The 57671-nt window shown below is 65.8% G+C and carries 50 protein-coding genes and 3 pseudogenes; 19 read left to right on the plus strand and 34 right to left on the minus strand.

The window, feature by feature from the left end; all coding sequences use genetic code 11:
- The 4 genes and pseudogenes from V8683_RS09800 to V8683_RS09815 form a co-directional block, all read right to left on the minus strand.
- A pseudogene (locus tag V8683_RS09800) lies at positions 1–313 on the minus strand (nitrite/sulfite reductase); the annotation flags it as partial.
- A gap of 52 nt (positions 314–365) precedes the next feature.
- The gene (locus tag V8683_RS09805; protein WP_411189560.1) at positions 366–1400 is read right to left on the minus strand and encodes a substrate-binding domain-containing protein; all 1035 of its coding nucleotides are present in this window, start codon (positions 1398–1400) and stop codon (positions 366–368) included.
- 24 nt (positions 1401–1424) lie between these two features.
- On the minus strand, positions 1425–1991 hold the full coding sequence (locus tag V8683_RS09810) for a DsrE family protein (protein WP_411189561.1): 567 nt from the start codon (positions 1989–1991) through the stop codon (positions 1425–1427).
- Between the two features lie 67 nt (positions 1992–2058).
- Entirely contained in the window at positions 2059–2829 is a 771-nt protein-coding gene (locus V8683_RS09815; RefSeq protein WP_411189562.1) for a ferredoxin--NADP reductase, read from the minus strand.
- 302 nt (positions 2830–3131) lie between these two features.
- Here V8683_RS09815 and V8683_RS09820 point away from each other — a divergent pair, with 302 nt between their 5' ends.
- Positions 3132–4292: a TQO small subunit DoxD gene (locus V8683_RS09820; protein ID WP_411189563.1), complete on the plus strand. Its 1161-nt coding sequence runs from the start codon at positions 3132–3134 to the stop codon at positions 4290–4292.
- Between the two features lie 54 nt (positions 4293–4346).
- Here the strand turns inward: V8683_RS09820 and V8683_RS09825 are convergent, their stop codons facing one another.
- The 19 genes and pseudogenes from V8683_RS09825 to V8683_RS09915 form a co-directional block, all read right to left on the minus strand.
- Positions 4347–5327: a hypothetical protein gene (locus V8683_RS09825; RefSeq protein ID WP_411189564.1), complete on the minus strand. Its 981-nt coding sequence runs from the start codon at positions 5325–5327 to the stop codon at positions 4347–4349.
- A gap of 211 nt (positions 5328–5538) precedes the next feature.
- Positions 5539–5661 (minus strand): annotated as a pseudogene (locus V8683_RS09830) (class A beta-lactamase); the annotation flags it as partial.
- Positions 5662–5909: 248 nt separating this feature from the next.
- A complete protein-coding gene (locus V8683_RS09835) occupies positions 5910–6101 on the minus strand; it encodes a hypothetical protein (protein ID WP_411189565.1) in 192 nt (63 codons plus the stop codon).
- A gap of 99 nt (positions 6102–6200) precedes the next feature.
- On the minus strand, positions 6201–7208 hold the full coding sequence (locus V8683_RS09840) for a LacI family DNA-binding transcriptional regulator (RefSeq protein WP_411189566.1): 1008 nt from the start codon (positions 7206–7208) through the stop codon (positions 6201–6203).
- 32 nt (positions 7209–7240) lie between these two features.
- Positions 7241–8338 carry an ABC transporter ATP-binding protein gene (locus tag V8683_RS09845; RefSeq protein ID WP_411189567.1) on the minus strand — a complete coding sequence of 366 codons (1098 nt, stop codon included), beginning with the start codon at positions 8336–8338 and terminating at the stop codon, positions 7241–7243.
- A 13-nt stretch (positions 8339–8351) separates the two neighbouring features.
- Entirely contained in the window at positions 8352–9269 is a 918-nt protein-coding gene (locus V8683_RS09850) for a carbohydrate ABC transporter permease (protein WP_411189568.1), read from the minus strand.
- Complete coding sequence (locus V8683_RS09855; RefSeq protein WP_411189569.1) at positions 9266–10201, minus strand: carbohydrate ABC transporter permease; 936 nt, start codon at positions 10199–10201, stop codon at positions 9266–9268. Before V8683_RS09855 ends, V8683_RS09850 begins: the two co-directional genes overlap by 4 nt.
- An 8-nt stretch (positions 10202–10209) precedes the next feature.
- Positions 10210–11451 (minus strand): ABC transporter substrate-binding protein, encoded by a 1242-nt coding sequence (locus V8683_RS09860; protein ID WP_411189570.1) that lies wholly within the window; start codon positions 11449–11451, stop codon positions 10210–10212.
- 110 nt (positions 11452–11561) lie between these two features.
- A complete protein-coding gene (locus tag V8683_RS09865; RefSeq protein WP_411189571.1) occupies positions 11562–12974 on the minus strand; it encodes a GH1 family beta-glucosidase in 1413 nt (470 codons plus the stop codon).
- Between the two features lie 262 nt (positions 12975–13236).
- Entirely contained in the window at positions 13237–14913 is a 1677-nt protein-coding gene (locus V8683_RS09870) for a SulP family inorganic anion transporter (RefSeq protein WP_411189572.1), read from the minus strand.
- 182 nt (positions 14914–15095) lie between these two features.
- Entirely contained in the window at positions 15096–16808 is a 1713-nt protein-coding gene (locus V8683_RS09875; RefSeq protein WP_411189573.1) for a SpoVR family protein, read from the minus strand.
- On the minus strand, positions 16805–18073 hold the full coding sequence (locus V8683_RS09880; protein ID WP_027793789.1) for a YeaH/YhbH family protein: 1269 nt from the start codon (positions 18071–18073) through the stop codon (positions 16805–16807). The genes V8683_RS09875 and V8683_RS09880 overlap by 4 nt, the downstream gene beginning before the upstream one ends.
- Positions 18074–18259: 186 nt before the next feature.
- Complete coding sequence (locus tag V8683_RS09885; protein ID WP_411189574.1) at positions 18260–20182, minus strand: PrkA family serine protein kinase; 1923 nt, start codon at positions 20180–20182, stop codon at positions 18260–18262.
- Positions 20183–20692: 510 nt separating this feature from the next.
- Positions 20693–21454, minus strand: a complete 762-nt coding sequence (locus V8683_RS09890) for a 2-keto-4-pentenoate hydratase (protein ID WP_411189575.1) — start codon at positions 21452–21454, stop codon at positions 20693–20695.
- 360 nt (positions 21455–21814) lie between these two features.
- Entirely contained in the window at positions 21815–23632 is a 1818-nt protein-coding gene (locus V8683_RS09895; protein ID WP_411189576.1) for a methyl-accepting chemotaxis protein, read from the minus strand.
- A 215-nt stretch (positions 23633–23847) separates the two neighbouring features.
- Positions 23848–24888 (minus strand): LacI family DNA-binding transcriptional regulator, encoded by a 1041-nt coding sequence (locus V8683_RS09900; RefSeq protein WP_411189577.1) that lies wholly within the window; start codon positions 24886–24888, stop codon positions 23848–23850.
- A gap of 235 nt (positions 24889–25123) precedes the next feature.
- Positions 25124–25441, minus strand: a pseudogene (locus tag V8683_RS09905) (ATP-binding cassette domain-containing protein); the annotation flags it as partial.
- Positions 25442–25709: 268 nt separating this feature from the next.
- The gene (gene corA / locus V8683_RS09910; protein ID WP_411189578.1) at positions 25710–26687 is read right to left on the minus strand and encodes a magnesium/cobalt transporter CorA; all 978 of its coding nucleotides are present in this window, start codon (positions 26685–26687) and stop codon (positions 25710–25712) included.
- Positions 26688–26815: 128 nt separating this feature from the next.
- On the minus strand, positions 26816–27265 hold the full coding sequence (locus V8683_RS09915; protein WP_411189579.1) for a hypothetical protein: 450 nt from the start codon (positions 27263–27265) through the stop codon (positions 26816–26818).
- 196 nt (positions 27266–27461) lie between these two features.
- Between V8683_RS09915 and cydX the strand changes: the two genes are divergently transcribed.
- Positions 27462–27620 (plus strand): cytochrome bd-I oxidase subunit CydX, encoded by a 159-nt coding sequence (gene cydX, locus V8683_RS09920; protein ID WP_411189580.1) that lies wholly within the window; start codon positions 27462–27464, stop codon positions 27618–27620.
- Positions 27617–28210 (plus strand): P-loop nucleotide/nucleoside kinase family protein, encoded by a 594-nt coding sequence (locus tag V8683_RS09925; protein ID WP_411189581.1) that lies wholly within the window; start codon positions 27617–27619, stop codon positions 28208–28210. The genes cydX and V8683_RS09925 overlap by 4 nt, the downstream gene beginning before the upstream one ends.
- 78 nt (positions 28211–28288) lie before the next feature.
- On the opposite strand, the gene V8683_RS09930 is transcribed toward V8683_RS09925, so the two are convergent.
- Together V8683_RS09930 and V8683_RS09935 are read right to left on the minus strand one after the other, a co-directional pair.
- Positions 28289–29401, minus strand: a complete 1113-nt coding sequence (locus V8683_RS09930) for a saccharopine dehydrogenase family protein (protein ID WP_411189582.1) — start codon at positions 29399–29401, stop codon at positions 28289–28291.
- 201 nt (positions 29402–29602) lie between these two features.
- On the minus strand, positions 29603–30067 hold the full coding sequence (locus tag V8683_RS09935; protein ID WP_411189583.1) for an Lrp/AsnC family transcriptional regulator: 465 nt from the start codon (positions 30065–30067) through the stop codon (positions 29603–29605).
- A gap of 264 nt (positions 30068–30331) precedes the next feature.
- On the opposite strand from V8683_RS09935, the gene V8683_RS09940 reads away from it, so the two are divergent.
- Positions 30332–30862 carry a Spy/CpxP family protein refolding chaperone gene (locus tag V8683_RS09940; RefSeq protein ID WP_411189584.1) on the plus strand — a complete coding sequence of 177 codons (531 nt, stop codon included), beginning with the start codon at positions 30332–30334 and terminating at the stop codon, positions 30860–30862.
- A gap of 105 nt (positions 30863–30967) precedes the next feature.
- Positions 30968–31402 (plus strand): PGDYG domain-containing protein, encoded by a 435-nt coding sequence (locus V8683_RS09945; RefSeq protein WP_411189585.1) that lies wholly within the window; start codon positions 30968–30970, stop codon positions 31400–31402.
- A 61-nt stretch (positions 31403–31463) separates the two neighbouring features.
- Here V8683_RS09945 and V8683_RS09950 read toward each other — a convergent pair whose 3' ends face one another.
- The 6 genes from V8683_RS09950 to V8683_RS09975 form a co-directional block, all read right to left on the minus strand.
- A complete protein-coding gene (locus tag V8683_RS09950; RefSeq protein WP_411189586.1) occupies positions 31464–31829 on the minus strand; it encodes a DUF3022 domain-containing protein in 366 nt (121 codons plus the stop codon).
- Between the two features lie 57 nt (positions 31830–31886).
- Positions 31887–32696, minus strand: a complete 810-nt coding sequence (locus tag V8683_RS09955) for a YhfC family intramembrane metalloprotease (protein ID WP_411189587.1) — start codon at positions 32694–32696, stop codon at positions 31887–31889.
- Between the two features lie 127 nt (positions 32697–32823).
- Positions 32824–33885 (minus strand): LacI family DNA-binding transcriptional regulator, encoded by a 1062-nt coding sequence (locus tag V8683_RS09960; protein WP_411189588.1) that lies wholly within the window; start codon positions 33883–33885, stop codon positions 32824–32826.
- Complete coding sequence (locus V8683_RS09965; protein WP_411189589.1) at positions 33882–34847, minus strand: NAD(P)-dependent oxidoreductase; 966 nt, start codon at positions 34845–34847, stop codon at positions 33882–33884. Before V8683_RS09965 ends, V8683_RS09960 begins: the two co-directional genes overlap by 4 nt.
- 27 nt (positions 34848–34874) lie before the next feature.
- Positions 34875–35861, minus strand: a complete 987-nt coding sequence (locus V8683_RS09970) for a sugar kinase (RefSeq protein WP_411189590.1) — start codon at positions 35859–35861, stop codon at positions 34875–34877.
- Positions 35862–36027: 166 nt separating this feature from the next.
- Positions 36028–36954: a LysR substrate-binding domain-containing protein gene (locus V8683_RS09975; protein ID WP_411189591.1), complete on the minus strand. Its 927-nt coding sequence runs from the start codon at positions 36952–36954 to the stop codon at positions 36028–36030.
- A 124-nt stretch (positions 36955–37078) separates the two neighbouring features.
- On the opposite strand from V8683_RS09975, the gene V8683_RS09980 reads away from it, so the two are divergent.
- The 5 genes from V8683_RS09980 to V8683_RS10000 all read left to right on the plus strand — a co-directional run bounded on the left by V8683_RS09980 (position 37079) and on the right by V8683_RS10000 (position 41934).
- Entirely contained in the window at positions 37079–38152 is a 1074-nt protein-coding gene (locus tag V8683_RS09980) for a YeiH family protein (protein WP_411189592.1), read from the plus strand.
- A 109-nt stretch (positions 38153–38261) separates the two neighbouring features.
- Entirely contained in the window at positions 38262–38999 is a 738-nt protein-coding gene (locus tag V8683_RS09985) for a glutathione S-transferase (protein WP_411189593.1), read from the plus strand.
- A gap of 134 nt (positions 39000–39133) precedes the next feature.
- Complete coding sequence (locus tag V8683_RS09990) at positions 39134–40879, plus strand: ClcB-like voltage-gated chloride channel protein (RefSeq protein ID WP_411190543.1); 1746 nt, start codon at positions 39134–39136, stop codon at positions 40877–40879.
- Between the two features lie 390 nt (positions 40880–41269).
- Positions 41270–41530 carry a hypothetical protein gene (locus tag V8683_RS09995; protein WP_411189594.1) on the plus strand — a complete coding sequence of 87 codons (261 nt, stop codon included), beginning with the start codon at positions 41270–41272 and terminating at the stop codon, positions 41528–41530.
- 173 nt (positions 41531–41703) lie between these two features.
- A complete protein-coding gene (locus tag V8683_RS10000) occupies positions 41704–41934 on the plus strand; it encodes a DUF2795 domain-containing protein (protein WP_411189595.1) in 231 nt (76 codons plus the stop codon).
- 20 nt (positions 41935–41954) lie between these two features.
- On the opposite strand, the gene V8683_RS10005 is transcribed toward V8683_RS10000, so the two are convergent.
- On the minus strand, positions 41955–42572 hold the full coding sequence (locus V8683_RS10005; protein WP_411189596.1) for a TetR/AcrR family transcriptional regulator: 618 nt from the start codon (positions 42570–42572) through the stop codon (positions 41955–41957).
- A 253-nt stretch (positions 42573–42825) separates the two neighbouring features.
- On the opposite strand from V8683_RS10005, the gene V8683_RS10010 reads away from it, so the two are divergent.
- From V8683_RS10010 to V8683_RS10020, 3 genes are all read left to right on the plus strand, one after another.
- Entirely contained in the window at positions 42826–43959 is a 1134-nt protein-coding gene (locus tag V8683_RS10010; protein WP_411190545.1) for an efflux RND transporter periplasmic adaptor subunit, read from the plus strand.
- Positions 43956–47084 (plus strand): efflux RND transporter permease subunit, encoded by a 3129-nt coding sequence (locus V8683_RS10015; RefSeq protein ID WP_411189597.1) that lies wholly within the window; start codon positions 43956–43958, stop codon positions 47082–47084. Before V8683_RS10010 ends, V8683_RS10015 begins: the two co-directional genes overlap by 4 nt.
- Before the next feature lie 95 nt (positions 47085–47179).
- The gene (locus V8683_RS10020) at positions 47180–48679 is read left to right on the plus strand and encodes an efflux transporter outer membrane subunit (protein WP_411190546.1); all 1500 of its coding nucleotides are present in this window, start codon (positions 47180–47182) and stop codon (positions 48677–48679) included.
- Between the two features lie 94 nt (positions 48680–48773).
- On the opposite strand, the gene V8683_RS10025 is transcribed toward V8683_RS10020, so the two are convergent.
- Complete coding sequence (locus tag V8683_RS10025) at positions 48774–51290, minus strand: penicillin-binding protein 1A (RefSeq protein WP_411189598.1); 2517 nt, start codon at positions 51288–51290, stop codon at positions 48774–48776.
- Between the two features lie 626 nt (positions 51291–51916).
- On the opposite strand from V8683_RS10025, the gene V8683_RS10030 reads away from it, so the two are divergent.
- The 6 genes from V8683_RS10030 (at position 51917) to V8683_RS10055 (ending at position 57409) form a co-directional block, all read left to right on the plus strand.
- Positions 51917–52579: a hypothetical protein gene (locus tag V8683_RS10030; RefSeq protein ID WP_411189599.1), complete on the plus strand. Its 663-nt coding sequence runs from the start codon at positions 51917–51919 to the stop codon at positions 52577–52579.
- Positions 52580–52966: 387 nt separating this feature from the next.
- Positions 52967–53647: a PspA/IM30 family protein gene (locus V8683_RS10035; RefSeq protein WP_411189600.1), complete on the plus strand. Its 681-nt coding sequence runs from the start codon at positions 52967–52969 to the stop codon at positions 53645–53647.
- A gap of 113 nt (positions 53648–53760) precedes the next feature.
- Complete coding sequence (locus tag V8683_RS10040; protein ID WP_411189601.1) at positions 53761–54930, plus strand: tetratricopeptide repeat protein; 1170 nt, start codon at positions 53761–53763, stop codon at positions 54928–54930.
- Between the two features lie 125 nt (positions 54931–55055).
- Positions 55056–56543, plus strand: coding sequence for a flavin-containing monooxygenase (locus V8683_RS10045; protein WP_411189602.1), 1488 nt, complete (start codon positions 55056–55058; stop codon positions 56541–56543).
- 175 nt (positions 56544–56718) lie between these two features.
- Positions 56719–57084: a type II toxin-antitoxin system RelE/ParE family toxin gene (locus V8683_RS10050; protein ID WP_411189603.1), complete on the plus strand. Its 366-nt coding sequence runs from the start codon at positions 56719–56721 to the stop codon at positions 57082–57084.
- A complete protein-coding gene (locus V8683_RS10055) occupies positions 57077–57409 on the plus strand; it encodes a helix-turn-helix domain-containing protein (RefSeq protein ID WP_411189604.1) in 333 nt (110 codons plus the stop codon). The genes V8683_RS10050 and V8683_RS10055 overlap by 8 nt, the downstream gene beginning before the upstream one ends.
- A gap of 30 nt (positions 57410–57439) precedes the next feature.
- On the opposite strand, the gene V8683_RS10060 is transcribed toward V8683_RS10055, so the two are convergent.
- Positions 57440–57613 carry a hypothetical protein gene (locus V8683_RS10060; protein WP_411189605.1) on the minus strand — a complete coding sequence of 58 codons (174 nt, stop codon included), beginning with the start codon at positions 57611–57613 and terminating at the stop codon, positions 57440–57442.
- Positions 57614–57671: the final 58 nt, after the last annotated feature.

The following is a 57671-nucleotide window of genomic DNA, read 5'->3' on the forward strand; positions in this document are numbered from 1 at the left end:
GGATTTCGGGCGTCTCCTCGAGCTGGATCCAGTTGTACTGGATGTTCGAGCGCGTCGAGAAGTGGCCGTAGCCGCGGTCGTGCTCGCGCGCGATGCGGCCGAGCATGCGCAACTGGTCGCTGCGCAGATTGCCGTACGGAATCGCGATGCGGTGCATGTAGGCGTGGCGCTGCATGTACAGGCCGTTCTGCAGGCGCAGCGGGCGGAACTCTTCTTCGCTCAATTCGCCCGAGAGGCGCCGGCGAACCTGGTCGCGGTACTGCGCGACGCGTTCGTCGACGATGGTCTGGTCGTACTGATCGTATTGGTACATCGTTCGCTCCATCAATGCCGTGTCGCGCACGAGTGCGCGACACGGTCTTTCCTTACTCCGGTGCCTGTGTTCCGGCACGCGCCTGATCTGCGCCGCCCGTATAGGACTTGAAGCCGTATTGCTCGAAAATCTTCAGCCCCTGCGGCGACCGGATGAACGCCAGCCATCGCTGCGCCGCCTGCGGATGCGGTGCATGGGTCGCCACGCCGCCCGCATAGATCGCCGTCGTGTTCTGCGCATCCGGAATGTCGACGTGCGTAATCGCATGGCCGGCCTGCTCCTGGAACATTGCTTCGGATTGCCAGGTCACGCCCGCCTGCACCTTGCCCTGCATGATCCACAGCGGCGTCTGCCGGTGATGGATATGCGTAAGAAGCGTCGTGCCGTCGCTCACCTTCGTCGTGTAGACGCTGGTCACCAGCGCATCGCCGCCGGCCTTCGCGAGCGAAGCCTTGATCTGCCGTGCGATGCCTTCGAACTCGGGGTTCGGCATCGCGAGCCGCACGTCCGGCTTGCCCAGATCGGCGAGGCCCGTGATGTGCGCCGGGTTGTCCTTCGGCACCATGATCGTCAGCGTGTTGGTGACATAGGGCACCGCTGGCGCCTTGACGTTGCCCGCGTCGATTTGCTTCTGCACTGCTTTCAGGCCAGCGAGATACACGTCGGGTTTCACGGTCCACGTCATGTTGCCGACCGTCACCGTGCCGCCGTTCTCCATCTGCTTCACGAGCAGGCCCGGCGGAATCGTTTCCCAGTACACTTGGCCGCGATACTCGGGATACTTCTCTTCGAACGCGTGCACGAGCGGCGCCATCGCGAAGAAGTAGTTGCCGCCGACGAAGAGCGCCAGCGCGGGATGCAGCGGATCGCCATGGAAGTCGGCGAGATTGTCGGCGTCGGGCTCGGTGAACGCCAGGCCGCGCTGGGTCGCGTCGTCGTTTTCACCGTGTTGCCACGGCGGCGACACGCTCACGGACGTGGCCGGCGCGCCGGTATCGGCAGCATGGGCCAGCGGTGCGCCGAATGTCCCGACTGCACCGAGCGCGGCGACGACAGCCGCGCGGAGGATCGTATTGATTGAAAGCATGATCGGCATCCGTAACGTCGAAGGTCAAAGCGGCATCAGGGCGTAACCCTGGGACTCGAGCGTCGTGACCGTCGTCAGCGCGGAGAGCGCGAGCGTGACGTCGGACGCGATCGAGTCGTAGCTGAAGTGATGCTCGGCAACGGCCTGTCCGCACACGGCCACCGTCACGCCGGCCTTCTTCAGTTCCGCGATCAGCGGCAGGTTCGGATTCGCGATGCCGTATGCCGCGCGGTAATGCGCGTCGTCGAGCACGAGCGGCGTCGCGGCGCCGGATGCGACCGCCACGAACTTCAGATGCGAGAGCGGCACGCCGGCAGCCGCATAGAGATTGACGGTCCTCGCCACGCGGTCCAGCGCCGGATTGACGGTATCCGGCGACTTCGAACCCTGCGTGAGCGAGAACACGATCTTGTAGGTGTGGTCCGCCTCCGGCTTGAATGCCGAATCGGGAAGGAAATGGATCGGGCCGTAGCCCTGAATCGTGGGCGTGGTCCAGAAACCTTGCGGTTCGGCCTGTTGTGCATGCGCCTGGAACGACATCGCCGTGGCGGCGATCAGCGTGGCGGCGGCGAGTGACTGGATGATTTTCATGGCGAATCCCGTTGATTGAAGCTGGTAAGAGTGACTGCGCAGTTCAGAACGCAACTCAGGGTACAGATCAGGATGCAAACGCGCGCTCGACGACAAAATGCCCCGGCGAGGCCTGGCTGCCTTCTTCGAACCCGCGTGCTTCGAGCAACGCCCGCGTGTCCTTCAGCATCTGCGCACTACCGCACAGCATCAGCCGGTCGCTTTCCGGCGAAAACGGCGCGACGCCGAGATCGTCGAACAGCTTGCCCGACGCGATCAGGTCGGTGATGCGCCCGCGGTTCCGAAAATCCTCGCGCGTGACGCTCGGGTAGTAGATGAGCTTGTCGCGCACAGATTCGCCGAGGAACTCGTGCTGCGGCAGCGCCTCGGTAATGTGCTCGCGATACGCGAGTTCGCGGACGTAACGGCACGTATGCGTCAGCACGATGCGCTCGAAGCGCTCGTAGACCGACGGGTCGCGAATCACGCTCAGGAAGGGGGCGAGGCCCGTACCCGTCGAAAGCATCCACAGCGTCTTGCCGGGCAGCAGGTTGTCGACGATCAGCGTGCCGCTCGGGCGCTTGCCGATGAGGATCGGGTCGCCTTCCTTCAGATGCTGCAGGCGCGAGGTCAACGGGCCGTTCGGCACCTTGATGCTGAAGAACTCGAGATCCTCTTCGTAATTGGCGCTGGCGATGCTGTACGCCCGCATGAGCGGCCGGCCCTCGACTTCCATACCGACCATCGTGAACTGGCCATTTTCAAAACGAAACGCCGTGTTGCGCGTGCAGGTAAAGCTGAAAAGCGTATCGGTCCAATGCTTCACGGAGAGGACGGTTTGTTGTTCGACGTTGCTCATGATCGTGGGATTCCTTGCACTGGGTGGCGAAAGGTCGTGTGACCGCATGAACCGCAGTGTAGGGAACCGATGGCGCCCCGAAAAATACAATGATGGCATCCTGGCCATGACTTCCACGCATGGCAGGCTAATCGTAAGAATATGGGACCGGATACCAAAAAGGCATCCCGAGCATGCCATCAAGATATTTTTATGCTTCGCCCCCGGCCGATATGCTGTCGTTACCGGCTCGAGCAAGGGCCGACGCCCCTGACTAAGGGGAATACCTTCATAACCCGCGTTACTGCCTCACGGATATCGCCATGAATTCCATTGCCTATGAAAGAGCCTCCGGAAAGACCGGACCGGCAAGCCATGCTGAGCCGGGGCTAAACGAGTACGCGGCGCGCGCTGCCGGACTCGCACTGATTTCGGTTCGCGTGATCCAGGGGTTCATCTACTGGGGCGGCGGCTCGCGCCGCTTCATCTATGCGCCGAGCAAGCTGAACCCGAATGCCACGCACTGGATGGCCAACAAGTTCCAGACGGCCATGCCCGGCGCGATACTCGGCATGAGCCACGTGATCAGCTATATGCTGCATCACTTCGTACTGCTTTACGCCGGGGTGATCCTGTTCAGCGCGGCCGAGCTGATTGTCGGCCTGATGCTGATCACGGGGTTCTACACGCGGGCCGCCGCGCTGGCCTCGATGGGATTTTCCGTGCTGCTGATGCTGATGTTCGGCTGGCAGGGAGCGACCTGCATCGACGAATGGACCATGGCCGCCTGCAACCTCGCCATGGGCGCGACGCTGTTTCTCGGCGGGGGCGGCGCCTACGCGCTCGACAATGTCCTGCTGCGCAACAAGCCGCAGCGCGCGAATAGCGGCCTCTTCCGCTGGGCCTCGGGCTCCCTGCCCTTGCCACTGACCGACATCAGTTTCCGCAAGCTCGCGCTCATCGTGCTGGCCTTCGTGGTGGTGTTCGACGTCGGCACCTATAACTACTATCGCGGTTCGGTGTTCTCGCCATTCCATAGCGGCCCCGTGAGCCCCACCGCGCATCACGTGACGCTCAGCGATGCGACGCTCGACGCCGAAGGCAAGCTGCATTTCCACGCCACGCTCGATGCCGGTACGCCCGAGGCGCCGCTTCACATCGTGCGCGCCGCGCTGCTCGACGCGAACAATGCGCCGATCGTGCAGTGGGATGCCGAAGCGCTTTCGCACCTGCCGAAGTCCGCTTTCGAGAACGACTACGCGTACAACCGCTTCGGTCCTGGCCCCTTCGGTCTGCGTGCGCCCATGGGTGCGGCCTCGTACATCACGATGATGCTGCCGGCCGCAAACGCCGGAAACGCCGCCGACGTGGCAAAGGCGGTACGCGTGACCTTGACGGACGTCGATGGCCGTACTTTCTCCGCGCCGCTCCAGCACGTTGCGGATGCAAGCATCGGAGCACCGGGCGCTGCTTCCGGACATTGAAGCGACGCCGTTACGCCCGGTCTTGTCCCCTGCCGGTCCGCGACGCGAAATGAACTAGCGTCGCGGACCGAAGCCATTCGACGCGTTGCCCGCCACTCCGTAGCCGGCGCCGCTGCCGGACCCGGTGCCCCCCGTCGAAGACTGGGTATTACTGCGCTCATCGGTATCGCGCTTCGGGTCGCCCGGCCGCGGCGGCCAGATGCCATTGCCGTTGCTCTTGCGCTGCACGATAAAGCGCGCCTTGGGTGGGATGTCGCTAGCCGCATGTTTCACCGGCGGAGGCGGCGGATCGACAACCAGCGCCGATCTCTCGCCATACACGTAGGTCGACTCCAGGCCGAGCGCCACATTCACCCCCGAACTGCATCCGGTCTGGATTACCACGGCCTCCTGCGAAAACGCGCCCATCGTCCCGCCTCCGGCCGAGACTTCGCCTCCCACCGTGAGCGGAGCGCATTGCTGGGCGTCGAAGTCAACACCGCCATCGGGTACCACCACGTCCACCAGCGTCGCCCCGCCGACGGTCATGCTTGCGAGCTTGCCGGGCGCGAGGGTGCCGCCCTGCCCGTCGCCGATCTTCACGAAGTCGACGCGAACCTCGAAGCCAGTCAAGCGACTCGCATCGGGAGGCAGCGTCACCTTGTACGCCCCGCTGCGTGGCCCGTCGTCGATACCGGCGAAGCTGCCGCCTCGCGTCACGATGCGAAAGCCGATGCCCGCGAGGTTGGTGGCATAGACGTCGCCAAGGCCCGAGGTCACGTCGAGCGGAGCAAGCACACGCAGTTCGCGCTGGTTGTCCGTGCCGGTACATGTAAATGGCAGGTCGCGCACGGCCGCCGCCTGAGCCGAGCCCAGCAGCACCCCGTCCGGCGTCCCCTTCGGCACGGCAATACGCACCGGCGATAACAACAGTTCGAGCGTGCCATCCTCGCCAGTCGACCTGCACGCGGCGTGCGCGAACGACGCGCAGCAACTGCCGATCAGCAGCCCCGCGAATGTCAGCCATCGTATAGCCTGACGCGCACCCCGCTCCATATGCCCTTGCCGCCGTTCTGGAAGTCGTTGAACTGTACAGGCCGATTCTACGAAGCATCGGCTTCAATAAGCCAACAGGCGCATTACGGCGCGTGTTCGTGTCTTTACGGATTGTTACAGGAGGACAGGAATCAGGACGGTGGTACGGCTTCGCGCCATGCAACATCGGCGATACGGGGCACGCACGCCGCACGCGCACGCAACGCCGCGCTCAACCGAATGCCGCCACCGCGATACGCGCGGCCGACGCGATCACATCGTCCTTCGCCCTCGCGTCGGCGCGAGTCTGCGTGTAGTAGACGACCAGCACGATCGGCGCACGCGACGGCAGCCAGCAACAGGGATCGACGTTGCGAAGAGTAGGTCATGTCGTGCGTCTCGAGGTGGATGGAATGCGAAGGAATGCGAAGCCGCCGGCCAGCGAGGCAGCAATATCCCGACTTTACGTTCACCTGACAAGCAACGATAATTGTCCTCTGACGAAAGATTTTCTTATCATGAACATGGGCCCGTTGCGGGATCTGCACGCTTCGACGACCGTAGTGAAACGGGCCGGCGACGCCGGTCCGCTTTGCCGCGCCGTTATCCGGGCGGCGCAACCACTACGTACCGAACCTGCGTGCCGACGTACTGCGGCTGATACCACGTCGGGCCGCACTGCTCGTACGTCACGCTCGTGCGGGCCATGCCCCTGAACGCGAGCGCCGCAGGCGAGGCCAGCACCAGCGATACGATCAGTCCGAGCGCAATCGCCCGTCGAGTACGCTTCATCATTCGGCCTCCTCGCACGGAGGCTTGCTGGCCGGCGTCATTTCGATTTTTTTCGCGCCGGCCCACGGATCGTCGCTGCCATACGAGTCATATCTCCACGTATCAGGCCGCGCGCGCCACCGACGCGCGCATCGTGACGGTCACCGGGAACGTCCGCTCGATCAGCCAGTCCGCGCCGTAGCACTGGTTGATGAGCCAGCGCACCGCATTGCGCGTGAGCTCGGCGGTGGGAATGTGCACCGAAGTAAGCGCGGGCGCCATATAGGCCGCCGAATAGTCGTCGTCATAGCCGATCACCGAAACGTCGCGCGGCACGGCCAGCCCCGCCTGCTGCAGCCGCGCGAGCGCGCTCATGGCCATCGTGTCGTTCGCGCAGAAGAGCGCCGTGAAGCGCCGCTTCGTGTCGAGCAAGGTCTGGGCGGCGACATAACCGCCCTCGGGCGAGAAGTCCGATTCGATATGCGTGACCGTTTCGCGCGCAATGCCATGCCGTTCGAGCTCGGCAAAAAAGCCGGCGAGACGCGCCACGTTGTCCGACGAAGACGCGGGCCCGCCGATCACGGCAATGTCGCGGTGCCCGTGCTCGACGAGCGTGCGGGCCGCAAGCGCGCCGCCCCTCATGTGATCGGCACAGAACGACGCCTCGGGCATCTGTTCGAAGGCTCGATTCAGGAACGCCATGCGCGGATGCAGGCCATGCAGCATCGCGAGGTCCTCGTCGTGCAGGTCGTGGCTGATCACGACCACGCCGTCGCAATCGCGGCCAATCAGAAAGCGCACCGCTTCGATCGCCTGCTCGCGCGGCGACGCCTCTCCGCATCCGGTCGCCACCACCACGTGGCGGCGCACGGCGCGCAGCTCCGTATCGGTCTCTTTGAGGATCGTGCCGTAATACGAGCCGAAGAACGTCGGCACGAAAATGCCGATGATGCCGAGCGACTGCGTGGCCATCGCGCGGCCTATCGACGAGGGCCGAAAGCCGAGCTGATCGATCGCGGCCTGCACGCGCGCCGCCGCGTCGGCCGACACCGGACCCTTGCCCGATATGGCCCGCGACGCCGTAGAAAGGCCCACGCCCGCCAGTGCCGCCACGTCTTTCAAGGTCGCCACGTCTTGTCCCCTCAGTATTTTTTTGCGTCCGCTCAGAGCCTCGCACCCGTCTCCTCGTCGAACAGCGACACGTGCGCGCCATCCAGGCTGAACGGTACCGCGGTGCCGCTCACGAGCGGCGTCTTGTCCTGATCGATCGACGCGATCTGGATGCCATGATAATCGAGCCAGAGAACGCGGTGATTGCCCATCGGCTCGACCAGCGTGAGACGCCCTTCCGAGGCGGTTTCGCCCGCCCGCACGGCGCCCGCCGCGCGTACGTCCTCGGGCCGCACACCCAGCACGCAGGCACGGCCGAAATCGGGCGCGCCGCGGAACGCATAGTGCGTCACGTCCAGCGCGAGATGCGGCGTGCGGAACCACAGCTTGCCCTCGCCGGCCTCCAGCGTGCCCTGCAGGAGATTCATGGGCGGCGTGCCGAGGAAGGTCGCCACGAACAGATTGTCGGGCCGCGCGTAGACCTCGGCGGGCGTGCCGAACTGCTGGATCACGCCGCCTTTCATGACGGCCATGCGGGTGGCGAGCGTCATCGCTTCCACCTGGTCGTGCGTCACGTAGATCATTGTCGCGCCCAATTGCTGGTGCAGTTGCTTGAGCTCGCGGCGCAGTTCCGTGCGCAGCTTGGCGTCGAGGTTCGAGAGCGGTTCGTCGAAGAGGAATACGTCGGCCTCGCGCACGAGCGCCCGGCCGATCGCCACGCGCTGGCGCTGACCTCCCGAAAGCTGCGCGGGCTTGCGCGTGAGCAAAGGTCCGAGCTGCAGCATGTCGGCCGCACGCTTCACGCGGCGCTCGATCTCGTCCTTCGGTGTGCCGTTGATTCGCAATGCGAATGAAAGATTGCGCTCCACGTTCATGGTCGGATAGAGCGCGTACGACTGAAACACGAGTGCCACGCCACGGTCCTTCGGGTCGGCCCACGTCATGTCCTCGCCGCCGATCTCGATACTGCCGTCGGCCACCTCGATCAGCCCCGCGATGCTGTGCAGCAGCGTGGACTTGCCGCAACCCGAGGGGCCGAGCAGTACCACGAATTCACCGGCGCGCACGTCAAGATCGAGGTCGTCGATCACCGTGTTCGCGCCCAGATCGATGCGCAGGTTGCGCACCGCTACGTTAGCCAGATTCGCCATTGCCTGTCCCCTCTTACCCCTTTACGGCACCTGACGCGATGCCGCGCACGAACCAGCGTCCCGACACGAAGTAGATCGCGAGCGGCACGAGCGACGTGAGAATGGTCGCCGCCATGTTCACGTTGTAGAGGCGCTCGCCGGTGGTCGTGTTGATGATGTTGTTCAGTTGCACGGTCATCGGCAGGTTCTTCTCGCCCGCGAACACGAGGCCGAGAATGAAGTCGTTCCAGATACCCGTGACCTGCATGATGATCGCGACGACGATGATCGGCACCGACATCGGCAACATCAGTTGAACGAAAATACGCCAGAAGCCGCCGCCGTCGATACGCGCCGCCTTGAACAACTCCTGCGGCAGCGACGCGTAGTAGTTGCGGAACAGCAGCGTCATGACGGGCATGCCGAAAATCGTATGGATCACGACAATGCCGGGAAGCGAGCTGAACAGATGCACGAAGGCCAGCACGCGCACGAGCGGATAGACCATCACCTGCACGGGGATGAACGCGCCCGCGAGCAGGATGCCGAACAGCAGGCCCGCGCCGCGCGGCTTCCAGAACGAGAGCGCGTAGCCGTTCACCGCGCCCACGGCGATCGAAAGGATCGTGCTGGGCACGACGATGCGCACCGAGTTCCAGAAGCCCACGCGGATGCCGCCGCAGTCGAGCCCCGTGCACGCCGTGGCCCAGGCGTCGCGCCAGGGGGCGAGCGTGAAATGCACGGGCAGCGCGATCAGGTTGCCGAGGCGAATCTCGTCCATCGGCTTCACCGACGTCACGAGCATCACGTAGAGCGGCAACAGGAAAAACAACGCGGCCGTGAAAAGAAACGCATAGATGCCCACGCGCGCCGGCGTGAAGCGCGAGCGCCGTTTGGGATTACGCTTCGCTGGCTTGGGCGGAGTCAGCGTATGGCCCGATAGCGTGCTCATCGGCGTGCCTCCCTCAGGGCGAAGCGGCTGCGCGCATAGAAGACCGGCGCGAGGATCGCCAGCACCGTAGCCAGCAGAACGATCGACGCCGCCGAAGCGAGGCCGATGTTGGCGCGATTGAACAGATAGTCCATGATGAACTTGGCCGGCACTTCGCTCGCCGTGCCGGGCCCGCCCTGGGTCATTGCAACGACTGCGTCGTAGAGCTTCACGACCATCACGAAGAGCAGCACGAACGCCGTCGAGAGCGACGCCTTGAGCATGGGCACGACGATGCTCGCATAGACTCTCCAGCGCGGAATGCCGTCGAGGCGCGCGGCTTTCCAGATCTCGTCGTCGATGCCGCGCAGACCGGCCAGCATAAGCGCCATCACGAGACCGGACGCCTGCCACACCGTCGCGATCACGAGCGTGTAGATCGCAAAGCGCTGCGAAACGATCCAGTCGAACTGCGCGTGCACGAAGCCCAGGTGATGAAGGACGGCTTGCACGCCGAGTTCGGGATTGAGGATCCACTGCCAGACGAGCCCCGTCGCCACGAACGACATCGCGTACGGATACAGGAACACCGTGCGCAACGCGCCTTCGGCCACGACGCGCTGATCGATGAAGATCGCCAGCAGAAGCCCGATCGCGAGGCACGCGGCGACGAAGCACACCCCGTAGATCGCGAGGTTCTGCAGCGAGACGATCCAGCGGTCGTTTTCGAAGAGGCGCACGTACTGCGTCGCGCCCGCGAACGTGTTCGTGGGCAGCGAGCGCGAATAGCTCATCGAAACACGCGCGGTCCAGAGGATCGTGCCCAGATACGCGAACACGACCGTCGCGGCCATGGGCACGAGCGCGATCCATGCGGCGAGCGACAGGCGCCGCCGCGCGAGCGAGTGTGACTTCGCCTGGCGGCGCGCATGGGTGAGCTTGAGCGCGTACATGAGCCGGTCTAGCTCTTGATCGCCGTGGCGAAAGCCTTCTGCGCGTCCTCGGCCGACTGGTTCTTGTTCCAGAAGTTCGTGATGACGTCCTGCAGCGCGCCTTGCACGTCGGGCGAGATCAGCATTTCCGGGTTCGGCAGTTGCCGCGACTTGTCCTTCATGATCGCCATGCCCTCCTTCGCGCAGATATCGAAGCCCGATTCGTCGACGTCCGGGCGGATCGGAATCGCACCCTTACGCTGGTTGAAGGCCGCCTGCGCGGGCGGCGAGGTCATGACCGTCGCCAGCAGTTGCTGTGCCTGGATCTGCTCCGGGTTGTCCGTCTTCGGGAACACGAACACGTCGCCCGCCACCATATAGGGCGACTTCGGCCCGAAGCCCGGGAAGCAGCCGAAGTCCTTGCCGGCCACCTGCTTCGCCGCGGAGAACTCGCCCTTCGCCCAGTCGCCCATGATCTGCATGCCCGCCTTGCCCGAAATCACGAGCGCCGTCGCATCGTTCCAGTTGCGGTTGGGCGAGCCCGGGTCGACATAGTTGTGCAGCCGCTTGAACGTGGCAAGCACGTTGCGGAACTCGGGCGAGTTGACGGCGTTGACGTCGCGGTCGCGATAAACCTTCAGGTACAGATCGCGGTTCATGTCGGCGAAGATCGCGTCGAAGGTGATCTTCTCCTGCCACGCCTGGCCGCCCAGTGCGAGCGGGATGAGGCCTGCCGCCTTCAGCTTGTCGAGGTCGGCGAAAAGCTGGTCGAAGTTCTGCGGCTCGCCCTGGATGCCGGCCTTGGCGAAGGCCGGCTTCGAGTAGAAGAACCAGTCCTGCATGTGAATGTCGACCGGCGCCGCGTAGAAGTGCCCGTTCACCTTGATCGCGTTGAGAATGGACGGCGGGAAGATCGCGTTCCAGTTCTCCTTGGCCGCGACCGTATCGACGTTGTTAAGGAGTCCCTGGTCGATGAGGTCGTGGAACTGCTTGGACGTGTTGAACTGCGCGGCCGTGGGCGGATCGCCGCCGACGATGCGGTTGATCGCCGTGGAGCGCGCCTGGTCGGCGCCGGCAATGGCGTTGTCGACCCACTGGCCGCCCGCCTGGTCGTAGGCGAGCGCGAACTGTTTGATAGCGGCCGACTCGCCGCCCGAGGTCCACCAGTGAATCACGTTGGCCTTGAGCGGTTCGGCGGCATGGGCCGCGAGGGCCCCGGCCAGCGTCAGTGCAGCCACTATGCCGCGCAGGACAGGTACGTTGTGCTTCATTGTGTCTCCTCCGGTCGTTCCGGGTTATTTTGCCGGGTTGATCTGCCTAAGCGATGACTCCGTTGCCGCATTGCCACGGCGAGGCGCATTGCACGCCTCGCCCCGGCGCGCTAATCGGTGCCGCGCGAACGTCGAGCCTCGATGAAGCGTGCGATCAGTTCGGCGCTGCGCTTGGGCGTGCGCTTTTGCGTGTCGTAGTCCACATGCACGACGCCAAAGCGCCGCTCGTAGCCGAACGCCCATTCGAAGTTGTCGAGCAGCGACCAGACGAAGTAGCCGCGCACGTCCACGCCGGCCTTGATCGCCGCATCGACGGCGGCGAGGTGCCGCTTCAGGAAGGCAATGCGCTGCGGATCCTCGACCTGGCCGTCGATCACGCAGTCGTTTGACGCCATGCCGTTCTCGGTGATGTAGATGGGCGGCAGGCCCTCGTAGTCGCGATCAAAGCCGATCAAGAGGTCGCGCAGCCCATCCGGGTGCACCTCCCAGCCCATCTGCGTGCGCTCGACGCCTTCGAGCGGCACTTCGACGAAACCGTGCGCGCCGTCGCTCTTCACGTTGGTGCGGAAATAATAGTTGATGCCGAGGAAGTCGAGCGGCGCCGCGATCGTGCGCATGTCGCCTTCGAGCACGAGCGGCTCGGTGCCCGGCCACAGTTCGAACAGGTCCTGCGGATAAGCGCCCTTGAGGAGCGGGTCGAGAATCCACGCGTTGTGCTGCACCTCGAACAGATGGGCGGCGCGCACGTCGGCGGCAGCAAGCGAATCGGGCGTGCCGCGGCCCACGTTGGCGACGATGCCCTTCGCCGAGCCCGGATCGTTCGCGCGCAGCACGGGAATCGCAAGGCCATGCCCGAGCAGCAGATGATGCATGGCCTGAGTGGCGTAGCGGCCGTTCGCGAGGCCCGGCGCGTGATGGCCGTTGCCGTAGCCCAGATACGCGGAGCACCACGGTTCGTTGAGCGTCATCCAGCCGTCGACGAGGCCCTTGAGTTCGCGGCTCATGAGGTCGGCGTAATCGGCGAAGCGGAACGCGGTGTCGCGGTTGAGCCAGCCGCCGCGATCCTCCAGATGCTGCGGCAGATCCCAGTGGTAAAGCGTCGCGAAGGTGCGGATGCCCTTCTTCTTCAGGCGCTCCAGCAGCTTTTTGTAGAACGCGATGCCTTTGGCGTTCGGGTGGCCTGCAGCATCCATCACGCGCGGCCAGGCGATCGAAAAACGATAGGCCTCGAAGTTGAGCTTCGACAGCAGATCGAAATCCTCTTCCCAGCGATGGTAATGATCGCAGGCCACCGCGCCCGTGTCGCCCGCGAGCACCTTGCCCGGCGTGGCGCTGAAGGTGTCCCAGATCGACGGCAGGCGGCCGTCTTCGCTGGCGGCACCTTCGATCTGGTACGACGCGGTCGCCGCGCCGAGCAGGAAGTCGCGGCGCCAGAGCGCCGAGTCGGCCGGGGGGGTAAAGGGATCGTCGTCCAGCGTGGCCGCGAGGGCGGATGGCGGCGAAGCGGCGGTGTCGTAGGTCACGAAAGCTCCTGCGCGTAAGGGTCGGCCGGGCGCGCGCGGCGGCCGGAACGGGAATGACAGGCAGTGGGCGGAAGCGGAGTGGAAGCGCTTCCACACGCTTCTGGCGCACGATAGCAGCCGCGAAATCGGCAGGACAATCAGGGTTTGTCTGGAGCGCTCCGCGCAAGCCAGAGGAAGGCTATGCGCGGCGAGTCGGGAGAGGCGGACGGCCTTGCACCGCCCGCTTCGCACAGGGCGCGAGGTTTTCCGCCTCGCTGGCTGCTCAGGTCTCCGTATGAATCCCGAGATCCGGGCGCACGGCAGCCAGCGCCTCGTGCAGTGTCGGATAGAGGTTCTGCGCCCCCACGACAGGCGTGATGCCGTGCCGGTCCATGTCGGCACGCAAATAACGGTTCACGCGCCCGAACACGACCTTGACGCCACGCTGTGCGAGGGTCGTGCACAGCGTGTTGACCGAGCGCCCTGCCGAGTAGTCGAGATCGGTGATCGCCCCCGCATCCACAACGACGCAGTGCACGGGCGCCGGCGCGCTGTCGACGAGGTGCTCCACTTCGTCGACGAACAGATGGTCGTTCGCATAGAAGAGATCGGCGCCGAAGCGATAGACGATCAATCCGGGCGCGGTCTGCATGCCGGGCTGCGACGGCTCGGGTTGCCAGCGGCCGCCGTTGCTGGAGGCGAGCACCATTGTGTGCGGACGGTAGCTGTGGCGCACGTGCCGCAGCAGCGAGAGCCCGATCGCGATCAGGATGCCGTTCTCCACGCCGATCACCACTACGGCGAGCGCCGTCGTGACAGCGAGCCGGAATTCTCCGGGACTCTCGCGGCGAATGTCGAACAACTGACCTACGTGCACGAGCCCCACCGCGATCGTGAAGACGATCGCGGCGAGCACGCAGTGCGGCAGGTACTGGAGCCAGCGGCTCGCGAACAGCAGCACGAGCAGCACGACGAGCGCGAACACGAGCTGCGCGAACTGGCTGCGCGCGCCCGCCGAATCGCCCATGGCGGTCTGCGTGGGGCTGCCGTTCACGACGAAGGCACCAGAGAGGCCGGCGGTCACGTTTGCGGCGGCGAGGCCGAGCAGGTTCGCGTCCTCGTCGGCGGTCTCGCCGTATTTCGTGGCGAATGCGCGGCTCGTGGCGGCACTCTGCGCAACGATGATGACGAAGCACGAGGCCGAGATCTGCAGCAGGTCAACCATCTGGAACCAGCCGACGGCGGGAAAGTGGAACGGCGGCAGCCCCGCCGCCACCGGCCCCATGATGGAGATGCCGTGAGCGGCGAAGTTCAGCGCGGCGCTGCACGCAATGCTCGCGACCACGGCGACGAGCGGTACGGGCCAGCGTGGCCGCAGACGCTTGAATACGAGGATGACCGCGACGACGAGCACCGCGAGGCCGAGCGTCGGCCAGTTGATGTGGGTGAGCTGCGTTGCGATCTGCCCTACCTGCTGCACGGTGCGCCGCGAGGTCACCGCAATGCCCAGCATGTCGCCGAGCATGGCGATGCCCACCTGTACGCCCACGCCCGTGAGAAAGCCCACGAGCACCGTGCGGGAGAGAAAGTCGGCAAGGAAGCCGAGGCGGAACACGCGTGCGATCAGCAGCATCAGTGCGGTGAGCAAGGCCGTCATGCCTGCGAGCGCAACGTATTCGGCGCTGGACGGCGTGGCCATCGTCGCGAGGCGGCTCGAAAAGATCGTGGCCGTGGCCGAATCGGCAGCCACGACCAGGTGGCGCGACGAGCCGAACAACGCGAACGCGACGAGCGGCAGAAAACCCGTATAGAGGCCGGTGACGGCCGGCATGCCCGCGATGCGCGCGTAGCCCAACAGTTGGGGAATGTTCATCGAGGCGAGCTGCACGCCCGCCAGAGAATCGCGCAGTGCCGAGGCGCGCGTGACCGGCCGCACGGCCTTGAACGGTTCAAATGCCATGACGTCTTCCTTTCGATGCCCGCATCCGCTTAAGCTCCTTCGTTGATAGGTATAACCGCGTATGGTAGCGCGCGCACGCAGTCGGGCGCCGAAACCGCTGCACGCGCAATGAAAAAGGCCAGCCCGCAGGCTGGCCTCGAACTGCATGACAAGCGATCAAGGACGCGAAACGGCGCGCCCGCCTATACCCTCACCGGAGGCGGCATATAACGGCACTCGTAGCGCTTGCGCACGGTGCCGTTCTCGTCGACGCTTTCCAGATACACGTCGAACTGCCAGAGCCGCGCCATGTGGCGCAGCACTTCGTCCGTGTCGCCCGACAGATGGCGGTTGTCGCTCATGAAGTGCCGCAGCGTGAGGCTGCGGTCGCCGCGCGTGTTGACCGACCACACCTGGATGTTCGGCTCGCGATGATGCATGTCGTACTGCCGCGAGAGCGCCTGGCGTACGTATTGATAGCCGCTGTCGTCGTGGATCGCCGACACTTCGAGCGCATCGCGCATGTCGTCGTCGAGCACCGAGAAGAGCCGCATTTCGCGGATCAGATGCGGCGAGAGATACTGCGCGACGAAGCTCTCGTCCTTGAAGTTGCGCATCGCATAGTGCAGCGCCTTGAGCCAGGGGCTGCCGGCGAGTTCCGGGAACCACTTGCGGTCTTCGTCGGTGGGGTTCTCGCAGATGCGCCGTATGTCGCTCATCATCGAAAAGCCCAGAGCGTACGGATTGATGCCGCTGTAATACGGTTTCGTCACCGGCGGCTGATAGACCACGTTGCTGTGCGAGTGCAGGAACTCCATCATGAAGCCATCTTCCAGCTTGCCCTGCGTGTAGAGCGTGTTGAGCAGCGTGTAATGCCAGAAGGTGGCCCAACCCTCGTTCATCACCTGGGTCTGCCGTTGCGGATAGAAGTACTGACCGATCTTGCGCACGATGCGGATCACCTCGCGCTCCCATGGGGCGAGCAGCGGTGCGTTCTTCTCGGCGAAGTACAGCAGGTTTTCCTGCGGCTCGGGCGGGAAGCGCTCCTCCACTTCCTCTGCAAGCGGCTCGTGCCTCGCAGGCAGTGTGCGCCACAGCTCGTTGACCTGTGATTGCAGATACGCCTCGCGCTCGCGGCGCAGCGCCGCCTCGCGCTCGAGCGAGAGCTTCTGCGGCCGCTTGTAGCGGTCCACGCCGTAGTTCATGAGCGCATGGCACGAGTCGAGCAGCTCCTCCACGCGATCGAGCCCATAGCGCTCCTCGCATTCGGCGATGTAGTTCTTCGCGTAGACGAGGTAGTCGATGATTGCGTGCGCATCGGTCCAGAGGCGGAACAGGTAGTTGCCCTTGAAGAACGAGTTGTGCCCGTAAGCCGCATGCGCGATGACGAGCGCCTGCATCGTCATCGTGTTCTCTTCCATGAGGTACGCGATGCAGGGATTCGAGTTGATGACGATCTCGTACGCCAGTCCCATCTGGCCCCGGCGATAGCTTTTCTCGGTGGAGAGAAAATGCTTGCCGAACGACCAGTGGCGATAGTTCACCGGCATGCCGACAGACGCATAGGCGTCCATCATCTGCTCGGCGCTGATCAGTTCGAGCTGGATCGGATAGACATCCAGTTCATATTGCTCCGCAACATGGGAAATGTGGGTGTCGTACTCCTCGATCAGCTCGAAGGTCCAGTCGGATGGGCACGGCAGAGGCCGTCTGTCGGCTACGTTCATAGGCGCTTCCCAAGGCTTGCGGAGACCGGGCCCGGTCTCGTGACCCGGCTCGGCAACATGACCCCGTTCTTTGGCGGCGGGCTTCGCGGCGTCCTGCTGCACGCCGTGGTGCCCTTTATGGTGACCGCCCGTCTTCCGGCGCTCCGGCTGATAGCCGCGCGCCTCGTTGTGCAGATGGCGTGTGGTCATGATTGCTCCACCTGCTTTTCGAAAAGCTCCCGGAATACCGGGTAGATATCTGCCGCGGTGTCGACTTTCTTCATCGCAAGCTGCGGCTCGGTGAGCGCCAGTTGCGCATATTCGAGCCAGAGGTTCTGCTCCTCCGGCGTCACCTGGATATACGCAAAATAGCGCACCTTGGGCAGGATGTCATCCGCAAGAAGCTTGCGGCACTTCGGCGAGTCGTCGGTCCAGTTGTCGCCGTCCGAGGCCTGGGCGCCATAGATGTTCCAGTCGGTGGGCGAATAACGGTCCTCGATCACCTGCTTCATCAGCTCCAGCGCGCTCGACACCACCGTGCCGCCGCTTTCCGTGGAGTGGAAGAAGGTGTCCTCGTCCACCTCCTCGGCACGCGTGTGATGGCGGATGAACACCACCTCGATCTTCTCATAATTGCGCTTGAGGAACAGGTACAGCAGGATGAAGAAGCGCTTGGAAAGATCCTTGCGCTGCTCGTCCATGGAGCCCGATACATCCATCAGACAAAACATGACCGCCTGGCTCGACGGCTGCGGCTGCTTCACGCGGTTCACGTAACGCAGGTCGAACGGGTCGATGAAGGGAATGCGCCAGATGCGGCCCTTCAGATGATGGATTTCCTCCTCCAGCACGCGGATCTCTTCGCGCCGGTCGGCCGGGTCCGCCTTGAGCGCCTCCAGTTGCTCTTCGAGCTCGTGCAGCTCGTTGACGAGCGGCGCGCCGAGCGCGATGCGGCGCCCTAGCGCGCTGCGCAGCGACCGTACGACGTCGATGTTGTTGGGCGTGCCCTCGGCGGCCCAGCCGGCGCGGATGCTCTTCCACGTCGGCACGGCCATGAGGTGGGTTTTCACGAGACGCGGCAGTTCGAGGTCGTCGAAGAAGTACTGCATGAACTCTTCGCGCGACAGCTCGAACACGAAGTCGTCCTGACCTTCGCCCTCGTTGCTCGCCTGGCTGCCGCCGCCACCGCCGCCACCCTGCGGGCGCGGAATGCGGTCGCCGCGGATGTAGTCCTCATTGCCCGGGTGGACCATCTCGCGCCGGCCGCCCGGGCCGTGGCGGAACGACGGCTCGGCAATGTCCTTGCGCGGAATCGTGATGCTCTGGTTCTTCTGTATATCCTTGATGCTGCGGTCACGCACCGCTTCCGAAACGGCGTGACGAATATAGTTTTTCACGCGGCGCAAGAAGCGCTCGCGGTTTGCAATGCTCTTGTTCTTTCCGGCTAGCCTGCGGTCGATGATTTGATGAAGCACATCCAGTCTCCCGCTCCAGTTTCGAATGGGCGAGGCGCCTGGCCGCGCTGCTATGCGGCCATGTTAGCGGCGCCGGCCGTCTTCTTCGCGCTTACGGCCATGCGGTCCGCGCCCCACCGGGAGTCCGTGCGCGCCGCCGCCTTGCTGCGGGAGCGGCGGCGCGAGCGGACGGTAACGCCTCGTCGATCATGACGACTTGCGCACGCGCAGGTACCAGTCGCACAGCAAACGCACCTGCTTCGGCGTGTAGCCCTTCGCGACCATGCGGTTGACGAAGTCTTCGTGCTTGCGCTGTTCTTCCGCCGACCCTTTCGCATTGAACGAGATGACCGGCAAAAGTTCTTCCGTATTCGAGAACATCTTCTTTTCGATCACCACGCGCAGTTTCTCGTAGCTGATCCACGCCGGGTTCTTGCCGGCGTTGGCCGCGCGTGCGCGCAGCACGAAATTGACGATCTCGTTGCGGAAGTCCTTGGGGTTGCTGATGCCCGCGGGCTTCTCGATCTTCTCCAGCTCGGCGTTGAGCGCCGCGCGATCGAAGCTTTCGCCCGTATCGTGGTCGCGGAACTCCTGGTCCTGAATCCAGAAGTCGGCGTACGTGACGTAGCGGTCGAAAATGTTCTGCCCATACTCCGAATAGGATTCGAGGTAAGCGGTCTGAATCTCCTTGCCGATGAACTCGGCATAACGCGACGCGAGAACGTCCTTCACGAAGGACAGATACTTCTGCTCGGTTTCCGGCGGGAACTGCTCGCGCTCGATCTGTTGTTCGAGCACGTACATCAGGTGCACCGGGTTCGCGGCTACTTCGGTCGAATCGAAGTTGAACACGCGCGAGAGAATCTTGAACGCGAAGCGCGTGGAGACCCCGTTCATGCCTTCGTCGACGCCGGCGAAATCACGGTACTCCTGATACGACTTCGCCTTCGGATCGGTGTCCTTGAGATTCTCGCCGTCGTAGACCTGCATCTTCGAAAAGAGGCTCGAATTCTCCGGCTCCTGCAGGCGCGTGAGCACGGACATCTGCGCCATCATCTTGAGCGTGCCGGGCGCGCACACGGCGTCGGCCAGCGACGAGTTGCGCAGCAGCTTCTCGTAGATCTTCATCTCTTCCGAATAGCGCAGGCAGTAAGGCACCTTCACCACGAAAATCCGGTCGAGCAGCGCCTCGTTGTTGCGGTTGTTGCGGAACGCCTTCCACTCCGACTCGTTCGAGTGCGCGAGGATGATGCCGTTGAACGGGATCGCGCCGAATCCTTCGGTGCCCTTGAAATTGCCTTCCTGGGTCGCCGTGAGCAGCGGGTGCAGCACCTTGATCGGCGCCTTGAACATTTCGACGAATTCGAGCAGGCCCTGGTTCGCGAGGCACAGGCCGCCGGAATAGCTGTAGGCGTCGGCGTCGTCCTGCGCGTACTGTTCGAGCTTGCGGATATCGACCTTGCCGACGAGCGACGAGATGTCCTGATTGTTCTCGTCGCCAGGCTCGGTCTTCGCGATGCCGATCTGACGCAGGATCGAAGGATAGCGGCGCACCACGCGGAACTTCCGGATGTCGCCGTTGTATTCGTGCAGGCGCTTGACGGCCCACGGGCTCAGGATGCTGCGCAGGTAGCGGCGCGGAATGCCATATTGCTCTTCGAGAATCGGGCCGTCTTCGTCGTAGTCGAAGAGGCCGAGCGGCGATTCGTTCACGGGCGATCCCTTGATCGCATAGAACGGCACGCGCTCCATGAGCTGCTTCAGACGTTCGGCGATGGAGGACTTGCCGCCGCCCACCGGTCCGAGCAGGTAGAGAATCTGCTTCTTTTCTTCAAGCCCCTGCGCCGCATGGCGGAAGTACGCGACCACCTGCTCGATCACGTCCTCCATGCCATAGAATTCGCGAAATGCGGGATATACCTTGATGACCTTGTTCGCGAAGATACGCGACAGGCGCGGGTCGTTTCTTGTATCGATCTGTTCGGGTTCGCCGATTGCAGCCAGCATGCGTTCGCCAGCCGTGGCATACGCACTGGGATCTTCCTTGCAGAGCGCGAGATACTCCTCAAGCGAGAATTCTTCCTCTCGCGTTTTTTCGAAGCGGTTCGCGAAGCTGCTGTAGATATCCATGCTACCTCCTCGCTAGATCTGCGACCGATGTCGTGCGCGGCGCGCTCATCGGAAACGACATCGCTCGAATTCATCCTAAACCCTTTTGGTTTTTTTTTCACACAGAAATCGCACCAGATGCGGGGCGGCGAATTCCGGCTTGGAGCCCGGTCAGGTCCGTCTTACAATGATCTTCCCGACCTTTGCAAAATCCGGACCGGCAACGCGTCCGGTCAGCGAGACCGGCAGCAGGCGCGCAATGCCCTGCTCTCCGGACTGTTGTCCGTGCACATCACCCTCTATTTTTTTCCATTCTTGCGTGTCGAACCTGCCGGCGTTAGCACGGTGCCACGCATTGCGTGACAAGTCGTGGCGACCTTGCGCGCCCCTCCCGGCAGTAGTGGCTTCGCCCTGCGCGAGCTGGCAAAAATGACAGCTCGCGTCAGCAGGCCAAGCATCCCGCGCGCATGAAAAAAAGCCGCCGCGCAGAGCGCCGACGGCTTCAGGTTCAACATCGCGGTCTTCGCGTTCTCAGACGAACTCGATCTCCACTTCGCCAATCCCGTCGATGTGGCCATGCAGCAGGCCGGGCCGGTCGATGCGATGTGCGCCGACATAGGTGCCCGTGGTCACGGTCCATGCGGGTTCGATCGTAATGCCCATGGCCGCGCAATGGTTGACGAACCACACGAGCAGTTCGCGCGGATCGCCGGCCGGATTGCCGGGCGCTTCGGGCACGAGCGACTCGCCGTCGAACGACAGTTCGAGCTCGGGTGCAACGAAGTCCAATGCGCGAGCGAGCGTGGCATAGGGTTGGGCATGACCGGTCACGAGCGCGCCGTTGTTCTGCGCGTCGGCGAGTTGCGCGAGCGGCGCGACGTTGGGCCACTCGGCGTAGCGGCTGTCGACGACCTCGATGGCCGGCAGGATCTGTCCGACCCGCGCGAGCACCTCGTCGCGCGCGTAGGCTTCGCCGCGCGGCGCGATCGGCTCGGCAAAACGGAACGCGATCTCCAGTTCCACCAGCACGCGGAAAAACGCCTGGCGTTCGAGGCGCACGGGCGAGGCGTACACGAGCGGAGCCGGGATCGGTGCGCCCGAAGCGGGAGCGCCGGGCGCCTTCGCGCCGATCTTCCAGCCGCCCGTCACGGTGCCGAGGCCCGCGATCACGGCCTGCTGGATCGCATAGGCCGTGGCCGCGTCGGGCGGCAGGCGCTCGGGCGCCACCGTTTCGATCATTTGATGCTGGCGGCGCGCATTCACGAGGCGCTGCGCGAGATCGTCATGCGTCATGTCTGGGTCCTCTTGCGCTGTCTCGCGAGGCCGGGGTGCCGGCGCGGCGGACGGTCGTTGCGGATCGTTGGGGGTTCCAGGTCGTTTTGCGTACGGGCTCTCTACGGGACCGCGCGTCGAAAGCGCCGGCGAACTCGGGCATGGCGCGCGCCGGAAAAGATTTCGCCTGCCGACGCACAAGCGCGCAGTGTACCCCGGCGCACTCGCCGCGTTCGTGACACCGTCCATCAATTTACCGTAACCGCAAGCGCGCACCGTGTGCGTCACCCCTTATGGAACGAAAAACGCCGCTGCGGGCGCAGCGGCGTGCAGTAGCATTTCACAAGTCGAGCCCGGTTGCCGCCCTGGCGCTCCGGGTTTCTAGAAAGTCTCCCAATCGCCGTCGCTGCCGGCAGTGACCGGCGTTCCCGTCGCCGCCGGCGCCACGGCGGCCGAGGCGGCGCGCACCGCGGGCCGCACGGGCCGTTCAGCCAGGCGCGCCGCGGGTTTCGATACGGCGGAAGCCGCGGGAAGCGTCGGGCGCGCCGGCGCGGCGGCTACGATCTGGACAGCCGGTCTCCGCACGGCCGTCGCCGCAGGTGCCGCGCTGCGGGCCGCAGCCGGCTTCGCCGGCGCGCCGAAGCCGGCGCCGTGGCCCGCTTCGTCGAGACTGAACACGGCGACGGCCGCGCGCAGCCGGCTCGCCTGGTCTTCGAGCGACTGCGCGGCGGCCGCGGCCTCCTCGACGAGCGCGGCGTTCTGCTGCGTCACCTCGTCCATCTGGGTCACGGCGCGCGCCACCTGGTCGATGCCGCTCGACTGCTCCTGCGAGGCGGCCGCGATCTCGCCCATGATGTCGGTCACGCGCTGCACGGCCGCGATGATCTCGCCCATCGTGCGGCCGGCCTCGTCCACGAGCGCCGAGCCGGTCTGCACGCGCTCGACCGAGGTGTCGATGAGTGCCTTGATCTCCTTGGCCGCCGCCGACGAGCGCTGCGCGAGGCTGCGCACCTCGCCCGCGACCACGGCGAAGCCGCGCCCCTCCTCGCCCGCGCGCGCCGCTTCCACGGCCGCGTTCAGCGCGAGGATGTTGGTCTGGAAAGCAATGCCTTCGATGATCGTGATGATTTCGGCGATCTTCGCCGAGCTCTGGTTGATGTCGCCCATCGTGCCCACCACCTGGCTCACGACGCTATTGCCCTTGTTGGCGATTTCGGAGGCGTTGGCCGCGAGCGCGCTGGCCTGGCGGGCGTTGTCGGCGTTCTGTTTCACGGTGCCCGTGAGCTGCTCCATGCTCGAGGCGGTCTCCTGCAGCGCCGAAGCCTGTTCCTCGGTCCGCGACGAGAGGTCGATGTTGCCTGCCGCGATCTGGCGCGTCGCGGTGGCGATCGATTCGGTGCCCTCGCGCACGCTGCGCACCGTGTCGATCAGGCTACGCTGCATCTTCGAGACGCCGCCCAGCAGATCGCCCATTTCGTCGCGCCGGCCCACGGTCACGGAGCGCCGCAGGTCGCCGCCGGCAATCGCCTCGAAATGGCCGAGCGCCTCGGCCAGCGGCTCGCCAATCGCACGGCGCAGCGCGAAGAACGAGAACGCCGCCGCGCCAATGCCCACGATCAGCGCCACGACGCTCGCGATGCGCAGTTCCTGATGCGCCGCATGGGCGTCCTCGTAGCCCTGCTGCGCCTGCGTGCTCTGCAGCTTGTCGAGCTCCTCGTCGGCCCTGGCAAGGTCGTCGTAGGCGGCCTGAAGGCCTTTCGCGCCCGCGACGAGTTTGCCCGGGTCGCCGCCCGAGATGATCGCCGCGAACGCATCCGCGGCCTGGTGCAGCGTGTCGCGCCGCGCGCTCACCTCCTGCGCGAGCCGGTCTTCCTCCGCGTCGCGCGGGAGGGCGAGATACTTTTTCCACCAGTCGTCGGAAATACCGCGCATCATGCGCGCGCGCTCCAGCGTAGGGGCGACTTCGGGCGTGCCGATCTCGAAGCCCGCGCGGTCGAGCACGAGTCGCTCGCGCGCGGCGTAAAGCTCGGCCATGTTGATGGCACGGGCGCTCGGCATCTGATTGGCGTAGGTGTCGAGGTACGCTTCGTTGGCCCGTCTGAGGCCCAGCAGCCCCAGTACGCTGATGACGGCGACGAGCGTCGCCAGAAATATCATCGTCAGACCGATGCGCGCCTTGATACTGATGCCCTTGTTCATGACCCTCCCCGTGCATACCGTGATGGCGGATGCTTGATCGCCAATATTCGAGCCCATGCTCTAGATATCGTTTACGGCAAACGTTTGAGGGGACTTGAAAAAAGTAAATGGTCTGAGGATAACGCCCTGGCTCGCGAGGAAAAATTACAAAATGCCGACGCAGGGGACTCCGGCATCGAGGGCATCCGACTGCCGGGGCCCCGGGGCGAACGGCTTCAGGCCGCCAGCGACGGCACGGTCGCCGTGCCGCTCGGTGGCGCAGTGGACTCGCGGGCAATCAGCCGTGGCGCCATGACGCGGCGGCGTCCCGGGCCCGGCTGCGCCAGCGCCCCGCCGGCGATCCGCTCGATCAGCGTAAGCGCGGCGAGCTCGCCCAGCGCCCGCACCGACTGGCCGACGGTCGAGAGCGTGGGCCAGGTGAAGTGGCCGAACTGAATGTCGTCGAAACCGATGATCGAGCAGTCGCCGGGTACCGAAAGGCCGCGCTCGGCGGCGGCGCGCAATGCCCCGATGCCCATCATGTCGTTGCACGCGAAGATCGCCGTCGGCCGCGCACCGTCGAGCAGACGGGCCGCCGCGCGATAGCCGCCGGTGCCCGAGAAGTCGCTCTCGACGATCGCGCCCGGCGAGACCTCGATGCCCCGCTCGGCCATCGCGCGCAAAAAGCCGTGCACGCGCATCGCGCTCACGGCCGTCGTCACCGGGCCCGTAATGCAGCCGATGCGCGAATGCCCAAGCTCGATCAGGTGGCGCGTTGCGAGCCACGCCCCGCGCTCGTGATCGATCTGCACGAGATCGGCGGTAAGCCCCTCGATATTGCGGTCCACCACCACGAGCGGCTCGCGCGCATGGGCGAGCGTGCTGGCAAGCACGGCGTCGTCGCCCGCCGAAGCAACGATCAGCCCGTCGATGCGCTTTTCCTGCAGCACGCGCAGGTAGTTGCGTTGCTTGTCCGGGTCGTCGTCCGAATTGCAGAAGAACACGCAATAGCCCTTCTTCGCGCAACCGTCCTCGACCCCGCGCGCGAGCTCCGCGAAATACGGGTTCGTGCCGTTTGGCACGAGCAGCCCGACGGTCGCCGTCGCGCGCGCCTTGAGCGAACGCGCCACGGCCGAAGGCACGTAGTCCAGTTCGCGGATCGCGCGCTCCACCTTGGCCCGCACGTCGGCCGACACAGGCCGCGAATTGTTGACTACATGCGACACCGTCGTGAACGACACCCCCGCCACGGCGGCCACATCCTTGATCGTCGCCATTTTTTCTGTTGCTCCTGCCTGGTTCACAGCTAGTTGCAGCCGCTTTGCGTTCCTGCGCCCGTGTTGCGGCGACGAGCGCCGCAATGCGGCTAAGACCCTCGGCGGCCCGCCCCCGAGCGGACCGCTTCCTCTCAATTCATTGTTATGTCCTGCGCCTGCTTTTGCGGCTGCGGTACGTGTCGAGCCGCGGATTCGCCGCCCGGTTGCCCGCGCAACGGTCGATTCGTCATGGTGTTACCGAAAGCGTGGGCAGCAGGTTCAGCGCCTGCATCACCATGCGCACGCCCAGCGCCTCGGCCTCGCGGCGGCTCGCGGGGGCATAGGGACGGCCCGGCAGGGTCATGCTGCCCGTACTCGGGGACGTGAGGCCGCCAATGATCTTCGAAAGCGTGCTCTTGCCCGCGCCGTTCTCGCCCGTCAGCGCCAATACCTCGCCCGCATGGAGGGCGAGGCTGACGTCGGCGAGCACCGGCTGCTCATAGGTTTTGCCGACGCCCGTCACCGCGAACACCTCGTGGGCGGCGGGAATCACGTCGGGGGCACTTGCATCCATCACGATCCTGTAGTCGCGAGCCTCGCCGCGCGTGGCAAGGTCCGGCAGGCGGCGCGGCGCCCGCTGTCTGCCGGGACCGCGCCGCCGGCATGCGCGGCGTCCGTGTGGCGCAACGAAATCGCAGGGCCAGGCCTCACCCGCCCGGCGGGTCGATTCGCTGCCATCACCTTACGAATAACGGCCGTCCGGCGCGTTTCTTGAGCGCCTGCTTCATTGCGCGCCCGGGCGAGCTTCCCGCCGTGCCGGCGGCGCTGCGCCCACCGCGTGCTCAGAGCCAGCCCGCGCGGCGGAACAGGAAATACAGCATCACGTCGATGGCCGCCATGACGCCGAGGCAGACCGGGTAGCCGTAGCGGTAATGTAGCTCCGGAATCTCCTGGAAATTCATTCCGTAGATACCCGCAATCATCGTCGGCACGGCGAAGAGCGCGGCGAACGAGCCGAGGCGCTTGGTCACCTCGCTTTCCGCGAGCGAGATCATGCCGAGATTCACCTGGATCGCGGTGACGATCATTTCGCGGCGCGCGTCGACGAGGTTGGAGACGCGCACGAGATGGTCGTAGACGTCGCGGTAGTACGCCTGCATGCCCGCGCAGATCGGCGGAATACGCCCGCCCACGAGCTTGCCCACGGCTTCCACGAGCGGCGAAACGTGATGCTGGAGGATCACGAGACGGCGCTTGAGCGAGTAGAGATCCTCGATAATGCTGCGCGAGGCGGCGACACCGTTCTTCTCGAAGATGCGGTCCTCCAGTTCCTCGATCTCGCCCGAGAGCGCGTCCAGCACCGGCATGTAGCGGTCCACCACGCTGTCGATGAGCGCATAGACCACGAAACCCGCGCCCTCCCTGAGCAGTTCCGGCTCGCGCTCGCAGCGTGCGCGCACGTCCTGGAAGCCTTGCTGCGTGCGATGGCGGACCGAAAGCACGAAATTCTGCCCGGCGAACACGTTGACCTGGCCCATGACCAGCTCGCCGTCCTCGCCTGCCTCGATGGTGTGGAACACGGCGAACAGCGTGTCGCCATACTCCTCGATCTTGGGCCGCTGGTTGCCGTTCATGACGTCTTCGATCGCGAGCGCGTGCAGGTCGAACTCCTCCTTCATCGCGTCCATCTCGCCGGCGTCGGGATCCTTGAGGGCAACCCAGACGAAGCATTCGGTGCGGACGAGATAGTCGCTGACGTCTTTCAGCGGGATATCGCCCAGTTTTCTGCCGCCCTCGTAGGCGGCGCAGTTGATCAGCATGTCGTATTCGTCCTGACGGCGGCGTTCGTTGTGGCGCGGCGCTCAGGCGCCACGCTCCTGCGCCGGATTGACCTCTGGGCGACCGCCGGGGTTCCCCCGCACACGGCATGCCGCAAAGCGCGCAGGTGCTACTGTGCCACCCGGCGGATCAGAATGCGGTGATCCTTGCCAAACGCGACACTCGCGCGGTTCGTGTAGCGGGGATCGACCGCGAAGCGAATCTCCACCAGGGGATCGAACTGGGTGCTCACGCCGATCCGGTGAACCCCAGGACTCAGGTAGAACACCACATGCTCGCCGTTCATCAGGTCCGTGACACGCTGGCCGTCGACGTAGACGGGCGCGTCGCGGAACCGGACGATCACGTTGCTGGTGCGCTCGCGCCGCACGTCCACCGCCACGAGCCCGACGCCAGGCTGCGTGTACGCCGGCAGCAGGATGCGCTCGACGGGAACGGCCTTGAACGGCATGGGCGGCTCGGGTGTTTCGGCGCAGCCGCCGAGCGCCGCGAAAACAAGCGTGACACCGGCGGCAAGCGCGGGCACTCTGGACCAGGCATGGAACGCACGCGACGGCATGGAAGCTTCCCCTGTTTGTGTCGTTGTGGCTTTGGCTTGACCTGGCTTTGATTCGCTACGTCTTCAATGCATGCTGCATTGCAGCGACCTCGCCCATGCCGCCGCTTTCATGCATGGTATATGCTTCGAGTGGCTGATGGCAGCCGTCCGCGGTTCCTCATGACGGTTTTGCTCTCGCCAACAGGAGACGAAAACGATGTGGTACTTCTCGTGGATCCTCGGCATCGGCGTGGCGCTTGGTTTCGGCATCATCAATGCGATGTGGCTCGACGCCAACAGCAAGCTTACGAGCGAACTCAAAAACGGCCCCCATGACGACGCAGCGGCCGGCGAGGCCCCGATCCGCGGCACGTGACACGGCTCGCCTTCTTCTGCGGGCACGCGGGCACCGGCAAAACCACGCTCGCGAAACGCCTGATCGGTCCGCTTCGCCACGCCACTGGCGAGCCATTCTGCCTGCTCGACAAGGACACGTTGTACGGCCGCACCGGCGCTGCCGCCATGACGGCGCTCACCGGCAACCCCAACGACCGCGACAGCCCTCTTTTCCTGCAGCATCTGCGCGACCCGGAGTACCTGGGGCTCGTCGATACCGCGCGTGAAAACCTCGAACTCGGCGTAAGCGTGCTCGCCGTGGGCCCGCTTTCGCGCGAGATCCGCGAACGGCGTCTGTTCGACCGCGCGTGGCTAGGTATCGCGCCTGACGTGGCGCTGACGGTAATCTGGGTGCAAATCGGAGAGGAAACGGCGAGGCGCCGCATCGTCGCACGCGCGCATCCGGGCGACGCCTACAAGCTCGCGCATTGGGACGACTACCGGCAGCGCCGTTTCGTGCCATCGGCTGCGCAGCTCGAAGGTGTCGTCGTGTTCGACAACACCGCCCCCGCCGAAGCCGACTTCGACGCCTTGCTCCAGCACCTGGCAAAAGAAACGCCGCCGGCCTGACACCGACGGCGCGCACGGCCCTCTTCGTTTATCTCGTGTTTTCCTGGCGGGTTCGCCGCCCGGCTGCATCAGGCGACATCAGGCCGCGGCGGCCTGCGCAAGCGTGCGCGCATCGAGCGCCGCGCCCTCGTACACCTGCCCGAAACGGTTGGAGAGGAACTGCTCCAGCGACACCTGCTCCTGGCGCACGAAGCCCTTTTGCGGCAACTGCTTTTCGCGGAACATGTCGAGCACCGCGCACATCGCGCCCGCCGTGGTGATCTGGATCGCGCTCATCGGCACGCCACACACGGTCTTCGCGAAGATCTTGCGCGTGAACACCTCCTGCACGAGCTGGCCGTCGCGCATGCCGGTCACGGTCATGAAGATCAGCACGACATCCTGCTCGGTGGCCGGCACGGCGCGGCGCAGGATGGACTTGAGCGTGTCGCGGTCGGTGGCGAGGCGCAGGTCTTCCAGCAGGAACTGCACGAGTTCGCGATGGCCCGGATAGCGCACCGACTTGTAATCGAGCGACTCGACCCGGCCCGCGAGCGTTTCGCACAGCGTGCCCAGACCGCCCGACGTATTGAACGCCTCGTACTCCACGCCGTCGAGCGAAAAATGCTCTAGACCCTCGAGCGGCTGGACCCATTGCGCGCGCCCGTCGCGGATCGCTTCGCAGGGCTGGCAATACTCGTTGATGAGCCCGTCCACGCTCCACGTGAGGTTGTACTTGAGCGCATTGGTGGGGAACTGCGGCAGCGCGCCCACGCGCATCTTGACCTCGCGGATCTCGCTGAAGCGGCTCGCAAGCGCATGCGCGACAATGCCGATGAAGCCGGGAGCGAGGCCGCATTGCGGCATGAAGACGTGGTCGGCGCCCTCAGCGAGCGTGCGGATGGCGTGGGTGGCGCGCACGTCCTCGGTAAGGTCGAAATAATGCACGCCCGCGCCCTTCGCCGCCGACGCGACATTCACCGCAAGGTAGTACGGCAGCGCATTGACGAGCACGTCGAAGCCGGACAGCGCACCGCGCAGCGCGGCGGCGTCCGCCGAGTCCACGCGCTCGACGGGAATGCCGTTGGCGGCGAGCTTTTCGAGCGCCCGGGCATCGCGGTCGAACGCGACCACCTCGTAATCCCCGGTCTCGCGCAGCATGTGAGCAATGGTGTGGCCGATCAGGCCGGCGCCTGCAATCGCGACTTTCATCTTGCATCTCCTTGATCTTATGGTCCGGAGGGCCGGCGGCGCCCTTTGCATAAAGTCTAGGGGGGTGCAAAAACGGTTGATAGACACAAAATGCTGCGTTCCGACCATCAATTTCGACGATTCGACGATCTGGTTCGTCATTTCGTCGAAACCGGCTCCCGGCGCGCCCATCGTGCGTGGCGACGGCTCTGACCCAATGCCCTATCCCATGACCGAACCGCGGTCGATCTTGCGAGCGAGAACAATGGAGGTCGTGGTGCGCTCTACGCCCGGCATGCCGCCGATCTGGTCGAGCAGGTCATTGAGACGATCGGGCGTTTCGGCGCGTACCCATGCGACGTAGTCGTACTCGCCGCTCACCGCGCAGAGGAGCTGCACCTCCGGCATGCGGCCAAGGCGTTTTTGCACGTCGGGACCATGCCGGGGAGCGATGATGAGGCCTACCCACGCCTGCAGGCTCGCGTCGAGCACGTCCTGGCCAAGCCGCACGCCATACCCGGCAATCACCTGCGAGCGCTCGAGCCGCGCGATGCGCGCGAGCACCGTCGTGCGCGCCACGCCCAGCCGGCGCGCGAGGTTCGCGACGCTCTCGCGCGCATTCTCCTGCAGCAGCGCGACGAGGTTGCGGTCGAGGTCGTCGAGTTGGTCGAGGCGCGGGGGTCTCATCGATGAAATGTCTCTCGTGTTCGAACAATGGCATGATTATCGCCCGCGGCGGGACCCCGCCGGCATCCGTAACGAGACGTGCAACGCGCAGCGAACGCCGTACCGCGCCGTTTGTTTCGGCGTATTCCGGACGGTTTCGGCGCGTTTCACTTGTAAGCAGTTGTCGCACAACAGCCGCAATGCAGCGTTAACGTGGTACTAATATCGGCTGCAACCGATACGGCACTGCGCCCTACTCGCTACGAAACGATCCAAGGAGCAACAATGAAGAAAGCTTTCGTCGTCCTTGCTGCCGCGCTCTCGATGAGCGGCGCCTTCGCGCAAACCGCCGCCTCGTCGGCCACACCGTCCTCGGCAGCCGTCGAGGCGCGCGCCGCGCAGCACGAGCAACGCATCGAGGACCGCATCGACTACCTGCACTCGGCGCTGAAAATCACGCCCGAGCAGGAGCCGCTGTGGAAGACCTTCGCCGACCAGATGCGCGCTAACGGCTCGACCATGGCCGATCTCTACAAGCAGCGCGTGGAAGGCGAAAACACGCGTAACGCGCTCGACGACATGAAGCAGTACGCACAGATCACGCAAGCCCACGCGGACGACATGCAGAAGCTCGTGACGGCATTCGAGCCGCTCTACAACAGCTTCTCGGCCGACCAGAAGACGCTTGCCGACAAGACCTTCCGCCACGGCGCACCGGCCGGCGGCAAGGGCCCGGTCCATCCGAAGCACAAGAGCAAGCCGAAGGCCGCGCCGGCCAGCGACGCCGCAGCGGCCAGCGCGCCGGCAGCAAACTAAGGCGTGCATCGCGGCTAGAATCGAGGTACGCTCTTCGACCGCGCGACGGCCGGGCACCCTTGCCCGGCCGTCGTTGCTTGCGCAACCCGATTCACGAAAGAGCCCATGATTGAACTGACCCAACTCGACCTGAGCGGCGACGCCGCCGCCCGGCGCGTCGTCAAGGACGAAACCGTCGCCGTCGCGTTTGCCGCAGAACCCGGCGAACTCATGAGCCTCGAAGGTCCCAACCGCTATGCGCGCGGCGACGCGATCGTCACCGGCGCAACCGGCGAGCGCTGGGTGGTCTCGCGCGAGCGCTTCGACGCGAAGTACTTCCCCGCTAACGCCGCTCTGGTGCACGGCGAGCCCGGCGACTACCGCAACCGCCCTGCCGTCGTGCTGGCAAAACACATGAACGAGCCATTCACGATCCGGCGCTCGGACGGCGGCGACCGTCTTGCCGGCGCGGCCGGCGACTGGGTCATGCAGTACGCGCCCGGCGACTACGGCGTCGTGAAAGCCGAGCGTTTCGCCAAGGTCTATCGCTTTACCGACTGAAGGCCGCTTGAGGGTGGCCGTTGGATGCGCCCTGGGGAAGCGCCCGGGTACCGCCAGCGTTTCAGGCAAACTCTTCGTCCAGCTCCAGCGTCACTTCGCGCGACACGCTCTCGCCTTTGGCATGCTGCTCTTCGAGCGAGCCTATCGTCGCCTCCACATAAGCCCTCAGTACCGCAAAGCTGCGCGCGCGCTGGCGCGCAGGCAAGGCGCGATAGCGCGCGAGCGCCGCGGGCGCGATCGCAATCGTGAGGGTCATGCGGCGGGCCACCGAAGCGAAACGCATCGCTACCCAGTGCACGGTCAAGAGCGGCGCGCCATGGTCGGCGGCCTGCTCGGCAAAGCGCGTCTGCTCGGGGAACAGGTCGGCGATCACACGGGCGAGTTCCTCGAAGTCGGGGCTCGCGCATTCGAACAGATAGGCTTCCATCGATGCCAGTAAAAGAACGGGAAAAAGCAGGATAAAAACGCGTAAGCCGAATCCGGCTTACGCCATGGACGCCGCCACGCGCTTCGAACGGCACACGCGCCACAACACGATGGCGACAGCGATCGCGAGCACCGCATAAGTGCCGTCCACCACCAGCAGCGCAAGCATGCGTGCCTGATACATCGCAGCCGGCATATCGATCAGCGCGTGAACCACGATGGTCAACGGCAGGATACCCCGCCACCCGGCCCGCACGCCGCGCCACATGAGTACGGAAAAACCGATCTGGAACACGAACGCCGCCGTGCGTTCGACGGCGAACACGCCCGCGAACATCGGAGAAAGATTCGCGAGGATCAGGTGCACGCGCAGCACGGCGTCCATCGTGAGATTGCCGAGATGCTCGTCGAGCTCGCCGCGATTGGCCAGCACCGCGAAAACGATCCACTGCAGTTGCACGAGCACGCCGACGAGCCAGGCCTCCGCACCGCCATGACCGATGCCATAAGCAAGGCCCGTGCTGTCCGCCGGCGCCGTGGCCGCGCGGTTCGTGCGGCGCGCGAGCATCCGCATCGCGATGTAGCGCCCCACCTCCTCGCAGACGCCCGCCACGAACGCCCCGTACACGACGAAGACGACCGGATCGGCCAGCCACTGCGCGGTCGCGGGATTGTCGTGCAGCACATAGCCGTTGAGCCCGCGCTCGATCACCGTTGCGAACAGCGCGAACACCGCAATGCCCGAGATCGTGTCGCGCCAGTCGAGCGCGTACGGCCGGGAGAGCCGCCGATAAAGCAGCACGGGCAAGGCGGCGACGAAGAGCGTCGCCAGCGCGAGGCACAGCAAGGTGATCGGGGCTACGGTCATGGAGATCCTGATGACGTCCGGCGCGCGCCACTCGCACGCCGCAGCCCGAATGATCGCAGATAACGGTAGGGGCGCGTAGCCTCGCGCGGCGGGCGCGACGCAAACGATCCCGCCGGGAGTCTTGCCGCTACGCCCTCATGCCGCGCGTGGACTCGCGCACCACGAGCTCGCCTTCGAACACGGCGGCACGCGTCGCGGCCGCCGTGCCCTCGATGCGCTCGTGCAGGAACTCCACGGCGCGATAGCCGATCTCGCGCGTGGGTTGACGGATCGTCGTGATGCCGGCGAGTTCGGCCCAGTCGGGATCGTCGATCGCGACGAGCGCGACGTGCTGCTGCCATTGCGGGCCGAGCCGTGCCTTCAGATGCAGCGCGACACGCAATGCCACGGGCGCATTTGCCGCGAAGAGCGCGCAACGCGCCCCGCGCCGGGCGGCTTCGTCGAGGTCAGCGTCAAGCGCGGCGAGAGCCGCGTCGGCGCCGGCGGCATCGTGAAGATCGAGCACGCGGGTCGTACCGCGCACCCCTTGCGCACCACCGACCGAACTGCCCACCGCCTCGCGAAACGCCGCCACGCGCTCGCGCCGCGAGCTCACGTGCTCGAACGGCTGCACGACGAACACGATCTCGTCGTAACCCTGTTCGAGCAGATGCCCGACGCCAAGACGCGCCGCCGCCGCGTTGTCGAGCCCGACCACGTCGGCATCGAGCCCGTCCACGGTCCGGTCGATCAGGACCGCCGGAATGCCGCCGTTGCCCACGGGCTTGAGCATCGCCTCGCGCACGCCGAGCGCGTTGACGATCACGCCCTCCACGCGATACGTCGTAAGGAGCTGCAGATAGCGCTGCTCCATGTCCGCTTCGTTCGCCGCGTGGCAGATGAGCGGCATGTAGCCGAGCGCATGACACGCCGCTTCCACGCCTTGCAGCACCTCGACCGAATACGGATTCGCGAGATCGGCGAGCAACAGGCCGATCAGGCGATTGCGCCCGCGCTTGAGACCGCGCGCCATCTGGTTCGGCCGGTAGTCGAGCCGTTCGATCGCAGCCTCGATGCGCGCGCGCAGATCCGGCGAGAGCACCGCGTGCTCGCCGTTCAGATAGCGCGAAATGCTGGTCTTGCCGGTACCCGCTTCGCGAGCGACGTCGCTGATGGTCGCGCGCCGCGCGGCCGTATCCGGGCCGCTCATCGCGTCAGCACCTCGCGGTTGACGATGTTGCGATCGAGCGTGCCCGCGAGCGCGGCGACGAGGTTCTCGGCGGCGCAGCGCGCCATGGCGTGACGCGTCTCGTGCGTGGCCGAGCCGATGTGCGGCAGCGCCACGACGTTGGGTATGCGCAAAAGCGGCGACGCCGGGTCGAGCGGCTCCTGCTCGAATACGTCGAGACCCGCACCGTGGATCGTGCCCGCTTCGAGCGCGGCGATGAGCGCCGCTTCGTCCACGGTCGCGCCGCGCGAAGCGTTGATGAAAATCGCGCCGGGCTTCATCTTCGCGAGTTGCGCCGCGCCGATCAGGCGACGCGTCTCGGGCGTGAGCGGCACCTGCAGGCAGACGAAGTCCGAGGCCCCGAGCAGTTCGTCGAGCCCGACACGGCGCGCGCCATAGTCGCGTTCCGCCGCCGGATTCGGGCTACGGTTCGTGTACAGCACCTTCATGTCGAAGCCGAGCGCCGCACGCCGCGCCACCGCGCCGCCAATGCGCCCGAGCCCCACGATGCCGAGCGTCTTGCCCTGCACTTCCACGCCGTATTGCGCGGGGCCGACGCTCGATTTCCACTGGCCCGCCTTGACCCAGTCGGCCAGCTCCACGACGCGGCGCGCGCTCGCGAGTATGAGCGCGAATACGGTGTCGGCCGTCGATTCGGTCAGCACGTCGGGCGTATGCGCGAGCACGATGCCGCGCCGCGTGAGATCGGCCACGTCGAACTGGTCATAGCCGACCGAGATCGTCGAGAGCGCACGCACGCGCGAGCCTTCGAGCATCGCCGGCGTGATCTTCACGCTTGCGCCGATCGCGCCGTCGGCATCGGCGAGCGCTTTGACGAGAGCGCCCGGTGTATCGGAATCCACGAAGACGACCTGCGCGTGCTCGCGCAGATAGTCGGTCACGTCGGCAGGCAAAGTCTTGTAGGCAACAATAGTCGGTGTCATGTTGGTCATTTCCCTATCGCTTTTGCTTCACGCCGCGCCTGCGGACGCGATGGCGGCCGATGCGTCCTGCGCTTCGAGCGCGTCGAGTTGCGCGCGTCGCGGCAGCCCTTCCGAATCGCCGATCACCTGCACGGCGAGCGCGCCAATACGGTTGCCGCGCGCGACAGCCTGCGCCAGCGGGCGGCCCTCCAGCAGCGCGCTGATCACTCCCACCGCGAAGCCGTCGCCGGCACCCACCGTGTCCACCACGCGCGCCACCGGCTGGGCCTTCACGAGGCCGTGCGCGCCTTCCGACGTGCGGTACCAGGCGCCCTGCGCGCCGAGCTTCACGACCACGCCACGCGCCCCGCGCGCCAGGTAGAAGCGCGCGATGGTGTCCGGATCGTCGGAACCCGTCAGCACGCGCCCCTCGCTCACGCCCGGCAGTACCCAATCCGCGTAGGCCGCCAGCTCGTTGAGCGTGCTCGTCATTTCCTCGCGCGTGTTCCAGAGCGTGGGACGCAGATTCGGATCGAAGGTGATCGTGCGGCCGGCCGCGCGCATCTCGCGGGCGAGCTTGAATGCCAGCTCGCGCGACGTCGACGAGATCGCGGGCGCCACGCCGCTCAGGTGCAGATGCCGTGCGCCCAGCACGTAGTCACGCTGGAAATCGTAAGGCGAAAGCCGGCTCGCGGCCGACCCGCGGCGGAAATACTCGACAGCCGGATCGCTGCCGTCGTCGTTCTTCGACTTCAGTTGAAAGCCGGTGGGAAAACGCGTATCGACGCTCACACAGCGTGCGTTAATGCCCTCTTCTTCGAGAACGTCGCGCACGAACTGGCCAAACGAATCGGCCCCCACGCGGCTCACCCAGCCCACCCTGAAGCCGAGCCGCGCGAGACCGGTTGCGACGTTCAGTTCCGCGCCCGCTGCGCGCTTCGTGAAGTGCGAGACCTGCGCGAGCGGGCCTGCCTCGGCGGCAACGAACATCGCCATCGCTTCGCCGTAGGTGACGACGTCGAGAGAATCGGCCATGAAAGGTTTTCCTGATCTTGATGCGGGATGAAAACGAGGCGCCTTTCTTTTGGAACCGGTTCCATTTCCGGCCTCAAAAAAAGCGCCTGCGCGCCCTATTAGTCTGAGCATAGTGCGCCGCCCGGCACCGCCACGCCATTCTGGTTAGCCCTGGGCCTGCAGTCCATCACGCGTCCTGCTCGCCGGGCGGCCCGGCAAAACACTCGTCGAGAAAACGTTGCGCCACGCGCGAAGCGGCCCCGGCATGAGGAACGAGAATCGAAAAGCGCCGCGCGAGCGGCTCCGGCCCAAGCGGGATCTGGCATAGCGCGCCGTCTTCGTGTCGCATCGACATGGCGGAAACGAAGCCGATGCCCATGCCCGCGCGCACGGCCTCCTTTACTCCCTCGACCCCGGCGATCTCGAGCGCGATGCGCATTGGCACGGCCGCGCGCGCGAACGCGCGCTCGACGATCTGGCGCACGCCCGAACCCTCTTCGCGCAGGACGAGCGGGTATTCGCCCAGTGCGGCAAGCGCGATGCGCCCCCCGTCCTGCCCGGCGGCCCGGTCGAGCATCCGCCGGACGAGCGGATGCGTGCGCGGCGCGATCGCCACGATCTCGTCCTCGTGCCACGGCTTGACGACGGTGTCGGCCGGCAATGGCTCGCCGACCGGCCCTTCGATCAACGCGATGTCGAACGCGCCCAGCATGCCGACGACATCGGACGTGTTGCCGCTCGCGGTTTCGATCCTGACATCGGGATAGCGCCGATGAAACGCCGCCATCAGATACGGCAACAGATAGCTCGCGGGCGTCGTGCTCGCGCCGATGCGCAGCGTGCCGCGCTCCAGGCCGCGCAGCGCGTCGCGAAACGCGTAGGCTTCGCGCCAGGTGTCGCGCAGGCGTGCGGCATAGGCGGCGAGTTGCTCGCCCGTCGGCGTGAGGCGCACGCCGCGGCCGTCGCGCTGATAAAGCGCCTCGCCGAACTCCTCTTGCAACAGACGCAACTGGCCCGATACCGCGGGTTGCGAGAGATGCAGCGTCTCGGCCGCCCGGCTGATGTTGCGGTGATCGGCAACGGCGGCAAAAGTTATCAGTTGCTCCGGGGTCATGGCGATTAAATATCGGATTGGCTTATATTTTACTTCGCAAATCACGATTTTTCATATCGATATATCTAAATTAGGATTGGCGCACTCGTTCGTTACCCGTTCGCTACCCGATACAGAGCCGATCATGCCTGCCACATCGTCAACGACCCTTGCGCATCGGCCTTTGTCCACTCGCGGCCAGCTCAACGGCGTGCTGTTCGTCGCGTTGTTCGCCGCCGCCGTCACGCGGCTGGCCGCCCTGCCCGCCATTGCCAATCTGGGCCTGAGCCCGCTGATCGTCGGCATCGTCGGCGGCGCGATCTACGGCAACGCATTGCGCGATGGCATGCCCGAAAGCTGGGCCGCCGGCGTCAACTTCTCGGCGCGCAAGCTGCTGCGCATCGCCGTCGCGTTCTTCGGCCTGCGCGTGAGCCTGCAGGAGATCGCCCAGGTGGGCTTGCCGGGACTCGTCGAGTCGGTCGTGATCGTCGTCAGCACGCTCGTCGTCGGCACCTGGGCCGGCATGAAGATCATGAAGCTCGACCGCGACACGGCACTCCTCACCGCCGCCGGCAGTGCGATCTGCGGCGCGGCCGCCGTGCTCGCCTTCGAGTCGGCGCTGCAGTCGAAGCCGCACAAGAGCGCCATGGCCGTGGGCAGCGTCGTGCTGTTCGGCACGCTCTCGATGTTCCTCTACCCGGTGCTCTATCGCGCGGGCTGGCTCCATCTCGACACCCTCGGGGCCGGTCTCTTCTTCGGCGGCACGATCCACGAGGTCGCGCAGGTCGTGGGCGCGGCGAGCAACGTGAGCCCCGAAGCCACGCACATCGCCACCATCGTCAAGATGACCCGCGTGATGCTGCTCGTGCCGGTGCTGCTCGTGATCGGCCTGTGGGTCAACCGGTCGGCGCGCGGCGCGCATGGCGCGCACCATGGCGAAGGCGCCCGCAAGCTGGCGGTGCCGTGGTTCGCACTCGGCTTTCTCGCGTGCGTGGTCGCGAATTCGCTGCACATGCTGCCGGCTGCGGTCACGCACACGGTCAACGGGCTCGACACCTTCGCGCTGACCATGGCGATGACGGCGCTCGGCATCGAGACGCGCGTTTCGCAGATCCGCCAGGCCGGGCCGCGCGCCCTGACCACCGGATTCATTCTTTATGTCTGGCTGATTGGCGGCGGCCTTGCGATCACCTGGGGGGTGGAACGCCTCTTTGCTTGATCCCGGAAGTACGTCCTGGCACGTCTCGCACGGGCGCGCGCCATGCGAGCGATACTGTCGAGCGCGGCCCGGTCCGCGGGCCGGGCGCGTCATGGCAAAGGGGCAACCGATGGCATACGAACTGTATTACTGGGACGGCCTGCAGGGCCGGGGCGAATTCGTGCGGCTCGCGCTGGAAGAGGCGCAGGTCGAATACGTGGATGTGGCACGCGGCACGAAAGCGGAAGGGTACGGCATCGGCGCGATGATGGCGACGCTCGATAGCCGCACGGTGCCGTATCCGCCGTTCGCGCCGCCGTTTCTGAAGGACGGCGACCTGATCGTGCCGCAAACGGCGAACATCCTGTTCTATCTCGGGCCGAAGCTCGGGCTCGCGCCGCGAGACGAAGGACTGCGATACGTCGCGAACGGCCTGCAGCTCACGATCGCCGATCTCGTGACCGAGGTGCACGACACGCATCACCCGATCGCAAGCGGCCTCTACTACGAGGATCAGAAGGCCGAAGCGAAGCGGCGCACCGCCGACTTCCTCGCACACCGCATGCCGAAATTTCTCGGCTACTTCGAGCGCGTGCTCGCGCAGAATCCGGCCGGGCCGAAGCATCTGGTCGGCAAAACGCTCACCTACGTCGATCTCTCGATCTTCCAGATCGTCGAGGGGCTGCGCTACGCGTTTCCCAAGGCAACGAAGCATCTGGGCGGCCACTTCCCGCATGTCGTGGCGTTGCACGACGCGGTGGCCGTGCGCCCGAACATCGCGGCCTATCTCGACTCGCCGCGCCGCCTCGCGCTCAACGAAACCGGCATCTTCCGGCATTACCCGGAACTCGACCACGCCGCGCGCTGACCCGCGAGCACGCCGGACACCCGGCGCGCATCCCGCTCCCCCCCGCTGCCCCACCCGCAGCGCCGCTTTTTCTCGCCGCGCGCAATGCTATGCTTGCGCACGGCGACGCTCCCCCTAACAACGACCTGCCCGCTGTGCTGTCATTCCTGCTGAAACTGCGCACCCGCGCCCGCGATCTCTTCCGTCTGTCAGACGCTCACACGATGCTCGTGTGGGCGGTCATCGTCGGCATGGCGGGCGCGTGTGCGACCGTCTTGTTCCGCAAAGGCATCGCCCTGTTGCAGATCGTGTTTTCCGGCAGCCACGGCAGCCTCGTGGAGATGGCCCGGAATCTGCCCTGGCATACGCGCCTCTGGCTGCCGGCCGCGGGCGGCTTCGTCGCTGGCTGCCTGCTGCTCGTCGCGAGGCGCAAGACGCCCGGCGACGGCAACCATCCCATCCACACCGACTACGTCGAGGCCGTCGCGATCGGCAGCGGCGTGATGCCGGTCGGCAAAAGCCTCTGGCGCAGCCTCTCCTCGCTCTTCACGATCGCGAGCGGCGGCTCGATCGGCCGTGAAGGCCCGATGGTGCAACTCGCCGCGCTCGCGGCCTCGCTGATCGGCCGCTGGGTCCACTTCGATCCGCAACGCCTGCGCCTCCTCGTCGCATGCGGCGCGGCAGCCGGTATCACCTCCGCGTACAACGCGCCGATCGCCGGCGCCTTCTTCGTCACCGAAATCGTGCTCGGGTCGATCGCCATGGAGAGCTTCGGGCCGCTCGTCGTCTCCTCCGTCGTGGCGAACATCACCATGCGCGAATTCGCGGGCTACCGGCCGCCGTACGAAATGCCCGTGTTTCCGCCCGTGACGGGCCTCGAAGTCCTGCTCTTCGTTGCGCTCGGCCTGCTGTGCGGCCTGCTCGCGCCGCAGTTCCTGGGCCTGCTCGATGTCACGAAGTCGGGCTTCGCGCGCCTGAAGGTGCCGCTGCCGGTGAAGCTCGCGCTGGGCGGGCTCGTCTGCGGCATCCTTTCGGTCTGGACGCCCGAGGTCTGGGGCAACGGCTACAGCGTCGTCAACTCGGTCCTCCATTCGCCGTGGACCTGGACGGCGCTCGCCACCGTGCTCGTCTTCAAGCTCATCGCGACGGCCGCGACCGTCGGCTCGGGCGCGGTAGGCGGCGTGTTCACGCCGACGCTCTTCATGGGCGCCGTGCTCGGCTGTCTCTTCGGCCAGGGCATGCATGCGCTGTGGCCGCACGGCACGTCGGCGCCGTTCGCCTACGCGATGGTGGGGATGGGCGCGTTCCTCACGGGCGCGACCCAGGCCCCGCTGATGGCGATTCTCATGATCTTCGAGATGACGCTCAGCTACGAGGTCGTGCTGCCGCTCATGCTCTCGTGCGTGGTGGCGTACTTCGTCGCACGCGCGACGGGCAAGGCGTCGATGTACGAGATCACGCTGCATCGCAACCGTGAAGAAGAGGAACGCATGCGGCTGCGTGCAACGCAAATGCGCTCGCTGATCCAGCCCGCCAACACGGTCGTGGGCGTCAACGCCACCGTGCCCGAGATGACGCGCGTGTTCCTCGAATATCCGGTGAAATACCTTTATGTCACCGACGACGCGGGACGTTTCCTCGGCGCCGTGGCGCTTGCCGACATCACGTCGGACCTGCTGCAAAAGCGCGACACCGCGAACAAATGCGCGGCCGACTACGTGCAAATGCCCTTCCATGCGCTCACGCCCGACATGTCGCTCGCGGCCGGTCTGCAGCACTTCATGGCCTTTCGCGGCGAGCGGCTGCCGGTGATCGAGAGCGCGCAGCAGCCCACGCTTGCCGGCGTCGTCTACAAGACCTCGCTTCTCGACGCCTATCAGCGGCTCTCGCCCGATCGCTGACGCGCAGCTCCGATCAGGGACCGTTCAATCCGTGGGGCGCGAACAACTGGCTCAATGGCTATATGCAGGACCGCCCCTCCTGGCCCGTGGACCCGCTTCGACGGGCTGCGCGCGGGCGGCTGAAGCGGCGCTGCCGGAGCGTGTGCCGCTGCCCTGAAAACGCGCAGAAAAAATAGCACGCGCGTTCGAGACGCATAGGCCTATTTCCTGCCATTATGGATATATCGCATGCCTTCCCGCGCAGCCGCACGGCAGCAGCCGCCGCACCCGCGCGAAGCCGATGCGGCGCGCCGTTCCAGCGTGAGCGGCGCGGCTGCCGCGCAGCGCCCGTCCGGGCGCGGCACGGCGCTTGCTGCGGCCCCCCGGCCGCATGAGAGAGGAGGTCGAGCGATGAAAACCTCGACAGTGATGGCCACCGTGATGCTCTCGGCGTCCTGCTTCGCCGCACCGGCGCATACAGCACGGGAAACCTTGGCCGATTACGGCGGCGCCGCACCCCAACTGCGCCTCAACGACGCCCCGGTCGCCCCGCCTGCCCCCGATGTGCCCGTCCCCACGGTGAGCGACGCGCAGCACTGGCAATACATCACGCTGCCGAAGTCGCGACAGCTCGACAAAACGCTCACGCCGGAACTGCATCTCCAGACCTAGGCCTGAACCTGGATCTGGCGGACACGCAGCGGGAGCCTGCGCGAAGAATTGGCTATGCTGGCGTCGCGGCGCGCTGTCGTGCCGTGCCCCTGTCGTAACCGATCTAGCTGCTTTGCCGGCCGTCCGCCTGTCACTCCGGACCCGCGCCGGCCGCGGCGCAAAGGACGCACTGCATGCCTGCCACTCCCATTCCCGAAGAACCGATCGATCTGCAATTGACCGATGTGCTGCGCGAGGTTCGCTGGCCAGCCAACAAGGACAACCTCGTGGACGCCGCGCGCGACGCGGGCGCGAGCAACGAAGTGCTCGCGATTCTCGACGGCATGCCGGAACAGGACTACCACGACGTCGATTCGGTCACGCGGCTGATCGGCAGCAACTACAGCCCGGGGCTCGGCAACTGACGCCCGCCGTGCGGCGTGGCTCAGGCGTCGCGTCCGAACACCACGCGCGCAAAGAATTGGCTCAACACCGCCTCGACCACGCACGGTGTGACGTGTTGCGGATCGGCCGTGGAGAGAAACTGCACGCCGTCGCACAGCCCGATCAGACCGATCACGAGCAGATCGGGCTCGAGCGGCATCGGCGTGCCGGCGCGAGCCGAAAATTCCTTGATGTATTCGGCGAGATGGTCGCGCTTTTCCTTCAGGAACGCCGTAAAGCGGGCACGAAAGCGGGCGTCGCGCGCAGCCAGCAGCTTCGCCTCCACCCACAGCAGAAACGTCTTGTTCTCCTGCGCCATGCGGCTGTAGTAGGCCGTCACGCTCGCCTCCATCTCTTCGCGCGAGGTCTCGGTTTCGAAGATCGCGCGCAGGTCGGCCTGCATCGCCTCGTGATCGCGCCGCAGCAGTTCCACGAGCAGCTCGGCCTTGCTTCCGAAGTTCGAATAGAACGCCCCGCGCGTATAACCGGCCGCCAACGCGATGTCTTCCACGCTCGCGCCCACGAAGCCTTTTTTCGTGAAGATGGCGTGCGCCGCGTCGAGCAGGCGCTCGCGCGTCTGGTCACGGCTTTGTTCGCGGGTCAGTCGGATGCGGTTCATGGCGGGAGTCTAGCACTGAAACATTCCTCCAATTCAACTTTGGATTCAGATACATTACTGTATTAGAATCCAGTTCGTCATCTGCAGTCGATATCTGGCACGCATGCTGTAACTGAATCCCGTGTGCGCGAGCGCGAAGCGGGTCCGGCCTCGCCCGCATCATGCGGTGCGCCGCGCCAGTCCCGTATCTCGCCCGCGCCCCTGGCAAATCGAGGTCCATGTGAATCGTCGCGGTCGTGGCGCATCGGGCAGGATGCGCATGCAGTCCAGTGGGTCATCCGGGCGCTGGCGTCGCCTCGCCGGTCTCCTCTCGCTATGCGGCGCCGCCGCGCTCGCGGCCTGCGGCAAGGAAGCCCCGCCGCCCGAGGCGCCGCGCCCCGTCGTCTCCATGACCGTCCATCCCGATGGAGCCGGCCCACAGGCCAGCTATCCCGGCGATATCGAAGCCCGCTATTCGACGCCGCTCTCCTTCCGCGTGGCCGGCAAGATCGTCGAGCGCAGCGTGCGTCTCGGCGACACCGTCAAACCGGGCCAGGTCGTCGCGCGCCTCGATCCGTCCGACTTCGAGAAAAACGCGGCCAGCGCCGCCGCGCAACTCGCGGCCGCCCAGCACAACTACGCCTACGCGAAGCAGCAGCTCGATCGCGATACGGCCCAGGCCGCCGCCAATCTCATTGCCCGCGCGCAGTTCGAGCAGACGCAGAACGCTTACGCCTCGGCTGTGGCGCAGCGCGATCAGGCGCAACAGCAGCTCGCGCTCGCCGAGGACCAGCGCCGCTACGCGCAGCTCGTCGCCGATCACGCGGGTGTCATTACCGCCGAAAACGCCGACACGGGCCAGAACGTGCAATCCGGCCAGGCCGTCTATCAGCTCGCGTGGTCGGGTGACGTAGACGTGGTTTGCGATCTGCCCGAAACCGCCGTCGCCGGCCTCGCCGTCGGCGAGAACGCCCAGGTGAGCCTGCCGGCGCTGCCCGACCGGCCGTACACGGCGCAGATCCGCGAGATCGCCGCCGCTGCCGATCCGCAGAGCCGCACCTGGCGCGTGAAACTCACACTGGCCAATCCGGACGCTTCCGTGCGCCTCGGCATGACGGCCAACGTCGCGATCGCGGCAAGCCGGGCGGCCACGGGCGGCACCTTCACGATACCGGCCACCGCGCTCTTTCACGACGGCGACGCACCGGCGCTCTGGATCGTCCATCAGCCCGACAACGTGCTGCAACTGCACCGCGTGGCGGTCTCGCGCTACGACGCCCGCACGATTACCGTGACGAGCGGCCTCGCCGATGGCGACCGGATCGTGCTGCAAGGCGTCCACACCGTCACCTCGGGCGAGAAAGTGCACCCGGTGCCGCCGCTCCATCCCGAGGATTTCGCGTCATGAGCCGGGTTCCAGCCTCCGATCACGAGGAGGGACGCTTCAACCTGTCGGCGTGGGCGTTGCGGCATCAGGCCCTGGTGATTTTCGTCATCGCGCTCGCGACGATCTTCGGCGCCCTCTCCTACACACATCTTTCGCAGTCCGAAGATCCGCCGTTCACGTTCCGCGTGATGGTGATCCAGACCTTCTGGCCCGGCGCGACCGCACGCCAGGTCGAGGACCAGGTGACCACGCGCATCGGCCGCAAGCTGCAGGAAACGCCTTATATCGACTTCCTGCGCAGCTATTCGCGTCCCGGCGAGTCGCTCGTGTTCTTCACGATGAAGGACTCGGCGCCCGTGAGCGAGGTACAGCCCACCTGGTACCAGGTGCGCAAGAAAGTGGGCGACATCGCCGCGACGCTGCCGCCCGGCGTGCAGGGACCATTCTTCAACGACGAGTTCGGCGACGTCTACACGAACATCTACGCGCTCGAAGGCGACGGCTTCTCCCCGGCGCAGTTGCACGACTACGCCGACAAGCTGCGCGAAGAGCTGCTGCGTGTGCCCGACGTCGGCAAGGTCGATTACTTCGGCGACCCGAATCAGCGCATTTACATCGAGATCCCGAACACGCAACTCACGCGCCTCGGCATTTCGCCCACGCAGCTCGGTCAGATCATCGGCGCGCAGAACAGCGTCTCGCCCGCGGGCACGCTGACCACGGCCGACGACCGCGTCTTCGTGCGCCCGAGCGGGCAGTACGAGAACTTGCAGGCGCTGGCCGATACGCTGATCCGCGTGAACGGCCATAGCTTCCGCCTGGGCGACATCGCCACGATCCGGCGCGGCTACGACGACCCGCCCGCCACGCAGATGCGCTTCGAAGGCAACGCCGTGCTCGGCATCGGTCTCACGATGCAGCCCGGCGGCGACGTGATCCGCCTCGGCAAGGCGCTCGACGCGCGCGTCGCGCAACTGCGCGCCGGGCTGCCTGCGGGCCTGAGGCTTGTCGAGGTGTCGAGCATGCCGCACGCGGTCTCGCATTCGGTGGACGACTTCGTCGAGGCGGTCGCCGAAGCCGTCGGCATCGTGCTGCTCGTGAGCCTCGTCTCGCTGGGCGTGCGCACCGGCATGGTGGTCGTCATCACGATCCCCATCGTGCTCGCCGTGACTGCGCTCGTGATGTATCTCTTCGACATCGGCCTGCACAAGGTCTCGCTCGGCACGCTCGTGCTCGCGCTCGGCCTGCTCGTGGACGACGCCATCATCTCGGTCGAAATGATGGCCGTGAAGCTCGCCCAAGGCTGGAGCCGCACGCGCGCCGCCGCCTTCGCGTACACGAGCACCGCTTTCCCGATGCTCACGGGCACGCTCGTCACCGTCGCGGGTTTTTTGCCCATCGTGCTCGCGAAGTCGAGCACCGGCGAATATACGCGCTCGATCTTCCAGGTCTCCGCGATCGCGCTGATCGCCTCGTGGTTCGCGGCCGTCGTGCTGATCCCGCTGCTCGGCTACCGGCTGCTGCCCGAGCGCGAGCGCGCAGCCCACGAGCCCGACGGGCACGAACACGATATTTACGACACGCGTTTCTATCACCGGCTGCGGCGCTGGATCGGCTGGTGCATCCAGTATCGCTTCGTCGTGCTCGCGCTCACGATCGCGCTGTTCCTGGTCGCCCTCCTCGGCTTCACGCTCGTGCCGCAGCAGTTCTTCCCGAGCTCCGACCGGCCCGAACTGCTCATGGATGTGCGCCTGCCCGAGGGCGCCTCGTTCGACGCCACGCTGCGCGAAACCCGCCGCCTCGAAGCCGCGCTCAAGGGCCGCGCCGAAATCGATCATGCGATCGACTTCGTCGGCACCGGCGCACCGCGCTTCTATCTGCCGCTCGACCAGCAGTTGCAGCAGCCGAACTTCGCGCAGTTCGTCATCACGGCGAAGTCGATCAAGGACCGCGAAAAGCTCGCCACGTGGCTCGAAACGAAGCTGCGCAACGACTTCCCCGCCGTGCGCACGCGCCTTTCGCGCCTGGAGAACGGACCGCCCGTGGGCTATCCCGTGCAGTTCCGCGTGAGCGGCGACGACATCGCCACGGTGCGCGCTATCGCGGAGCGCGTCGCCGCGACGATGCGCGACGATGCGCGCACCGACAACGTCAACTTCGACTGGGACGAGCCCGCCGAACGGTCGCTGCATTTCGAGATCGACCAGCAAAAGGCGCGCGCGCTGAACGTCTCGTCGGAAGACGTCGCCAACTTCCTGCAGATGACGCTCTCGGGCTACACCGTCACGCAGTACCGCGAGCGCGACAAGCTCATCAGCGTCGATCTGCGCGCGCCCACGGCCGAGCGCGTCGATCCCGCCCACCTGCTGACGCTCGCCATGCCGACGCCCAACGGACCGGTGCCGCTCGGCTCGCTCGGTCATCTCGCGAACGACCTCGAATACGGCGTGATCTGGTCGCGCGACCGGCAGCCCACCATCACCGTGCAGTCCGACGTGAAGGCCGGTGCGCAAGGCATCGACGTGACGCACGAGGTCGAGAAGCAGCTCGCGCCGATCCGCGCTTCGCTGCCCACGGGCTATCGCATCGAGGTAGGCGGCTCCGTGGAGGAAAGCGCAAAAGGCCAGGCGTCGATCTTCGTGCAGTTGCCTATCCTCGCCATCGCCGTGCTCACGCTGTTGATGATCCAGTTGCAGAGCCTCTCGCGCGTGATGATGGTCGTGCTGACCGCGCCGCTCGGACTGATCGGCGTCGTGCTCACGCTGCTGCTGTTTCACGAACCGTTCGGCTTCGTCGCGATGCTCGGCGTGATTGCGATGTTCGGCATCATCATGCGCAACTCGGTGATCCTCGTGGATCAGATCGAGCAGGACATCCGCGAAGGACACAAGCGCTTCGACGCCATCGTCGGCGCGACGGTGCGGCGGTTCCGGCCCATCACGCTGACGGCAGCGGCCGCCGTGCTCGCGCTGATCCCGCTGTTGAGCTCGAACTTCTTCGGGCCGATGGCCAGCGCACTGATGGGCGGGATCACAAGCGCGACCGTGCTCACCCTGTTCTATCTCCCGGCGCTTTATGCCGCCGCGTTCCGCGTGCGCAGCAGCGAGACCGGTGAAGCGGGCTCCGACGTGGAGAATGCATCATGAGTGCCCCGAACCCGTTAGTCATGCCAATCGATTGCAACGCGGCACCGCATCCTGAGTCGCGCAAGCGGCGCCCGGCACTGCGTGCCGGCGTAGGAATGACCGCGCTCGCCGCACTGAGTCTGGCCGGCTGCGCATGGGGGCCGAGCGGCGCGGCGCCCGCGATGCCGCAACCCGCCCACTACGGTGCGGATCCCCAGCCGGCGCAGACGGTTGCCGCGCAAGGCGTGGCGCAACAGTTCGTCGAGGGCGCGCAGTCGGTGCCGCAATGGTGGACGCTGTACCGCTCCGACGCGCTGGATGCCCTCGTCGAGGAAGGACTGCGCAACAGCCCGAACCTTGCCGCCGCCGACCACAGCCTGCAGGCCGCACGGGAGCAACTGCGCGGCCAGATCGGCAGTTCGATGCTGCCCACCGTCGACGCGCTCGGCACGGCGCAGCGCCAGCGCGTGCCCGGCATCCCGCCGCTCGGCATCGACAAGCTTCAGTACGACATCTTCGCGGGCGTCGTCGAGGTGCGCTATTCGTTCGACCTGTTCGGCGCGACGCGGCTAAGCAACGCCGCGCAGGCCTCGCGCGTGAACGTGCAGGCATTCCAGTTCGAAGCGGCGCAACGCGCGCTCGCCGCGAACATTGTCGCGGCGGCGCTCGGCGCGGCTATGCTGCACGCCGAAATCGACACGACCGAACAACTGGTCGCGCTCGCCAATGCGCAAGCCGACGATACGGCGAAGCGTTACGCGCTCGGCGCGGTCTCGCATACCGACCTGCTGAACGCGCAGCAAAGCGCAGCCTCGATCGCGACCAACCTGCCGGTGCTGCGCCAGCAACTGAGCACGACCCGCCACGCGCTCGCTGTCCTGCTCGGCCGCACGCCCGACGCGGCACCGCCCGACCTCGACCTCGCGAGCCTCACGCTGCCCGCGCAGGTGCCGGTACTGGTGCCGTCCGATCTGCTGAAGTCGCGCCCCGACATCGAGGCCGCCGACGCGACGCTCAGGGCCGCCGCCGCTGACGTGGGCGCCGCGACCGCGCAGATGTTCCCGAGCATCACGCTTTCGGCAGGCCTCGGCCAGGCGGGGTTCTCGTGGCCCATGGCGACGTCGGGCGTCGGCGCGCTGTGGGCCATCGGCGCCTCGCTCACGCAGCCGATCTTCCATGGCGGCGAGCTCGTCGCGCAGCGGCGCGCGGCGCTGCAGACGTACGACGCCGCCAACGCCTCGTACCGCCAGACGGTGCTCGCGGCATTCCAGAACGTCGCCGATCAGTTGGCCTCGCTCGAACACGATGCGCAAGCGCTCGACTCGGCCAGCGCTTCCGCGCACGCCTCGGAGGGTGTGTACGACGAAACGAACGCGCGCTACCGCCTTGGCGCGGTACCTTACTACGCCGTGCGGCAGAGCGAACAGCAATGGCGCAATGCGCGCCTCGACGAGATCCGCTATCGCGGGCAGCGGCTTTCGGATACGGCGGCACTGTTCCAGGCGATGGGCAATCCGCCGACAGCGACCGCGGCGAATACGGCCACCGCCACGCGGGCTTCCACGCAGCCGGCCGCGAAGTCGGACGCGCCGCCGCCCACGCCTCCAGAGGATTAAGGCCGGCCGGCGGCGCGACATGACGTGCCGCCCAAAGCAACACGGCGCGCCCATCGGGGCGCGCCGTGCCGTCAACCGCCGAACCGCAATATCACTACTTGTTCGACTCGAACAGATTCATGATCTGCTGCTTCTCGCTCGAGCTCACATCGGGCGGCGTCATCCCGCCCGCGCCCACGCCGCCCACGGCATCGCTCGCGTTGCTCGCACCGCCCGGCGCGCCGGCCGAATCGAGGCCGATGCTCGCCACGAAACCGCTGCCCGGCGTCATGTCGCTGTAGTACAGCTCGTCGCCGATCGTCGTCAGGCCCTCGGGCATCGACGGCTCCTGCTGCGGCACGCCTTGCAGCGCCCGGCCCATGTAGTCCACCCAGATCGGCAGCGCAAGCTGCGCGCCGAATTCGCGGCTGCCGAGACTCTTCGGCTGGTCGTAGCCCATCCACGCCACGGCCACGAGCGAGCGCTGATAGCCCGCGAACCAGCCGTCCTTCGCGTCGTTGGTCGTACCGGTCTTGCCCTGCAGGTCGTCGCGATGCAGGACGTTGGTGCCCGCGCCCGTGCCCGACGTCGCCACCGAATGCAGCAGGCTGTTCATGACGTACGCGTTGCGCGCCGGGATCGTCTGCGGGGCGTTCTGGCCCGCGACGAGCGGCTGCGCGCGCAGGATCGGCTGGCCGCGCGCGTCGTCGACTTCGGCGATCAGATACGGGTTGATGCGATAGCCGCCGTTGGCGAACACGCTATAGGCGCTCGCCGACTGCAGCGGCGTGACGAGACCCGCGCCAAGCGCCATCGGCAGATACGGCGGCGTCTTGTCCGCGTCGAAACCGAAACGCTGCGTCACGTAGTCCTGTGCGTACTTCGTGCCGATGTACGACAGAATGCGGATCGACACGAGATTCTTCGACTTTTCGAGCGCGAGACGCATCGGCATCGGACCGTCGGGCTGATCGTCGTCCTTCGGCTCCCACGCGTCGCCGCCCGGCGTGCTCGGCGGGAAGTAGAGCGGCGCATCGTTGATGATGGTCGCCGGTCCGAGACCCTTCTCCAGCGAAGCCGAATAGATGAACGGCTTGAAGCTCGAACCGGGCTGGCGCCACGCCTGCGTCACGTGGTTGAACTTGTTCTTGTTGAAGTCGAACCCGCCGATCAGCGCGCGGATGGCGCCGTCCTGCGGCGTGAGCGAAACGAGCGCGCCTTCCACCTGCGGCAGTTGCGTAATCTCCCAGTCGCCCTTCGCGTTCGCGACCACGCGCACGATCGAACCCTCGCGGATGCGCAGCGCCTGCGACGCGCGCGGCGACAGCGCGGCCGCCACGAAGCGCAAGCCGTCGCCGCTCACCGTGACCGTGGTGCCGTCGAGCAACTGGGCCTTGACGGCCTTCGGGTTCGCTTCGGTCACGACCGCGGCGACGATCTCGCCGTTGTCGGGGTGGTCGGTGAGCGCGTCCTCGATGGCCTGGTCGCGGTCGTCGCCTTCGGGCGGCAGTTGCACGAAACCCTCCGGCCCGCGATAGCCGTGGCGGCGCTCGTAGGCCATCACGCCCTTGCGCACCGCGTCGTAGGCCGCTTCCTGGTCTGCCGAATCGATCGTGGTCGTCACCGTGAGGCCGCGCGTATAGGTCTCGTCCTTGTACTGCGCGTACATCATCTGGCGCACCATTTCGGCGATGTACTCGGCGTGCACGCTGTACTCGTTGCCGGCCGTCCTCGTGCGCAGCGGTTCCTTGATCGCTTCGTCGTACTGATCCTGGGTGATGTAGCCAAGATCGAGCATGCGCTTGAGGATGTATTCCTGGCGGATCTTCGCGCGGTGCGGATTGACGATCGGGTTATACGCCGACGGCGCCTTCGGCAGGCCTGCGAGCATCGCCGCTTCGGCAACCGTGATGTCCTTCAGGTTCTTGCCGAAGTACACGCGCGCCGCCGCGGAAAAGCCGTAGGCGCGCTCGCCCAGATAGATCTGGTTCATATACAGCTCGAGGATCTGATCCTTCGTGAGCGCCCGCTCGATCTTGTACGCAAGCAGCATTTCGTAGATCTTGCGCGTATAGGTCTTCTCGCTGGAGAGGAAGAAGTTGCGCGCCACCTGCATCGTGATCGTGCTCGCGCCCTGCGAGGCGCCGCCATGCATCAGGTCGGCAAAACCCGCGCGCAGGATGCCGATGAAGTCCACGCCGCCGTGCTCGTAGAAGCGGTAGTCCTCGATTGCGAGAACGGCTTTCTTCTGTATGTCGGGGATGTCCTGGAAGCGCACGAGTTGCCGGCGCTCCTCGCCGAACTCGCCGATCAGCACGTGGTCGGCCGTATAGATGCGCAGCGGCACCTTCGGCTGATAGTTCGTGAGCGCATCGAGCGACGGCAGTTGCGGCTCCATCACGACGAGCCCGTAGCCGACGATCAGCGCGCCGACGACGAGCAGCGTCGCGATCAGGCCGAAGAACCCCAGCACGATCGAGCCCAAGATCGAGCGGCGCCGCCGGCCGCCGTCGCGCGGCGCGTCGCGGCGGTCCGGCTGGTCCGGCCCGCGCGGCGGGGATCCGTTGTTGAAGGAAGGTTCCCGATCGTCGCTCGGGAAATGCGGGGAAGACGGTCGTTTAATGATAGGCATGACTGGAATGATTGGCGCGTCTGCCGCGCACCCGGCTGCGCGCGGCTTGCGCGCGCAAGGATCGTGATCATGGCGTCATGGCGCCAATTCGGCATGCGGCAGGACCGGCTCACGCCGGCCGTCGCAACGCGACCGGCAACGCCCCCGTCCGGTCGCGCGACGCGCGGTGCAGCGCACCATCGCGCAGGGTAACAGCGCATTCTAAAGAATTCCGCGCACGCCCGGACGGGGATTTTTTGTAAAAAATTCTCAAAGGACGCTTTCGAACGGCTTTCCCTACGCGGCCTACCCCGCTTTCCCGCACAAAAGACGGCTCTTTGCGCCAATTGCAACGTCCTTCGCAGAAGTTGTCGCGTCGGCGCGGCAAGGCACGTCAGAAAGCGGAAACGAGCGCGACGCGACCGGAATATTCTTGCGCGGCGCCGCGCTGCCGCGTGCGCATGCAGTCGTTGCGCATCCGCCGCTTGGCCGTATGATGGATGAACTGCTGCACGCCCCGCCCGGCCCGATACGCCCCGATACGCGATACGCGGCCGTCATCGAATAGTCACGCGCGAGCGGCCGGATGGCCGCCGCCCGGACGGGACCCGAGGTCAACCGTTGCCGACCCCTACAGCCAGCCGATCATGAACAAGCCCAGCGAACGCATCGTCGTCTTCGTCACGCCCGCGCAAAAGCGCGCCATCGCGGCCACGGCCGACGAACTCGGCATCAGCGTCAGCGAACTGATGCGCCGGGCCGTGATCGCTTTCAGCGCCACCAGCGACCAGGTGAAGGCCGCGAGCATCGTGGATCGCCTGAACGCACCGCGCGAACCCGATGCGCTTGCGCAAGTGCTGCGCCGGGCGGCGAAGCCGCAGCGCCAGAGCCGCGGCAGCCCTCTGCGCCTCGCTCCCGCTCCGACGGCGGCCGATGCCGAGGCGCTTGCCATACGCGAAGACACGGAAGCCGCTGCGCAGGACGACGCGGCGCACGATGCCGGCGCGCTGCGCCATGCTGCGAATGGCGCCTCGCCCGAGGAATTCGTGGAAGCCTCCGCTGTAGCAGCCGCGGACGCCCAGATCGGCAACGCCGCGCGCGAAATTGGCCAGGCCATCGCGCGCCTCGCCGCCGAAGCGGAGGATGCCGAAGCACCGCTTGCCGGCGCCGCCGGCCTCGAAGAGGTCGAACCGATGCAATCGCTGGGCGGCCCGTCGCCGTTCGCGCGCACGACCCATCCGCACGGCGACGCCGACGCTCGCCACGACGGACAAAACGGCGGCGCACCCGAAGACGGCAAGTTTGCGTGACCTCGCGTGACGAACGCAACGAGCGCAACAAAGCGTCCCGCTCCGGCCTGAGCCTGCGCGGAGCCGCCGGCCCTTTAAGTCCCTTTTAAGCGACCCCTGGTGTAATATCCGCGAGCGATGGCGCCGGGCGGCGCTTGCGGGAGTACAGGCAATGACTTCGCCCGTTTCGATTGCCCACTTGCAATCGGCAAAGGCGCCCCGATTTGCGCGCTGCATGCCCGGTGTGCGCAAAGCGGCGTAAGCTGGAAACAGCGCTGAAACAGGCACTGGAAGCAGCACGGACCACGACCGCAGGCGACTGCGAATCGGCCCCACGCCGCTCGACGCAAAACGCGCATGCGTGCATCTCGGCCCATCGCGGCCGATCTCAATTCACGGAGGTAATTCATGTCGCTTTTTGACTCCATTTCGCGCACGCTCAAGGGCCTCTTGAACGACGCCGCCGATTCGGTGCAAGACCCGTCGCGCGACGCCCGCCAGATCGTGCGCGAACTCGACGACAGCATCGCGAAAGCGGAGAACGCGCTCGTCGAGATCCAGGCACAGGTCGCGACGCAGCAAAGCAAGCGCGACGTGGCCGCCGACAAGGCGAAGAAATACGAAGACGGCGCGAAGCGCGCGCTGCAGTCGGGCGACGAAGCGCTTGCACGCGAGGCGCTCGGCGCCCAGAGCACGGCCGAAGCGGAGCGCGACGCGCTCGCCGCGGAACTCGCGAAGCTCGAACCGTCGGTCGATCAACTGAAGCAGCAGATCGACGACATGCGCCAGCGCCGCAACGACCTGAACGCGCGCTCGAACATCCTGCAGGCGAAGCAGCAGATCGCCCAGGCGAAGGACGTCGCCGCCACGGCGCTTGGCGGCATCGGCGGGAAGAATCTCTCCGCCGACTTCGACAAGCTCGAGGACAAGGTCTCGCTCTCCAACGCCCGCTCCGACGCGCGCCTGAACTCGGCCGACACCGCAAGCGGCAAGGCGCTCGAGGACAAGCTCGCGGCGCTGAACAAGGGTCCTTCGGTGGACGAGCGCCTCGAAGCGCTGAAAAAGCAGTTGAACACGCCGGCGCAATAACGCGCCAGCGTGGCCGGAAGCGGCCGCGCGTCATGCTCGTGCAACTCACGCGCGCGCCGCATCCTCGTTCCGATCGTCATGGAGACGGGCGTCCAATCCGCCCGGCTTGCAACATGAAAAAGTATTTCGTCGCTGCCCTCGCCTCGCTTGCGCTCGTGAGCGGCGCCGCCTTCGCGGTGCCGAGCGCCCAGCAGATCGATTCCGCCATCTCGCAGGGCGACTGGCAACGCGCGGATGCGGGCCTCGTCGAGGTCCTGCAGGCGCACCCGAACAACGCACATGCGCATTACCTCTATGCGCAGGTGCTCGACCGCGAAGGCCGCTACGCCGACGCGCTCACCCAGGTCGAGCAGGCGAAGTCGCTCGACCCGCAGTTGCGTTTCACCACGCCGCAGCACTACGCCCAGGTCGAAGCGAAGATCCGCGCCGATGCCGCGCGTGCCAGCACGACCACGAGCAGCCGCGCCGACAATGCTTTCGCGCAGCCGGCCCAGGCGGTCGCGCCGGTGCCGCAGCGTCATGGTCCGGGCATGGGCGCGTGGATCGGCATTGCTATCTTGCTGGTCGGCATCGCGCTCGTGCTGCGCTGGACGTTGCGGCGCGCGAAGTCGAACGAAGACGCGAAAGCCGGCGGCGATCGCCGCGATCAACTCAAGCGCGCAACCGACCTGCTCAACGCGGTGCGCTCGCTGAAGCTCGACGTACGGCTCTCGACGGCGCCGGGCCATGACTTGCTCGAAAAAGAAGTCGAAGGACTCGAAACGCAGTTGCGCGGCCTCGTCGAAACGCTCTCGAACAGCACCACTCCGGTAGCGCCATATCAGGTCGAGGATCTCGGACGCCAGTTCGAAAGCCTCAAGGCGCGCGCCGAAGGCCGACCCGACCCGAACGCCCAGCCTGCCGCTGCCTCGCCCTACGGCTATGGGAGCGACTCGCCCTATGCGCGCGAAGCCGATGCCGCCTTCGGCCGTCAGCCGCAGATGCCGTATCCGCCTCAACAACCGCCGCAAGTCATCGTGCAGCAGGGCGGCGGCGGGATGGGCGGCATGGGCGGGTTGCTGACCGGCGTGCTGCTGGGCGAAGCGTTGAACCAGGGCCGTGACCGCGTGATCGAGCGCGACGTCTACGTGGACGACGATGGCCGCAGAATCCCGCGCGATGACAGCGGAAACGGCGGCGGCAACGGCGTGGACCTCGGTCAGGGTTCCAATGACTGGGACGACGGTTCCGGCGGCGGCGTCGACCTCGGCAGCAATGACTCGGATGACTGGGGCAACTCTTGAGCGCTGGATGCACCCACTCCGTCTAAAAGCGCACGACAGAGTTCACAACAACGGGCTCCTCGCGGGGCCCGTTTTTCATCGAAGCGCGGCGCGCATTGCACACCGCCCTCGCAAGGAAGCCGCACATGGCAACTCAGGCTGACACGGCGCCGCGTATCGCCATCGTCGGCAGCGGCTTTGCCGGAATCGGCATGGCGATCCGCCTGCGGCGCATGGGCCTCGACTCGTTCACGATCTACGAAGCGGCCGCGGACCTCGGCGGCACCTGGCGCGATAACGCGTACCCGGGCGTCGCCTGCGATATTCCTTCGCACCTCTACTCATTTTCTTTCGAGCCCAATCCCAACTGGACGCGTGCGTTCGCACCCCAGCGGGAAATTCTCGATTATCTGCGCCACTGTGCTCGCAAATACGACGTCGAGCGATTCATCGAATATCGTTCGCACGTGAGGGCCGCGCGCTTCGACGAAACGGATGGCGTGTGGAACATCGAGATCGACCAGCACGGCTCGACGCACACCATCGTGGCGGATCTGCTGATTGCTGCGAATGGCGCGCTTTCGCGCCCTGCGCTGCCCGATCTCGCCGGACTCGAACGTTTCGAGGGCACGCTCTTTCATTCGGCGCGCTGGGACCACGGCTACGACCTCGAAGGCAAGCGCGTAGGCGTGATCGGCACCGGCGCAAGCACGATCCAGTTCGTACCGCATATCCAGCCTCATGTGGCGCAGCTCGCGGTGTTCCAGCGCACCGCGCCGTGGATCATGCCGCGGCGCGATCACGCGATCGGCGAGCGCAAGCGCGCGCTCTACCGCCGCGTGCCGTTCGCGCAGCGCGTGGCGCGTGCCGCCGTGTACTGCCAGCACGAAACGCGGGCGCTCGGCTTCATTGTCAATCTGCGGCTGCTCGAAGCACCCATGAAGTTCGCGCGCGGCTATCTCGCGCGCAAGATCGAAGACTCCGCCCTGCGCGCGAAGCTCGCACCGGACTATCTGCTCGGCTGCAAGCGCGTGCTGCTCTCGTCCGACTACTATCCGGCAATTGCGCAGCCCAACGTCGAGCTCGTCACCGACGCGATCCGCGAAGTGGTCGCCGACGGCATCGTCACGGCGGACGGCACGCACCGCCCGTTCGACGCGATCATCTGCGGCACCGGCTTTCAGGTCAACGACGTCGATGCGCCCTTTCGCGTGACCGGCGCGGACGGCGCGGATCTCGGCGAAGCGTGGCGGCGCGACGGGCCGGAGGCCTACCTTGGCGCGACCGTCGCGGGCTTTCCCAATCTCTTTCTGATCGTCGGTCCCAATACCGGACTTGGACACAACTCGATGATCTACATGATCGAGTCGCAGGTGCGCTATATCGCCGACTGCATCCGCGCGCTGCAACGCCGCGGCGCGCGAACGATGAGCGTGCGGCCCGAAGTCCAGCGCGCGTTCAACGACACGCTGCAGCGGATGCTCACGCGCACCGTCTGGCAATCGGGTTGCCACAGTTGGTATCAAACGCGGCGTGGCAAGAACACGTCGCTATGGCCGGGCTTCACCTTCGATTTCCGGCGCAGGACGCGGCGTGTGCGCGAAAGCGATTATGAGTTTGGGGGGAGCGTGTAGGTCGGCTACTGCGCTAGCCGCTATGCATCCGAGGATGCGCACCTCGGCAGAAGATTTCTTGATCTGCCCACGGTAGAAGGTAAGGCATCCCGCCCGCACTTCACGCGAAATGGGACCATTAGCCCCTGGTAACGTAAGCCTGCCTTGGGCCGCGTACTCGCCCAAGCCGCAGGCGATGAGCCGCCCGAAACATAGCAAATTTGCTAATATTATGTTTTGGACGATCACCTATTATTCAGCCCGGGTGCGGGATGAAGTTGCAGACCTCCCTGCTGGTATCCTCGCCAGCTATCTGCGCCTTCTAGAGACAATGGAAGTCCACGGCGCGAACCTGCGCATGCCGCACTCTCGATCTATGGGTGAAGGCCTGTTCGAACTGCGACCGCGTGGACCGGAGGGTATCGGACGAGTCTTCTATTGCACCCAGGTGGGCAAGCAGATCGTGGTGCTGCACTCCTTCGTCAAGAAGACGCAGGAAACGCCTGCCGGCGAACTGCGCGTCGCCCGCAAACGTATGATGGAGGTACGAAACCATGGCTAAAACTCGACCGGTACCGGCAGCCGAAGATCGCTATCACCCCGTTCCCCACGACAAGGCATTCCGCGACCGGCTAGTGGCAAAACCCGGCGTGAAGGCAGCATACGAAGCGCTCGAAGAAGAATTCACTGCGCTTGACGCCTTGCTCACCGCTCGCAGGGAGGCGGGGCTTACGCAGGCCCAGATCGCCGAGCGCATGGGCACCACGGCTTCGGCAATTTCGCGGCTCGAAGCATCGCTATCGAGCGAAAGGCACTCGCCGTCGTTGTCGACGCTGAGAAAGTACGCGGCTGCATGCGGGAAGAAGCTCGTTATTTCCTTTGCCTGAGCCGCGCGCTGCAGTCAGGCATCCCCATCACTATCCGCCCCCAAGCAGCCTCAACAGCCCCCATAAAAACCGGCACACCATCAAAATCAGTTCCCACAGCAGCACCAGTTGCTGCCAGAGCGACGCGACGGCGCCCTCGCCCAGCATGCGTTCGATCATCAGACTCCCACGGCGGGCCTCGGGCGGCCCGCGTTCCTCGATCATAGCGTCCGTCACCGGCACGCGCTCAAGTCCAAACATTACTGGCCGTTAATCATCACGG

It is taken from the genome of Paraburkholderia sp. AV2 (assembly GCF_054968425.1).

Excerpts from the sequence above, each read along its gene's own strand:
- V8683_RS09810 (WP_411189561.1), bottom strand. The coding sequence starts at position 1,991 with ATGAAAATCATCCAGTCACTCGCCGCCGCCACGCTGATCGCCGCCACG.
- V8683_RS10035 (WP_411189600.1), top strand. The coding sequence starts at position 52,967 with ATGTCGCTTTTTGACTCCATTTCGCGCACGCTCAAGGGCCTCTTGAAC.
- V8683_RS09970 (WP_411189590.1), bottom strand. The coding sequence starts at position 35,861 with ATGGCCGATTCTCTCGACGTCGTCACCTACGGCGAAGCGATGGCGATG.
- V8683_RS09930 (WP_411189582.1), bottom strand. The coding sequence starts at position 29,401 with ATGAAAGTCGCGATTGCAGGCGCCGGCCTGATCGGCCACACCATTGCT.
- V8683_RS09975 (WP_411189591.1), bottom strand. The coding sequence starts at position 36,954 with ATGACCCCGGAGCAACTGATAACTTTTGCCGCCGTTGCCGATCACCGC.
- corA (WP_411189578.1), bottom strand. The coding sequence starts at position 26,687 with ATGCTGATCAACTGCGCCGCCTACGAGGGCGGCAGAAAACTGGGCGAT.
- V8683_RS10005 (WP_411189596.1), bottom strand. The coding sequence starts at position 42,572 with ATGAACCGCATCCGACTGACCCGCGAACAAAGCCGTGACCAGACGCGC.
- V8683_RS10040 (WP_411189601.1), top strand. The coding sequence starts at position 53,761 with ATGAAAAAGTATTTCGTCGCTGCCCTCGCCTCGCTTGCGCTCGTGAGC.
- V8683_RS10050 (WP_411189603.1), top strand. The coding sequence starts at position 56,719 with ATGAGCCGCCCGAAACATAGCAAATTTGCTAATATTATGTTTTGGACG.
- V8683_RS09870 (WP_411189572.1), bottom strand. The coding sequence starts at position 14,913 with ATGGCATTTGAACCGTTCAAGGCCGTGCGGCCGGTCACGCGCGCCTCG.
- V8683_RS09805 (WP_411189560.1), bottom strand. The coding sequence starts at position 1,400 with ATGCTTTCAATCAATACGATCCTCCGCGCGGCTGTCGTCGCCGCGCTC.
- V8683_RS09945 (WP_411189585.1), top strand. The coding sequence starts at position 30,968 with ATGATTGAACTGACCCAACTCGACCTGAGCGGCGACGCCGCCGCCCGG.
- V8683_RS10055 (WP_411189604.1), top strand. The coding sequence starts at position 57,077 with ATGGCTAAAACTCGACCGGTACCGGCAGCCGAAGATCGCTATCACCCC.
- V8683_RS10015 (WP_411189597.1), top strand. The coding sequence starts at position 43,956 with ATGAGCCGGGTTCCAGCCTCCGATCACGAGGAGGGACGCTTCAACCTG.
- V8683_RS09955 (WP_411189587.1), bottom strand. The coding sequence starts at position 32,696 with ATGACCGTAGCCCCGATCACCTTGCTGTGCCTCGCGCTGGCGACGCTC.
- V8683_RS09850 (WP_411189568.1), bottom strand. The coding sequence starts at position 9,269 with ATGAGCACGCTATCGGGCCATACGCTGACTCCGCCCAAGCCAGCGAAG.
- V8683_RS10045 (WP_411189602.1), top strand. The coding sequence starts at position 55,056 with ATGGCAACTCAGGCTGACACGGCGCCGCGTATCGCCATCGTCGGCAGC.
- V8683_RS09995 (WP_411189594.1), top strand. The coding sequence starts at position 41,270 with ATGAAAACCTCGACAGTGATGGCCACCGTGATGCTCTCGGCGTCCTGC.
- V8683_RS09885 (WP_411189574.1), bottom strand. The coding sequence starts at position 20,182 with ATGGATATCTACAGCAGCTTCGCGAACCGCTTCGAAAAAACGCGAGAG.
- V8683_RS09860 (WP_411189570.1), bottom strand. The coding sequence starts at position 11,451 with ATGAAGCACAACGTACCTGTCCTGCGCGGCATAGTGGCTGCACTGACG.
- V8683_RS09985 (WP_411189593.1), top strand. The coding sequence starts at position 38,262 with ATGGCATACGAACTGTATTACTGGGACGGCCTGCAGGGCCGGGGCGAA.
- V8683_RS10010 (WP_411190545.1), top strand. The coding sequence starts at position 42,826 with ATGCGCATGCAGTCCAGTGGGTCATCCGGGCGCTGGCGTCGCCTCGCC.
- V8683_RS09875 (WP_411189573.1), bottom strand. The coding sequence starts at position 16,808 with ATGACCACACGCCATCTGCACAACGAGGCGCGCGGCTATCAGCCGGAG.
- V8683_RS10020 (WP_411190546.1), top strand. The coding sequence starts at position 47,180 with ATGACCGCGCTCGCCGCACTGAGTCTGGCCGGCTGCGCATGGGGGCCG.
- V8683_RS09915 (WP_411189579.1), bottom strand. The coding sequence starts at position 27,265 with ATGCCGTCGCGTGCGTTCCATGCCTGGTCCAGAGTGCCCGCGCTTGCC.
- V8683_RS10000 (WP_411189595.1), top strand. The coding sequence starts at position 41,704 with ATGCCTGCCACTCCCATTCCCGAAGAACCGATCGATCTGCAATTGACC.
- V8683_RS09815 (WP_411189562.1), bottom strand. The coding sequence starts at position 2,829 with ATGAGCAACGTCGAACAACAAACCGTCCTCTCCGTGAAGCATTGGACC.
- V8683_RS09895 (WP_411189576.1), bottom strand. The coding sequence starts at position 23,632 with ATGAACAAGGGCATCAGTATCAAGGCGCGCATCGGTCTGACGATGATA.
- cydX (WP_411189580.1), top strand. The coding sequence starts at position 27,462 with ATGTGGTACTTCTCGTGGATCCTCGGCATCGGCGTGGCGCTTGGTTTC.
- V8683_RS09935 (WP_411189583.1), bottom strand. The coding sequence starts at position 30,067 with ATGAGACCCCCGCGCCTCGACCAACTCGACGACCTCGACCGCAACCTC.
- V8683_RS09965 (WP_411189589.1), bottom strand. The coding sequence starts at position 34,847 with ATGACACCGACTATTGTTGCCTACAAGACTTTGCCTGCCGACGTGACC.
- V8683_RS09835 (WP_411189565.1), bottom strand. The coding sequence starts at position 6,101 with ATGATGAAGCGTACTCGACGGGCGATTGCGCTCGGACTGATCGTATCG.
- V8683_RS09940 (WP_411189584.1), top strand. The coding sequence starts at position 30,332 with ATGAAGAAAGCTTTCGTCGTCCTTGCTGCCGCGCTCTCGATGAGCGGC.
- V8683_RS10060 (WP_411189605.1), bottom strand. The coding sequence starts at position 57,613 with ATGATCGAGGAACGCGGGCCGCCCGAGGCCCGCCGTGGGAGTCTGATG.
- V8683_RS09855 (WP_411189569.1), bottom strand. The coding sequence starts at position 10,201 with ATGTACGCGCTCAAGCTCACCCATGCGCGCCGCCAGGCGAAGTCACAC.
- V8683_RS09825 (WP_411189564.1), bottom strand. The coding sequence starts at position 5,327 with ATGGAGCGGGGTGCGCGTCAGGCTATACGATGGCTGACATTCGCGGGG.
- V8683_RS09900 (WP_411189577.1), bottom strand. The coding sequence starts at position 24,888 with ATGGCGACGATCAAGGATGTGGCCGCCGTGGCGGGGGTGTCGTTCACG.
- V8683_RS09820 (WP_411189563.1), top strand. The coding sequence starts at position 3,132 with ATGAATTCCATTGCCTATGAAAGAGCCTCCGGAAAGACCGGACCGGCA.
- V8683_RS09960 (WP_411189588.1), bottom strand. The coding sequence starts at position 33,885 with ATGAGCGGCCCGGATACGGCCGCGCGGCGCGCGACCATCAGCGACGTC.
- V8683_RS09890 (WP_411189575.1), bottom strand. The coding sequence starts at position 21,454 with ATGACGCATGACGATCTCGCGCAGCGCCTCGTGAATGCGCGCCGCCAG.
- V8683_RS09950 (WP_411189586.1), bottom strand. The coding sequence starts at position 31,829 with ATGGAAGCCTATCTGTTCGAATGCGCGAGCCCCGACTTCGAGGAACTC.
- V8683_RS09845 (WP_411189567.1), bottom strand. The coding sequence starts at position 8,338 with ATGGCGAATCTGGCTAACGTAGCGGTGCGCAACCTGCGCATCGATCTG.
- V8683_RS10025 (WP_411189598.1), bottom strand. The coding sequence starts at position 51,290 with ATGCCTATCATTAAACGACCGTCTTCCCCGCATTTCCCGAGCGACGAT.
- V8683_RS09980 (WP_411189592.1), top strand. The coding sequence starts at position 37,079 with ATGCCTGCCACATCGTCAACGACCCTTGCGCATCGGCCTTTGTCCACT.
- V8683_RS10030 (WP_411189599.1), top strand. The coding sequence starts at position 51,917 with ATGAACAAGCCCAGCGAACGCATCGTCGTCTTCGTCACGCCCGCGCAA.